Here is a 57,671-nt window from a genome sequence, read left to right as displayed (position 1 = left end):
TCCTCAAATCCTCCCGGAGCATCTGAAAAAGAACTGAACATTCCAGAAATCAAAGCTCGATTTGGATCTTCACCAGCCTCGATGATCAAGTCTCCGTTAGAATCTGTTGCAAGCGAGCCATCCTCATTGGTGGCATATTGAGGTGGGGTTGGGACCATCAGCTTGTTGACATCAAATATGAAAGTCAGTGAGTTGCTGGGGTCCAAATTAATGGAATAGGCTGTTCCTAAGCGGAAATTGGTAGGAATATAATCCAGTTCTTCAGCGCTGTTGTAAGTGATTTTTGGTCCAATGTTGGTGATGGCTACACCCCAAGACCAGAATCCGTCTTTGGCTCCCACGAATATGGGTTTTTGGTAGTAAAGCCCGATATCAGCACCAACACTTGTTCCTGCTTTTGCCTCAGAACCCGAAGTGGAAGAGATGTTTCCTGAAAGGTTGGAATAAATGAATCTGGCCGAAATGCCCAGTCCAAAATATTGGGAAAGTTTTCGGGAGTAGGTTCCACCGATTGCAATGTCCCTTGGATTGAATTCCCCGAGTTCATTTCCCTTGCCGTCCGTCAGCTGGATGTCGCCCATATTGAAATAGCGCATCTCAAAACCGAAGGCTGAATTTTCATCGATTTTCTTGAACCCGGTCAAATAACTCAAGGACATATCATTGACCAATTTTCCCAGCCAAGGTGAGTAGGAGAGTGAAAATCCCAAATCGTCATTGATAAATGCAAGTTTTCCTGAATTCCAATGTGCAGAGTTGGCATCAGGTGAAGTAGCAACACCGACATCACCCATTCCTGAGTGACGGGAATCTGGGGCAAAATTCAAAAAAGGCACAGCAGTAGTGATCACCCGGCGGTTTGGATCCTGTCCGGAAATGATGACACTGTTTTGCGCGAAAGTTGAGAAGCCAGCTAAGGCAAAGACAATAAAAAGAACGCTCCTCCTGCTTTTTTCAGCCTTTTTGTTCATTGAATAACTAGTTTTCCGCTTACTGAAGCCGCACTTAAGTCGGTTTCCGATTGAAGCGTTAATTTGTAAATATAAGTTCCTTTTGCTGGATATTTTGTCTGGTTTTGTAAAAAAGACCAGGATAAATCACGGATATTTTGTTCCGCTCTAACCAAACGAAATGTATCCAAAAATAGTATTTGACCTGTCACGGAATAAACCGATAAACTGAGGTTTATGTTTTCTCCAGGGCGATTATGTGAAATTTCAAAGTTGGCAATTGAGGATGCCGGATTGGGGTAGACTTTGTGATTGAGGATCTGAAGCTCGTTGCTTCCTTTGATTTCTATCTCAATTTTTTGGACACTTTCATTTCCGACATTATCCCAAACTCGAACTGTGAGGATGTTTTTGCCTTCTGTAAATCCCGGGATAAAGGTATTTAGGATTCCCTTATTGTATCCACCCTCCAAAGCCAAAAAATATTCATTTAAGATAATCAGCGGCTGATCGTTAACCTGAATGCTCAGATCATGACCATTAATAAATCCGGATACATTGATTCCGCTTGGATCCGAAAACAAGCCTTCCAGTTCTAATATTGGTGTGGGGAAAACAAAAGGGCCGGTTGCTTGTCCGTTGAGTTTAAGGTTGATTTCTGGCCCGGTGGTATCCAAGGACTCTTGTGGAAGAGATCCTCCGATCAGAGGCATTAGGCTTCCCATAGCTTGGTCTCCTGATTGGGTATCCCATCCTCGGATTCTCAGGTTTCCTTTCCCAAATTCGGTATTGATGCCAATCGGGATAAAAAACCTTGCTTCTAGCCTTCCGGATTCAATTTTACCCTGACCCCGGAAGATCAGAATCTTTTCTTCTCCAAATTCATAGGAATTGCTTTCATCTCCCAGGGTGCGGACTTGTGCGGGTTTATCCCGCAATTCGAGTTGGAATTCTCCATTGAATCCTGCCTGAAATGCCCCGGTGAGTGGATCAAGAATTTCCCCTTGAAGGAAGATTTCCTGGAGTGCTTTCAATGTATCTACCGACACGCCGGATTTCCCATCTTCGATGGAAGTCACCTTGATTTGGAGAGTGGGAAGAGCCAGTTTTAAACTGGGGTCTCCAAGGAGTGAAAAATTGCGGTTCAGCGGGCCATTGAGGCTTTGGTTTTTGGTGTTCTTGAAAATCTCCCCCAGATCCTGAAACTGCCCTTCTTTTTTCTTGAACACTTCCTCAATGAAAGCTTTGTTGATGGAGAAATTCACGCTGCTGAAAACCGGTCTTCCCGTTGTCAGAAGTCCAACGGCTCCTTTTTCATGTGCAAAAAGCAATTCTTCTGCACCTGAACGGATAAATGGGCTGTCGTGTCTTCCAAACTCGCAGGTGGCCGTGACCCAGAGGGCCAGTTGATCCTGTTTCGCCCAATCTGTGATGTCGGAAACTTTAAAAATTTCTTCCACGGTGAGTGTGGTTTCGTTTCCATGTCCGATGAAATTCATCACCAACGTCCCTTCGTCCAAAGTTCTTTGAAGGGCGGATTTCGCCTGTGGAGAGCTTTGCCCCGTTTCGGATTTTTCCTGCTCAAACCGGTCCAGGTATAGTTTTTCCTGCAAAAATTCGGGATGGTTTTCGGTCAAAAACTTGCTGTGGCTTTCCGAATCCCGGATATGAATATTGTTGTCGGCGTCATCTGCGAAAAAAGTTACCGAGGAAGATTTTGGAGTCCTGATCGGAGAGGTCTCATATCGGATGATTTTCTCCACCATTTCATTTGCTTCCTGATAATTGATCGCTGGAAGTCTGCCGACACCGATCTGAAGCAATTCATCCCCGTCTCGGGATTCCTCCCACTCGCCCTGTTGCCAGCCGATTAGACCAAAATAATCATCAGAACTGAAAGTTGTCAGCGGATTGAGGCTTTCACGGCTGCTGTAGATCGGAACCAGATTCGGCCTTCCTCCCAGTTTTGCCTTGGAATCGAATGTGCCTTTACCCAGGATCAGGACATTTTCCAGTTTTTTTTCAGAATGGTAAACTGATGCGATGAAATTTCGGATAGCGCTAAGGTCAGGATTGCCATATCCAAATGATTGGTAAATTTCATCCGTGGTGACAACCCAGGTTTGGATTCCCATTCGCTCCTTATGGCTGGCAAGTTTGTTGGCGGAGGATAACAAAGCCGGAGATGTGATAATCAACAGTTCGGGGCTGGAATTTCGTGATCTCAATTCAAGTGACACATCTTTGAATTGCTTGAGATCAGGGACTTTTTCAGGAGAAAACAACAGCCATTTTTTTCCGGATGCACTTTGGCCTTGGCTGACATTGATTGCTTTGGGATTGAAAAAATCACTGACTTCCCAAGTTTGCAGGGTGGGTTTCAAAGCAATTTTTCCTGCATCCTGTGATTCAAATATCCCTTCCTCCAAAGCTGAATTTGAAAAAGGAACGCCAATTACGAAATGATTCAAATATCCTGAAGACTCAGAGCCGCTTCCCTGAAAAGTAAATCTGACTTGGGCTAGAGAATTGCGGGGTTGGATCTGCCATTTAAAATTTACTTCACGCCCCTTGATGCCATAAGTGGTATTTGGGATCGGGCTGAAAGAAACTTCGCCCAAAAGTTCATTGCCGGTCAGCAATCTCATGGTCGATTCAGAGAAAGAATGGGCCATGAGAGTTCCCTGCAAAAGCCAAGGAGAATCGGTCGGTGTTTGCAATCCCAAAATGATGTTCAGACTTTGACCTTGTCGTATGGGGTCAGAATACCAGACTCTTCCTGAGTTGATTAAGTTGATTTTTTCTTCTTTGAATGAGGTAATCCGGTACCAGATTTGGTTCTGATCGGCAGGTTCAGGATTGGCAGTTTTTTCACCTATTCGGAGTGGATTGTCATTTTTTCCAATCAGGAAACTCAATGAGTCCGCAAAAAGATGATGAGAATAGGCTAATCCTGCTTCAGAAAAAGCAATGGAATTTGGGCCGGTAAGGTAAAAGTAGAGTGCGCCATCCAATTCCAAAGCGGGGATTTCCTGAAGTTCCAGCTGCTTTGGGTCGAGTTTTTGGGGGAGCATACCAGGAAAACCAAAAACACTGATTTCAGAAAGGCTTTTGAAACCCAGTTTAGGGGCTTGGTCGGCGGAGATTTTGTAAACGCCTTGGTCTTTGATTTTGAACTGAAAAAATTGAGCTTGAGCCTGAGTCAACTCAGAAAAAAGGCCTAAAACCACCAAAAGAGCCCATAGCGTAATTTTGTCCCTCATTCACTTCCTGTTGCATTTTCGATCACAGACAATCCAATATACGCTAAAATCACCAGCGGGATACCTGCCAACTGGAGCCATGCAAAAATCGCCAAGCTCAGGAAAATGAGAAAATATCTAAATCGGTTCTTGGAAAAGGAAAAACTTTTGAATTTCAAAGCAATGAGAGGGATCTCGGATACCAACAAAATGGCAAAAAACCAGCCGATAAGTATCAATACAACCGGCAAAGAAAGCCACTCTCCGATCACCGGCCATTGAATCGCGAGGTATGGTAGGGTGCTTAGAAAAAGCGCATTGGCAGGAGTGGGGACTCCGATAAATCGGTCGCTTTGCCGCGTATCCAGATTGAATTTGGCAAGTCGATAAGCCGAAAGCATCGGGACAATCAAGGTCAGGTAGGGCAACCAGGAATCCGGGTCTGAAGAGTTTTTTGCCATCATGAAAAGAATCAGCCCAGGCAGTACTCCAAATGAAACTACATCTGCCAGTGAGTCCAATTCCTTACCCATGTCACTTTGAACTTTCAGCAATCTTGCCACAAAACCGTCCAGAAAGTCAAACCCAGCGGCAATCAAAACAAAATAAGCGCCTGTCATGATCTGACCATCAAGGACCCAGATGATTCCAATCACTCCGCAAAGGAGATTGAGGAGGGTCAATGAATTCGGTATTTGCGCTTTGATTTTCAATGGATTGCTCTTTCTCCTACAAAAGGATTGTAAATTTTTTCGAAACCGATTTTGGTCTCAGGTCCATGACCAGGAAAAATGACCGTAGTTGCGGGCAATGTGAAGAGCTCGGATTTGATTTTTTCCAAAAGCAAATCGTGGTTGCCTCCCGGAAGGTCCGTTCTGCCGATACTTCCCCGAAAAAGAGTGTCTCCTGCGATACATTGCCCACTTTTTTCATGATAAAATACCACATGGCCAGGCGCATGGCCGGGTACGAATAGAACCTTAAGTATCTCTGTCCCAACTTTGAAGTCCTGACCTTCTTCTAAAAAATGGTCTGCCGTGGCCGATTCGAAGTTTTGAAAGCCATAATTCGGAGCGTAGACTTCGACTGACTTTAACACGGGTATTTCGTTGCGATGAATCCAAAGTGGGATTCCAAATCGTTTTTTAGCCCATGCGTTTCCCAGCACATGGTCAATATGGCAATGGGTATTGAGTAGGTGCAAAACTTTAAGTCCGTTTGAAACCACAAAATCTTCCAGCTCCTTTCTCTCCAAAGCATTATGACAACCGGGATCAATAAGCGCAGCTGTGCCTTGATCATCATAGGCGAGGTAAGTGTTTTCCTGAAATGGATTGAAGGTGAAGGACTTGATGTGGAGCATTTCAAAAGTATGCAAGATCTCAGCAAAGTAATGAATTATGCCTTTAATTTGGGATATGGAAATTGATTTTTTGATCATTGGACAGGGTTTGGCAGGCTCTGCGCTGGCCTATAGGCTGGAGCAATCTGGGCAAAGGATTATGCTTTTAGATCAGTCTGAGGCAAACCAAAGCAGCCGGGTGGCGGCGGGGCTTTTTAATCCTGTGACAGGTAGGAAAATGGTAAAATCCTGGATTGCAGAGCGTCTTTTTCCGGAAATTGAACCCTTCTATGAAGAGCTGGAAAAGCTTACCGGAAGGCAGTTTTTGACCCAAAAAAAGATTTATCGGCCATTCATTTCGGTCGAGGAGCAGAATGAATGGATGGGACACTCGAGTGACGCTTCTATTGGAATGTTTATCGAAAAAATTTTCACAGAGAGTCAATATCCCCAGATGCGAGATCCATTTGGAGGGGTTTTACTCAAAATGTCCGGTTGGTTGAACATCAATGAATTGCTCGATGGGATGGCTAAACATTTTGGAGAAAAGTTGAAACAGGAGGATTTTGATGAAAATTTGCTTGAAAAGGTTCCAGCAGGTTGGAAATACAAAGCTATTTCAACAAAAAATCTCATCTTTTGTAATGGTTTGGGTGCCCTGAAAAGTCGGTTTTTCAACTATTTGCCCTTTGCTCCAGTTAAGGGGGAAATCCTTGAAGTGGAGCAGGACTTTGATCCGGATTTCATTGCTAACCGAGGGGTATTTCGGGTTCAGCTTGGCAGAGGAATTTTTCGTGTGGGCTCGACTTATACCTGGCACGATTTGGATCTAGGGCCAACTGAATCAGCCAAGGAAGAGATATTAGGCAAACTCCAGGATTTGGTAAAAGTACCCGTACAAACAGTGTTGAGTCATAAAACCGGAATCCGTCCAGCAACCAAAGATCGAAAACCGTTTCTTGGCAAACATCCGATAGAAGATAGCGTTTACATATTCAATGGTTTTGGAGCTAAAGGTGTTTCGCTGATTCCTTATTTTAGTAAAATGATGGTTCAATACCTGATAAAATCCCAGCCAATAAGTGCTGACGTGGATATAGCTCGGTATTTTAAGTATATTTAAATCTTATCAATTCTGATCCGAATGCGATATATGGTCTTTCGACTTTTGATCTTAGTTCTTTTTCTGACTGTGTCAACCAGATCTTGGGCCCAATTTGACCAAGAGCGATTTGGAAAAAACCGTGTGCAGCACAAAGAACTCGAATGGTATTTTTATTCGTCCAACAATTTTGAGGTCTATTATTATGACCGGGGAGGGGCAAATGCCAAGATGGCAATTGAATTTCTGGAGGCAGAATTTGATAAACTGACCCAAATGATTGGGTATGTAGCCTACACCAAACCGAAAATTTACATTTACAATTCTCCGGAAGAAGGGCTTCAAAGTAACCTGAATCTTAATATTCAGGAATATTCCGAAGATGGGCAGACCAAGTTTACCCGCTTGATTGCGGAGGTATCTTATAAAGGCCGGATCGATCAATTTAAAGAGGATGTAATTTTTGCCACGGCCAAAGTCATCATCCGTGAGATGCTCTATGGCGCTTCGGTTGCAGATGCTTTTCAGGCCAACTTGATAAATGATTTTCCCGAGTGGTACATCAATGGAGCTGCGCAATATCTGGCCAAAGGCTGGAGCCGGGAAATGGACGATTTCATGCGCACTTACCTGAAGGAAACATCCAATCCGAAAATTCTGAACCTTACGGGTATTGAGGCTGGACTTGTGGGACAGTCAATTTGGAATTATATCGCTGAAAAATACGGTCGCCGGTATGTGTCAAGTATCCTGAATTTATCCAGAATCAACCGTAATGAGGAAAACAGCATTGCAAATACTATCGGAGTCAGTTCCAGAGCTTTTTTTGAAGATTGGAAAGCCTACTACTTAAAAGTGAATGAACCTGTATATGGTTCGTTTAAAAATGTAAATCCCGAATCAGCTATCTCCAAAACATCTTCCAGAGTGGATGGGGCCATCAGTGATATCAAGTTTAGTCCTGATGGACTTCTTTTGGGATACGTACTCAACAATGCGGGAAAATACAAAGTCATTGTCCGGGATCTTTCTAGCGAGACTGAGCAGACGGTTTTTCAGGGAGGTGCAAGCTACGATGAGCTTACACCAAATCTATATTCTCCGATTATAGCCTGGAGGGATTCCGCCAATCTGGCCATTGCTTCCTTCAAAAAAGGGTTCACCACCCTTCGACTCCGATCCATTGACGGATCCAACCAAGACAAAATTTTCCTTCGGAATATTACCCAGATTCTTAGCCTTGACTTCAATGAGTCAGGGAAAAACATGGTGCTTTCTGCCATTTCCAACGGAAAAACTGATATCTATTCCCTGAATGTGAGAGGACAGGGTAAACGACTCACCAATGATATTTTTGACGATTTAAGTCCGGCATTTTTAAATGATTCAGTAATAATTTATTCATCCAATTTTACTGAGCTGCCAGATTCAGTTTTGACTGCAACACCGGATATCCGCGTTTTGCCCAACCAATACAACCTGTTCAGGGTAGATGTGCTGAAGGACACCACCGTTTTTAGCAAACTGACCAATTCTAACAGTAAAAACACCCATCCTCGAAAAGTTAACAGCAATACGATGCTCTTCATGAGTGATCTGAGTGGGATAACCAACTTGATGCGGTTTAACATAGGCAATCAGGTTTCCAATCAAATTACAGCATTTGACAAAAGCATCGAGGTGTTTGATGTCACTAGCAGGATGAATAAAATCGCTTATGCGCTACGGAGTGGGAAGGAATCGTTCCTGTTTGTGGAAGGGTACAGTGGTGCAGATCAGTTCACTCCAAGCACTCCGAGGATCCAACTGGCCCAGGCAAAGGATTTGAATGAACGGATTGCAGCCAGAAGGTTGCTTGAGGCAAGAACCAGCCCTGCGCAACCAACCTTGGCTCAGCCAGCTCAAACAGAGCAAATTGTCCCGAAGGCCGATACAACATCTGTAAATAAAACATCTTCTATCAATCTGGACCGCCTGAGATTTGAATCCAGAAAAGGTGTCAATACTGAGAATTACACCTTTGACACGTTACCCCAAACCCAAACTCCTGCCAATGCTGCCAAGCCAGAGCTAAACAGAACTACTTTACTGGATGCATTTCGTAAGCAATCCCTGCAAAAGAGGGTTTCTGGTCCCAAAAGGATGGATCCTCAGTTTTTCACCAACCATATCAACACCAGATTTGTGGTAGATCCGTTGCGTGGATTTGGGATCAACTTGGATGCAAAAATGACCGACATCTTGGACAACCATGTATTTACTGGTGGTATTATGACAGCACTTGATTTCAATTCGGGTGGAGATATTTGGTTTGAATACGAATATTTAAAAAGTCGTCTGGATTTTAGAGGAAGATTTGACAGGAGAACAATTCGGATTGAGGAATACGATTACATTACTCATCAAAAATATGTGTTGACTCAGGTAGAAGCAGGAGTTTCATATCCACTCAATGTCAACTCCAGAATCTATGCGGCTCCTTTGTTAGCCAAATCCCAATATTTCAATCTCAATTCAGATTCCCTGATTTATGGCCAGATACCGGAGCAAAACCGCTTTGATGTCAATTATGCCGGTGGAAAAGTCGAATTTGTCTATGACAAAACTGAGCCAATGGGTCTTTATTCTTTTACAGGCGTGAAAGGTAAAATCGGATTTTTGCATTATCAGGGCTTAAACCACGGCGACCGTTCATTTAGTAACTTCTATGTCGATTTGAGGAATTACCAAAAAATCCACAAAAACATTACTCTGGCATCCAAGCTTTATGTTGGGTCTTTCATGGGAAACAATCCCCAAAACTATCTGGTGGGCGGAATGGATAACTGGCTCTTTAATGAGTTTTATAACCCTCCATCAAACAGACCTGAGCCTTCACCTATTAGAAATCCAACCGGTGCTGAAAATTCCAACATTCTTTTTGCAGACTTTGTGGATTTAAGAGGCTTTGATTACGATGAAATAAGGGGAAGGAATGTGATTACTTTTACTACAGAATTGCGAATTCCGCTTTTCTCCTACCTGACCAGGGGGAATATAACTTCTAACTTTGTCCGAAACTTCCAGCTTGTTGGGTTTTATGACATCGGCTCGGCTTGGAATGAATCTGCACCTTGGGTGAGGGTTAATGACCAAAATACTGAAGTGATCAATACCGAAGGGTCTCCTTTTGTGGTGGTTTTGAACAATTTCAATAACCCATGGCTACAGAGTTACGGGGCCGGATTGAGGACTGTTTTGCTGAATTACTACGTCAAATTTGATGTAGCCCGGCCTATTCGAAATTATGAGACCGAAGATCTAAAGTTTTACTTTACTTTGGGGTATAATTTCTAATTCCCAATTAAGTTATGATCAAATCGATGACCGGCTTTGGTGTGGCCGGATTTGAGAATGAGCAGATGATGATCCAGATCGAGGTCCGGTCGCTCAACTCAAAATTTTTGGATCTTTCCATCAGGAGTCCAAGGCAATTTTCGGACAGAGAACCCGAAATCCGCACAATGGTCCAGGGAATATTGGATCGGGGCAAAGTCAGTGTGTCTGTAGAGTTCCTGGCCAAAGGTTCCCAAAATCTGCCCGTCACTATCAACCGGGAACTTTTCAAAACCTATTTTGAAGAATTCAAAAACCTGGCAGAAACGGTGGGAGAGACGCCAGTTGATTTATTCAAACTTGCACTTCAGGCACCCAATGTAATTGTATCTGTTCCCATGGAAAGGGAGGAAAATGCAGATTGGGATCAGGTCAAACGGGTTCTGGAAGAATCTCTCAGAAAATGTGATGGCTTTAGAAAAGATGAAGGAGCAGCTCTTTATTCTAAACTTGAGGAAAGTATCCAGTTGATAAGATCAGCCTTTTTGAGGGTAAAACAGGAAGATCCGGGCCGTAAAGAAAAAACCCAACAGCGAATCAAAAACCATTTTTCGCAATGGATGGATGAAAATTCATTTGATGCCAACCGGTTTGAGCAAGAGTTGATTTATTACTTTGAAAAGATTGATGTAACCGAGGAACTGGTCCGATTGGAGACCCACTTGGATTACTTTTTGAAATCCATGAAGGAGGAAACAAGCCAGGGGAAAAAGCTTGGTTTTATCAGCCAGGAAATCGGTCGTGAAATCAATACGATAGGGTCCAAAGCCAATGATGCTGAGATTCAAAAACACGTCATTCTGATGAAGGATGAGCTCGAAAAAATTAAAGAGCAATCTTTGAATGTATTATAAATAGAAAGGGGAGAAGATTCCCTTTTTCTTTTTAAAGTAGAATGGAAGGGATTGTTCATTCCCATTTTTAGGAAATTCAGTTGAAACGGTATTCCCAACTTGGGTTTGATCCCAAAGAAAAAGCCCGCATCACGGATGCAGGCTTTTCTTTTTAAAAGTCAGTTGGTCTAGTTGAGCTTAAATTTGATGGGAATAGTAATCCTGGATCTGACGGGAACACCATGATGCCTGGCTGCTTTCCAAGTCGGGGAATTGAGGATGACATCGATGGCTGCCTTGTCCAATGCCGGATCGACTGATCTAACAACCTCAGCATCCTGTACCGTCCCATCAGTATTGATCACAAACCGAATCAAGACTGTGCCTTGGACTCCAATCCGCTGGGCTTGCTTAGGATACGTAAGATTACTTCGGAGGTATTTATACCATGCATCCATTCCTCCCTGAAACTGCGCTTGAACTTCCGTAAAATCCAGTATTTCGTCTGGGATGTCTTTTGTTGGAGGTCCTGCTAACATAATTTCAGGAATTATTTCGTCTCCAGGCAGGTCGATGTCCACCGTGAATGCATCTTCGATCTTGGTTTCGTTATCGACGACTTTGATCTCTGGTGGTATTATCGGAGGTGGAGTTAACGGTGGGGGTGTCTGAATCGTGATCGGAATGATCTCTGTGTTCCATTCTGTTGTTCCTTTGGAGAGGTCCAACAGCGGTTTTTCTTCTTTAGCTTTCCATTCAAAAGCCACCAATACAGCGCCGACTGAGGTTGCCAGCCCAAGATTGAAAAATGTGCCATACCATCTCCTAAGGTCGGCACGGGTGTTCTTTTTTAATTCCATGATTGTCAGAGTTTTGGTTGATAAAAATTACCTAAGCTTTCTTGAAATAGCTATTTCTCTAACGTATTTTAACTATTTGAAAAGTTGTTAAAAATTGAACAAAAAAAAGACCCGATTTCTCGGGTCTTAGATGATTTAGCTAAGTTTGAATCGAATCGGAAGTCTCATACGAGTACGTACCGGACGGCCTCTTTGCTTGCCTGGTTCCCAAGCTGGGGCTTCCTGTACCACTTTAACAGCTTCTTCGTCGCAACCACCGCCGATACCTCTCAAAACTTCTACGTCTTGAATTGATCCGTCAGTGTTGATTACGAATACAACGATTACTGTGCCTTCGATACCCATTCTTCTCGCTTGGGTTGGATATTTCAGGTTTTTGGAAAGGTACTGATTCCAACCTGACATCCCCCCTGGAGGGTTTGGCTGAGTTTCTACGACGTCAAAAATTTCGTCTGCTTTTTCTTCAACTGGTGCTTCAGCAATTACTACTTCTTTGATTACTGTAGTTTCTTTTACATCCACATCGAAGTTGACTTCAATCTTTTCCTCGATTTCAACCTCATCAGGAATTTCTTCGATGACAGGCTGCTCCATAGGTGGGGGCGGAGGTGGTGGAGGTGGCTGTTCTGTAATAGGCACGTCGAGCAACTCTTCGAAATTATCAGTCACAGCTCCCAAGTCCTTAAGACTTGAATCATCATATGACTTGTATTCGAAAGCAGCAAGAGTAAGCCCTACAGCAACTGCTAAACCAAGATTGGTAAACATACCGACGTTCTTGGTTATATCAGCGCTAGGAGTCTTTTTTGCTTCCATGGTGAAATTGTTTTATACAGGTTAATCTTTTCGAAATCTGAATAACAAGTGTAAGAATTATTGGAGATTATTCCAAAATGAATTTAATGAACGGCCATTTTAAATATCCCAATAAACCCATGCCTGCACCTAGTCCATTGACTATCATGTCCATTAACTCAAACGAACGGAAAGGTATAAATTGTTGCAGTGATTCTAAAACAACACCGGCCAAGATCCCGAAAAGCATGAAATTCTGCCATATCCTTGGATTCTTGGCTGAAACCTGTGCTTTCTTTACCCCAACTCCACACCATAAATACCCTTGGATGAAAAAGGAAATCAAATGAACCGCCTTGTCCTGAAAATCAAACAGGTCTACTTCAGGAAATTTCGTGCCTGGTGTAAGCATCGCAAATGCCAAGATAACTAACCAGGAAACTGCAAAAATTATCCTCAAGCTTACAGGGGATTAAGCTCCGACTAATTCTGCGTATTCTGCAGCATCCAACAGGTCGGTAGGGGTGCCGCCTGTGATTTTCACTTTTACCATCCAACCGGACTCATAAGGTGATTCGTTGACTAATTCAGGAGAAGATTCCAATTCTCCGTTGAATTCCAGGATTTCACCCGTCAGCGGCATAAACAGGTCAGAGACAGTTTTGACAGCTTCCACAGTTCCAAAAACCTCGCCCGCATCAATTGTTTCACCTACAGTTTCTACCTCAACATAGACGATGTCTCCAAGCTCCTTTTGGGCAAATTCTGTAATACCGATTGTGGCGATGTTACCCTCGATTTTAACCCATTCGTGGTCTTTGGTGTACTTAAGTTTTTGTGGAAAATTCATGATTAGTTCGTTTTGAATGGCCAAAAATAAAAGGAATCAGCCGAGATTGAAATCTATTGGGATAAATTAAATCGTAACTGTCCCCCAAAGGCAGTGGATGTTCTCTTATAGGCTGTCGTTACGCGTGGTTCGTTGATAGTTCGCTCAAAATATAAGGTCAGATTCAAATTTTGGTTGATGACATAGCCTATTGTAGGCCTGATCTGAATGTTTAAATTTCCATTAGTGACGGTACTTCCTTCGTCAATTTTTCTCTGAACCTGACGCACATCCACTACCTTGGAATCCAACCTCAACTGCAGGTCGTTTTTAAGGACCTTTTGGCTACCCTGAATCTTGAAAGGTACTTTTACTCCTGCTTTGGTATAGGCAAGAGTTAGACCGAAATCGCTGCTCTTTTGCTCAGTCACCTGAGAATTTGAAAAGTTCAAACCCAGATTTCGTTCTCTGTTATAATTCACTGCAATATTCAGCCGGTCTTTGGTCAATAAATCAACCCCGATCAGTGGGGCAAATCTTTCGGAAAGGACTACCTGATTTAATACATAAATCGGGATAAATTGCCCGTCATCATTGGTAATATCCGGTCTTTGAACTTCCTGAAGGGTATTATAAAGTTCAAGCCCCTGCTGATATTGCAGAGAGTTGGAGAAATTGCTCACATCATAGGTAGAGGTATACCCATGGGTGATATTGATGCTGCTGAATTTATCACTTAGCCCCTTGAGTCTCGAAAGTCCACGGTAGTCCAATCTCCAATTGGGAAGAGGTGTTTTTGGAAATGGATTTAGCTTTATTTCATTGGGATCTTTTCCCAGATATGCTGCCAAAAACGAAGGAATCAATACATCCTGACCGTTGCCTCCATATTCTCCCTGTCCTGCAGCTTCACCATCCAGCCTTCCCTTGATCAGAGATCGGTAGTTTTCAAAATCTGTAAAAAGAGGTGAATTGTTTTCTGAATCATCCTTTTTAAAGGTTGTACCGAGCATGATTGTAGTAATAGAATAGGAACCTAAGCGGTTGGGGCTGATGCTTTGGTAGTTGCCTGGGTCATCGATTGAGTTTCTGAAAATTTCCTGATAATCTCCAATTTCGCGTTTTCTTGCTTCCCAGGTTATCCTGAAATCCTGAAAAGGCTCCACAATGCCAGTCAATCTCAAGTTCATGGCTCTGTTTTGCTTGAAAGTTTGAGTCAGTTCAGAACTTGGGGCTATTTCACCTGCTCCCGCCAGGTCATAGCGGAAGTTTGAATTTTGACTACCGAAAAGGAAGGCCCATCCGGGATTATCCCAGGCCCTGTCCATTCCCAATAGACCTGTATTTGGCAAATATCCGGGCAAAAATGTGCCTTCAATCACACCATAGTTGAAGGTGATTTCTTTGGCCATCATCAGGAATTTTACCAGCTTATTGCTGAAAGGTGTGCCGATCGTATCCTCAGCAGCCAAAGTATTCCGGCCCGGGACACCCGGCCTTTTTGCAGCATTTAATGCTGCCAGCTTTTTGTTTTTGTTATACAGTTTGATCAAATCAAATTTGCCAGTCAAGCTTTGATCTCTCGTGTTAAATATGACGTTTCCCAGAGTGTCTTTTTGCCCGATAGCACCAGTTTGCCAAGTATAGGAAGTAATGTACTTGTAATCAGTCTGGATCCAATCCGTGGCTGGTAGCTTATTGAGTGGAATGGAATAATTGACAGAGGCAACATGGTTGTAATTGGTAGTCCTTCCAAATCGCCATGCGTTGTATTTGACCGAATCACGTTTTGCCTGAGTATCCAAATCCCCTTCGGGCTCATCTACCACAGCACTTGCCCTTGAATTAAAATCTACCCGGAGGCTATTGGAAAGGTCCCAGTTGACTGTAAAGGACCGGTTCATAAAGAAGGATTTTTGGAAAAGAGGATCTACGCCCGAGGCACTTAACTGATCGTTGCGGTATTGGGATCTAAGAAACCTGCGATCTACATCCAGCCTTGCCAAAAGCTGCGTAGGTGCGAGATTGAGGTTGAAATCTTTCAGCAATTTCAGATAGGGAGAGGTCATTCCTTCCTTGTTTTGGAAAGGTGAAATTTTCCATTCTTTTGGTTGAAAGCTGTAGGTGATGTTGCCGCGGTTGGTTTTGAAGTTGTAATTCTGAATTTGTGCGTTTGTTTGTGTTACAGAACCTACAGCATAAGAAAAGGCAAAATTTGAGAGGTCGTATACCTTGTTTGGAGAATCCGCGTTTCGTTTGATTTTTCGCACATTGTTAAAGCTGATGTTTCTCCTGTTGAGCTGGTCCTGAGCAATATTCCTGTACTCATCCCTCTGGGAGTTAGTTTCAAATTTGCCAAGTGCGACCTCAAAAGGCACATCAGGATTGAGGGGATCGTATTCCGGTTTGGTGTTGGAATTTTCGACTGAGAAATACATCGGAATGCTCAATCCCAGACTTTCCGGAAGCAGTTTGTTTACCTCCACATTTGTCGAAATATCAAATTGGGTTGTTGCTTGGCGGGCTCTTTGGGAAAGCTTGGTCTCCAGTCCGCCAAATCCTATCGAATTGTGTCGGACTGATGCCGAAACCACCGCTACATCGGCAATTTTCGCATTAAGAAAAGCATTGGCAGCCCAGCCGTTGCTTTTGGTAAATCCTGTCACCCGGAGTTCATTTGCCCAAATGCAGATGGATTTTGAGGATCCGATGCCTGTGCCCGGATTCCGCACCCCTATCATCATTCCCAACACGGAGTTTAATTCGGGGCGACCCACTACCGTCACTTTGTACTGTCTAATAGCTTTGGAGTAGGGCAGGTTTAGTGGTGATTGGCTGTTGTCCCGGTCTACTTTGACTCCGACAATTTCCTGAATGGCTATGTCAATTTCGTTTTCAAGTGGCCAGACAGTTCTTGGATCATTGGAGCCCAAAGGAGAAATAAGCAATGGAACTTCGATTTCGTAATAGTTGTCTGTGTAATCTGTTCCCAATCTCAGGAATGCAGTGATTTCTCCATCCAGAGCATCCTCACTGTTTGCATGCAAAAACATTTTGATTCGCTCATATTGGACCAAATCAAAGTTGAGGTTTTTGAATACACCGCGTGCGTCTTTTGGAGCCAAATCCTCTACACAAATCCTAAGAGATTGCTCATTTAGCCTTCTTTCTACTGTTGAGGTATTGTCACGATCCCGGTTGATGCCAGGAGGCAGCACGTAGGGGCTTTGCTTGTCATTTCCCTGTGCATTTTGTTCGATATTTACCACATCCACCACGACGTTGGAAACGTCCGGTTCGGGAATTTCAAATAAACCTTTTTCAAAAAGAGATTCCTGGAAAACCCTCCATTGACTTCCTACCATCCTAAATTCTGCCATCCTCAATACTACAGGCTGCTGAAAATCAGTAAGGTAAGTCCTTATCCATCGGATCGATTTAAAGCCGGTAATGTCGCCCTCTACCCGGTCAGGCTGGCGAACCGGAATTCTAAAAAGGTACCAACTGACCTCATCTCCACCTTCGGAGTTGGTTACTTTGTCCACGATGTGGTTTTCACCAACGACCAATTGTCCTGGTCTTAGGTCGATCTCGTATTCGTAATAGTTTTCAAGTTCATTGATGGTGTTGTCCGAATTCAGATCCTCGTTGTCTGGAGTATTTCCTCCTGATGGGGTGTAAGGTAGGTTTTGGTCTGCCGTTACCGGCGTGTTGCCTTCCATCCCATTGAATTTCTTGTAGCGCTCCAATATTTTAATGTCCGCTTCATCGAACTTGTCGTCCAGATAATATTGGAAAGCATCTGCCGAAACATCCTGAAGAATGGCATTTTTTGCTTCTTGGGAAACATTTAGGCGATCTACATACCTTGTTTTGAAAAAAGCTGCCTCGTCATCATTTTTCAGCCCGTCCAAACCTATGTCCTGGTTGGGGCGAGAGGATTCTGAGTTGTCAAAGGCAGGGATCAGAAATTGCTCTCTTGTGATTCTTCCCCATTCATTTTGCCCGGTTTCAGATGGGTCGCCATCTGCCGGTAGCCCGTTTTCAAAAGCATGTGCCCCATCCTTCATTACATCCTCAGAAATGTCTCCCAAATTGATGAAGAGTTTTCCTCCGGTGGTGTTGTTTTCGTTGAAAACCCCGTCTAAAACCTTTCCATTTTCTCCGGAGATAAATGGATCCATCAGCCAGAATTCGATGTATTCGATGTTAGTTCGGTCAAAATCCACTTCTGTAGTGATTGCCCTTGTCACTCCTCCGTAGTTTAGCCTCGGGTTTGGCAATAATCCATCCGTGGTTAATTCTGGATTGTAGTTAAACATCCCTCTTTCACTCGGAAAATAAGCCATTTCAAAAAGCGGCTGCGGCACAATAATGACTTCGCGGTCCTGGTTTTTGAAGATTTCCTGGGGAATTACCCTTCTTACATAGTGATTTCGCTTGTCCTGAGTAGTCAGGTTGGTGGGGACGCCCGGGCCATTTTCACGGTAAAAAATGTTGTCAATGTTGTACCAAGCCAATCTTGCCCTTCGATAGGTACTTCCCAGATTGTCTTCCGTTTGGGTGCTTAGGTCAAAGCGGTTGCCAGGAGTCTTTGGGGTTGAGGAAATCTTCCAGTTTTGATTGGCAGCTGCACCAAGATAAAATGGAGTCACAGCGGCCTCAAAATCATCCACATAGGAAGCCTGATCGCCGTCCACTGTATTGGAAGTACCCGGAATCAAGTGGGCAAATTCCGCATTGAACTGGACTAGAGATTTTTCTTTGGTATCTGTGAATGGAAGCGCATCGGCAAGTTTTGTCAGCCACCGGGACTCGTCGTTGTAATTGACATCCAAGCCCCAAAGACTGTTTCTAAGGGTTTCATTTCCTGTCGCAATTCGGGTTACGTTGGGGCGTTCGTTCAGATACATGAAAGTACCTCCGATATTAAGCTTTTTGCTTGCCAGGTAATCCAGTCGGGTACCCATGAGACTTCTGGTCTGAAATGACACCAAATCTGCTTTTTCAAAACTGACATTGATCTGTTTTCCGGATTGCAGGATTGCGTCATTGATGATCACCAATCGGCCCACATTGTAATCAATGGTGAAATCGACGCCCTCGGTCAGCGGAATATTCCCTGCCTGCACAATCACAGATCCCGGGGCAATATTCAAGCCCGGCAGCTGGATTTCACTTGCTGAACCTGCAGTCAGTCTTCCTTTTATAAAATATTTATTCAATCTCGTGACCAATTCTGCATCCGCTTGAGTGGTCCTGTAAAGGGTGTCATAGACATATTTGTCTTTCAGGACTAGTTCTTCCGGGCGAAAGTTCCTTTCTAGATTGGATCCAAACGGTTCCAAAACAGGGAAGATCAACAAGCCACGGTCCGAGATCATGGTCAATCCTTCTACAAAATCGAAATTCCCATCTGGGGCCGGGTCATTTTGAGGATTGAGGTTATCCAGACCAGTCAATCGGATCAGGGGTTTATCCTTCACATTTGCTCCTTCGAGTAGGGAAGGATTGTCGAGGCCTGTTCTGTCATCCCGGTAGATCACTTGGAGCTGAAATCCATCCCTCAAGATCTGGCTTGCATTGAGGCTGTACACGTTTTTCATCATCAAATCCCAAGTGGGAATTCTGGGATTGATGCGGGCAGGCCGGAGCATTTTCAGGAAAATGAGTTCATCCTCAGCTCTGGTCTGGTAATCTTCAGTCAGTTCACCAACTTTGTAAACCTGACCATTGAAGGTGTATTCAAAAGAAACAGCTAAAACTTCATCGTTTTGAAGCCTTCTGAAAAGGGAAAGATAACCCAGCTGAGGGTTGAAAAAGAATTCATTCTGGTTCAGTTTTCTTGCCCCGTTGATCTGTTCAAAATCGACACCTTTCCGGATTCCCAGAGTGGACTCCATGGTTCTTGATCCCGTGTCAAAAGGTCGGAACGCCGGATTATTTGCAATGTTGGAATAAAGTAAATTCGCTTCATTTCCGGCAGGAGCACCCGGATTTCCGGTTCCGATTGCCGGATTGGTGGGGTTGTAGATCACCCGTCCTTCTCCCAAATCCAGGAAGGCCGAAAAATTTCTCAGGGTTTCGGTGTTGGTAGCCCTGTTCATAATATAGACCTCGATTCGAGTCACATTCACTCCCGATAGTACCTGTGGCAAACCTCTCAACCAGCGTTCGTAATTGTCCCTAAAAAAGTGAGCCAGGAAAAAGTGTCGGTTTTCATCGTATTTGGAGGCCTGAATATCAAATGACCGGCCTTGTCCATTGGCATCAATTACCAGATTGTCCCTTCTTCCACGCTGGGTGGAAGCGACTGCTGTTACGTTGAGCTTGCCAAAACGCATTTGTGTTTTTACCCCAAACAAATTCTGCGCTCCCTGAATCAGCCGGTTTTGTATCGGCATACTTACGTTACCGATTTCGACAGATTGGAGAATATCTTCCTCAAATCCATCGTATTCTACTTTGAGCTGATTTTGAAAATCGAAGGAATTGTTTGAATCAAAATTCGCAGCAATTTTCATCTTTTGACCCAATGAACCATTGACAGCCATCTGAATTTGCTGATCAAAATGAAATCCGCCGTTTTGTTGCTGACGTATGGGTAGAGTCGGATTGTCTACCCTTCTAAAAATGGCTCCAAAATCCAGATTGACATACCCTGTTGGTACAATGTTGATTTCACTTCCGCCAAATAGCCGGTCAAAGGTGGGGCTTATAGTCAGCGGCGGTATAAGGCTTCTGCCTTCCACTGCACTTTCTCCATCCATTCCCCGGGCTCGTGATCGCCAATAATCCTGGCGGACGCGGTACTCCTGGAGTTGGGAAAAGCTTTCAAAATCATATTCCTGCTCATTGCCCAACCTGCTGCTATCAAGTTGATCGACAATATTGTACCGCAAAGTGGAATCGATCAGGACCTTGATTTCCTGATCCACGGGAGGAGTGGGGATGAAAGGGGATTTAGAGCGGAGAAAAGGATTGCGATAGGGGTAGAGCGGATTGGTCCTCATGTTTTGCCAAAGCAAAAATGAAGGGGATAATCTGCGAATATTAAGTGAATCGGTTCGGGATTGGGTACTGTCTACAGTTACTTGTTGGGCGCTGACCGGTGATAGTGCAAACAGAAAACCCAACAGGAAAAATAATACAGGCCCGTGACTTCTAATATCGCCTCTGCAGAAAGTCAGTAACTCCTGAAAGTTCAATCCAGCTTTAGATTAAGGTGTCTTTAAAGATGCTTTAATTAAATCTTCTAAGGAAATTTCTCCGTTGGTTTTTTTAAGTATCAGAGTTATATTTTTCTCTGCCAAGGCCTTGGGAAACCCTAAAGTAATTAAGGCTTGTAACGCCTCTTCGCGGATTTTATTGCTAGTTTTAAGGAATCCAAGCGGGGTATGGAGGTCTGCACTTCCGGATTTTCCAACCTTGTCTTTCAATTCCAAGATTATCCGTTGGGCAGTCTTTACACCGATCCCTTTGACAGCTTGAATAGTAGCCACATCTCCTGAGAGAATTGCGTGCTCAATCTCTTCTGTACTCAGGGAAGACAGGATCATCAAACCGGTATTTGGGCCGACCCCGTTGATGGAAATCAGAAGGAGAAAAAGTCTTTTTTCGGATTCTTCTTTGAATCCGTATAGGGTATGAGCGTCTTCTTTGATATGCAAAAAAGTAAGGAGACGGATCGCCTCCTCATCTTTTATTTTGCTATAGGTCTGAAGGGAGATTTTCACCTGATATCCAATGCCTCCTACATCGATAATTACATAGGTGGGGTCTTTGAAAACCAGCTTTCCGCTCAGGTATGCAATCATAATATTCCTTCAGAAGATTGGGCATCCACCACTGCAATGGCTACCATGTTCACGATTTCACGGATAGAGCTTCCCAACTGCAGGATATGCACGGGTTTGTTCATTCCCAATAAAATAGGTCCTATTGCTTCTGCATTTCCTAGCTCAGCCAAAAGTTTGTAGGCGATGTTGCTGGAAGCAAGATCAGGGAAAATTAGGGTGTTGACTGCATTATCTGCCAATTTGGAGAAAGGATAGATTTCCCGTTGAATTTCCTGATTGAGTGCGACATTGGCTTGCATTTCTCCTTCGATGATCAGGTCAGGATATTTAGCTTTCGCCAATGCTGTTGCTTTGGCCATTTTTGCAGGAATATCCCCTTGTGCAGACCCGAAATTAGAATAGGAAAGCAGGGCAATTTTTGGCTCCATATTGAAAAATTTCACCGCATTGGCTGTCAGGCCTATGATGTCTACCAACTCTTCCGCAGTGGGATTGACATTGACCGTGGCATCGGCCAGGAAATATGGGCCTTTCGGAGTGTTCATGATGTACATCCCAGCAACCCTGTTTACACCCTCTTTGACTCCGATGGTATGGAGTGATGGAAGGATAGTTTTTGGATAATCCCGGGTCAAACCTGAGATAAACGCATCGGCAGATCCGGTTTCCACCATCATGGCACCGAAATAGTTTCTCTCTCTCACCAGCCTATAGGCATCGAAAAGTGTCATTCCCTTACGCTGACGCTTTTCGTACAGGATTTTCCCAAACTTCTCGATCAAACCTGTCTCTATTACCGGATCTATGATGGTCACATGTGCCAAATCCAAAGCATTGCCCTCTATCATCGCAAGGATTTTCTCACGATTTCCAAGTAGGATTGGAATCGCGATTTTTTCATCGCGCAGAATCTGGGCCGCCTTGAGGATTTTAAGGTTATCAGCTTCTCCAAATACAACTCTTTTTGGATCCTTTTTGGCCCTGCCTATGACGATAGACATCAGTCGTTGGTCGATACCGATTCGCTTCTGGAGTTCCAATTCGTAAGCCTCCCAGTCATGGATCAGCTTTTTGGCCACCCCAGACTTGATTGCTGCTTTGGCAACTGCCGGAGCAATAGTTGTGATCAGTCTCGGATCGACCGGTTTTGGAATCAGGTAAAGTCTTCCAAATGCTAGGTTTGTTTCTCCGTAGGCTTTATTCACTATTTCAGGAACTTGTTCTTTGGCAAGCTTGGCAATAGCCTGAGCTGCGGCAAGCTTCATTTCCTCGTTTATGACAGTGGCTCTGACGTCCAGTGCCCCACGAAAGATGTATGGGAATCCCAGAACATTGTTCACTTGATTGGGATGATCTGAGCGGCCAGTGGCCATGATCACGTCTTTTCGAGCGGCGATAGCCAAGTCATAGGGAATCTCAGGATCGGGGTTGGCTAGGGCAAAAACGATCGGATCTGGCGCCATACTCTTGATCATTTCCTGAGAAATAATATTTCCTGCAGAAAGTCCCAAAAACACATCAGCCCCAGGCAAAGCTTCACTGATGTGGTAAATATTTAGATCTGTGGCGAATTCTCGGTGGATGTCTGAAAGATCGGTTCGGTCTGTTCGGATTACACCGTCCTTGTCACAGGCAATAATGTTTTCTTTTTTGACACCCAAGCTGACATAGAACCTCAGGCAGGAAATTGCTGCAGCTCCAGCCCCGCTTACTACCAATTTGATTTCTCCGATTTTCTTGTCCACAATCTCCAGGGCATTCATCAATGCCGCTCCGGAAATGATGGCAGTACCGTGCTGATCGTCATGCATGACAGGAATATTCATTTCCTGCTTCAGTGTTTGCTCGATTTCAAAGCATTCCGGTGCTTTGATGTCCTCGAGGTTTATCCCGCCAAAAGTAGGTTCAAGGGATTTGATGATTTGGATAAGTTTTTTTGGGTCTTTTTCATCGACTTCGAGATCAAAAACATCGATGCCGGCGAATTTCTTAAAAAGTACACCTTTGCCCTCCATGACTGGCTTAGATGCGTCCGGCCCAATGTCTCCCAGTCCAAGAACTGCAGTTCCATTTGAGATTACAGCGACTAGGTTGCCTTTTGCGGTGTATTTGTAACTATTTTCCTTATCAATCGCGATTTCTTTGCAAGGCTCTGCGACCCCCGGGGAATAAGCTAGCGCTAGATCAATCTGGCTGGAAACTGGCTTGGTGGGAATTACTTCGATTTTTCCTGGTGAGCCCTGGCTATGGTAATTTAATGCGTCTTCTCTTCTGATTTTGATAGTCATAAATGGGTTGTTGACAAAAGTCAGGCACCTTGGCTTCCCTTCCAACTCACATTAGTATTCAGCAAGATTGTTTGGATTTCGCGCAGAGCATCCCGGTGTACTTCGTTGGGGAAAAAGACAAATCCTTCCATATAATAAAGTTTGCCCTTTGCTTGATCCACCATCAAATATCCGAGGTAAGTTCCTCCCATGCTAAGGTTGTTGGTTTTCCAGGTGCCCCTGATTTCGACAGTAAAATTATCATTAATCACCATGTTTCTGAAGGCAGGCGGAATTTGTTTTTCGCTTGTCATGAAGGAAGTGGGATCCTCTGGATCGCCAAAAATATGTTTGGCTGCAATGGAGTCTCTGAGACTTAGGATGTTTGATGGGAAAGTTTGCTCTTCAGAAGTATAGTCTGTTTCATAGAAAAATATACTGATATCGGGTCGTCTTTCTGTAGGTGTAGGGGATCTCATCCAAAGAAAATCATCCGTAGTTTTGGCAATCTGGTAGGAGGCAGGAGCCTGGATTTCGATATCCAATTTGGTTCTGGCTTCATGTTCTGCAGTAGAGTTTTTTCGGGCAAAAAGAGCTTTTTCCAACCTTCCTCGCTCCCTTACTTCAAATAGATTCTGAAGCTTTTCTTTATTTTTTCTCAGGTTGGCAATCAGTTCATCTTCTGTATTGCCGAATAGATAAAGCACTTCCTGACCCACTGCGTATTCGTCCTCCATTCGCAGAGAATAAAGGGTAGGATCAGCTGAGGCTTTCTCTTTGGATTCTTTCGAAAACTGTGCATTGATCACCTGACTGCCGCCTTTTTTGTCATCGAAGGTCGTCACATAGATCAAATTGGTGTACATTTTCAGCATCCGTGTCATGGCCCGTGGGTCCACTCGGTGGACTTTGAACATGCTTTCCGAACGGATCATCCCGGGCAAATCTGCCTCGAAAATCCCTCTCAATTCTTCCCCAACGGGGCCTGCCCACTTAGTGGAATCTATAGCCAAGACAATTTCACCAACTGTTCCTCTGGCATTCGGTTTGGCATTTTTGCTAAATCCTGGATTGCCATTTTCGTCGCAGGAAATTAGAATTACCGAAAACAGAAGTATTAGGATATAGGATAGCGGTTTCATAATTGTCCTTGTTTGTGCTTTGATTTCAAGTTAATTACATAAAATGGGTCTTCCATTTCAAATAATTAATTTTTGAGTTAAATAAATTTAAAAAACTTTGGCTGAAGATTATCCGACAATCAGCTTTTGTCCGGGCTTGATATTGTTTGAATTCAGATTGTTCAACCGCTTGATTTGGTCAATGGAAAGTGAATGTTTTTGGGAAATGATCCAAAGTGAATCCCCTGGGCGGACCGTATAGGTTTTATTACCAGAGCCGGACGTGTTGTCGGCAAGACTTTCGGTAGGAGTAGATTTCCCATTGTAGATGTAAATTGTCTGCCCGACTTTGATCAGGTTGGATCTGAGGTTGTTCCATTCTTTGACCTGGGTGACGCTTACCCCGTGTTTTGAGGCAATCGTTCCCAAAACATCTCCTGATCTGACTTTGTAAGAAATTCTTGCTGCATTGGTGCTGGCAACGGCTTTTTCAACTGGTATTATCGCCGGAGAATCATTTGAAGTCAATAAAATGGTGGGTGAGTTGCCTAAGGAATCGCTGATCCAAGCAAGGTTTTCTTTCAGAAAAATTGCTCTTGATTTCGGAATTTTTACCTCCATGCTCCGGTTGGCTATAGGGACGTTCCTATTTTTTACCGACGGATTCAATTTTTCCAAGTCCTTCAAGCAGATGGCTGTCAATTCTGAAAGTTTTTCTAAGTTGAAAGCTCTGTCAAACCTGATTTTTTCATATTCGATAGGATAGGTAGGTTCCTCCAAATTGAAATTGTGCTCTTCCAGATTATTTAGAACATAAAGGAAAGCCTGAAATTGGGGCACATAACTTCGGGTTTCTTTTGGTAGGTAATTGTAGATTTCCCAAAAGGTTTTTTTTCCGCCCGATCTCCTGATGGCCTTCCGGACATTTCCCGGACCGCAGTTATACGCTGCCATAGCCACTTCCCAATCTCCGAACATGCGATAAAGTGACTTCAGGTATTTGGCTGCAGCATCTGATGAAAGCTCCGGATCCATCCGGTCATCCACGTCAGGGTTCACTTGCATGCCATACATTCGGCCAGTAGCGGGCATAAACTGCCATAATCCCATTGCACCAACACGGCTTTTTATCTGCGGATCGAGTCCAGATTCGACGATGGAGAGGTATTCGATCTCGGATGGGATATCGTGTTTTTTGAGCGTGGATTCGAAAAGTGGAAAATAGATGTCCTTTCGTGCCAGGACCATTTTGGTATATTCCCGATTTCTGACGGTGAAATATTGAATAAAGGAGAAAATACGTTCATTCAACTCAAAAGGCATCTCGGTTTTCATGGCCTTGATGCGTTGATCGACTTCCTCGTAAGTGAAGTCAGGAATATACTCGTAGTGGTAATTTGGCTGAATTTCTTCAGAAAAAAGTACCGCCGCTTCCAGGGGTTCCTCTTGAGAAAAGGCTTCGGTCAGGGGGATCAGACAAGTGATTAATGCCGGAATGATAGTGCTGCGCAAAGACTTTTTCATCAAAATTCAATTTAAGTGGTAAATTCTGTCAGATAGTTGCTGAAGCTATAAAGCTCAGCTTCTTTGAAGGAGTTGGAAATTACCTGGAGACCAATTGGCATGCCAGAATTGTCTTGACCATTTGGAATTGAAATCGCCGGAACTCCCGATACTGAAGCTTGTACAGTGAAGAGGTCTTCAAGGTACATTGCCACAGGATCGCCCCTATGCTCACCAAACCTAAACGCTGTAGATGGCGTAGTCGGCATAATAATATAGTCAAATTCATTTAAAAGATTTTCTGTAAAGTCTTTTATTAATCTTCTGACCTTCTGAGCCTTAGTGAAATAGGCATCATAGTAACTGGCAGAGAGCACAAATGTGCCCAACATAATCCTTCTTTTTACTTCTTCCCCAAATCCTTCACTTCTGGTCAGTTTGTACATGCTTTCCAGATTATGGGCATTCGGAGATCGGTAGCCGTACTTTACTCCGTCAAACCTGGAAAGGTTGGAGCTGGCCTCTGCAGTAGTCAGGATGTAATAAGTGGGTAAGAGATATTTCAACAGCGGAAATTCCACTTCTTTGACCTCATGTCCTTCAGCTTTTAATTTTTCCAAGACAGAGAGGGTGTTTGCCTTGATTTCGGGCTGAAGCGCACGCGATTCAATTGTTTCTTTGAGATAAGCCACTTTCACTTTTTTATCAAAATGTAAAAGTTGGCTGTAAGGAAATACTGGTTTTCTGGAAGAAGTGCTGTCAAATTCATCGTGTCCAGCCATGATTTCCATGACCAAAGCATTGTCTTTGACGGTTTTTGAAAAGACTCCTATGGTATCAAAAGTGGAGGCATAGGCGATCAATCCCCAACGGGAAATTCGCGAATAGGTCGGCTTCATGCCGATTATCCCGGTGAAAGCCGCAGGTTGGCGGACCGAACCTCCGGTATCAGTTCCAAGGGAAACCGTACATAGGTTGGCCTGAACGGCTACTGCTGATCCACCGGAAGAGCCTCCAGGAACGCGAGATTCGTCCAAGGCATTGAGCACTTTGCCATGGGCAGAGTTTTCATTGGAGCTTCCCATTCCAAATTCGTCGCAATTCAGCCGGCCAATGATAATGGCATCTTCGTCGATCAGTCTTTGGACGGCGGTAGTGGTGTATTGAGCCTGGTAGCCTTTAAGGATATTTGAAGAGGCGTTGGATTCGTGTCCGGTGTAGTTTAGGACATCTTTGATTCCGATGACCATTCCGGCAAGCTTTCCTGCTTTTCCTTTCGCTATTTTTTCATCGATCAGATCAGCTTGCTCTAAAGCGGATTGCTTATAAACTTCAACGAAGGCGTTGAGATGCGCCTTCGTTGCAATGTTCTGTAAGTAATGAGTGACGATTGCCCGGCAATCAGCTTCTTTCTTTTCGAGCGATTTTTTGATTTCGTCGAATGAACTAAATTTTTCCAATTGAATTGGCTTAAGGGATTACTTCTTTTTGTCTTTCAGCCCATCTTCAAGATCGTTCTGAATTTCCTTGGTAGCGTCTTTGAACTCTCTGATACCACGACCCAGTCCTCGGGCCAATTCAGGGATCCTTTTAGCACCAAACAGAAGGAGGATTACGACAATGATCAAAACGATCGAACCTCCGCCCATGTTTTGAATGAAACCTAATGTAGTCATGATGGTGTGTGTGTTTAAGGATATAAGGATTACAAAGATACAACTGTCACTCTCAAAGTCAAAAATAAGACTATTGACAATTGGCCTTTTTTATGAACATACGATTTTAAATCTTATTTGGACGTAATCCATGTTGCAGGGTCCATGATCTGGAGGCCTTTCCACGTTTGGAAATGGACCTCGGATTCGCCTTCAGCATTAGTTCCCACCTGGCCGATGACGTCTTTAGCTTTTAAAGTCTGTCCGGATTTGACAGTGACGTTTTTCAGACGGCTATACATGGTGTAATATTCTCCATGTTTGATGATCACGGTACCGCCAAATCCTGGCATCGTCGTAATTTTGGTGACTGTTCCGTCAAATACAGCCCGCACGTTGGAATTGGGCTGAGTTCGGATGTCAATTCCGTCATTGTCCACTGTGATTCCCTTGAGAGTAGGATGGGGGAAAGTGCCATAGCTTTGAGCCAAAAATCCCGTCTCAACCGGCCAGGGCAGTTTTCCTTTGTTGCCGGCAAATGAGCTGGAAAGCGCCGCAGCTTCCGGTGTCATCGGCATGCTGGTTCCTGCCTTTTTGGTCGATGTGCTGTTTTCCTTTTTGGCCTCGGCTTCAGCCCTTTTGATTTCATCCTCGATAACCTGTTTGATCATTCTGTTGAGCTGATCCTGCTGTTTTTTGGTCGCAGCGATCTGTTTTTGGATGTCCCTTTCCTTTTTAGAAAGGGTATTGACTACACCCTGCTGACTTTTTCGTAAACGCTCCAGTTCAGCTTTTTCTTTTTGTTCCTCGGTAAGTACGGTCACTTTATCGGCTTTTCGCTGATCCAAAAGAATCCGTTGATCTGCCAGGTCTGCTGAAAGTTTCTCGATCTGGGCAGCTTGCTGCTTTCGGCTGTCACTGTATTGCTTCAGGTATTTCAATCGCATGTATAGCTGATTGAAAGTGCCCGAACTAAAGACAAATGCAACGATTGAAAGTCCTCGATTGAGTTTGGATGAGTTGTAAATCATGCGGGAATATTCCGCTTTGAGGTCTTTGAGCTGAAATTCCAGTTCAGAGATTTTCTTTTCTGTTTCAGTGATTTCCTGATTGATCAGTCGGACCTCTCTGTCCAGGGTATTGACCAGGCGATTTTGCGTCTGAAATTGTCTTGTCAGCGCATTCAATTCCCCAAGTGAAGTCTTTTTTGTGGCAGTCGTCTGCTTTAGAATGGTGTCAAACTCCCTTAATCTAGCCTGTACTTCAGCTTTTTCCCGCTCCAGTTCCTCTCTTGTTTTATTTGTCTGGGAAAAAGTATCGAAACTCCAAACGGATAGGAATAAAAACAGTATTGGTATAAATCTATAAATCCACATGTGGCTTAGAATCTGAAAGGAAAGCTCAGCGCTTGGGAATTAGGCTCAATGGAGGTCCAAGTGAGGTGAATTATGGTGTTTTGGCTGCCTTCTGGAAGTTGATAGGCCAGTTTGAAAAGGACTTCAGCCGGAAATGGCTGAGAGGATGCATCCTGAAATTTCGGAAAACTTGCCAGTACCGATCCCCGGTCATCGAGCGAATTGCTCACAAGTTCTGAAACTTTGCCGTGACTGGTTTCCACCTTAGTGAAATACCTGACCTTATCTCTGGTTTGGGTCAATTCAAACTTTTTACCCACTCTGACCAATCGATCCCCGTAGTCAAATTCAAAGGGAATATTAGCCCAAAGGACATTTTGGAACAAGTCCAGGGAGAGCTTCAAACCGTAAAACTTCTCAAATTCCTCATAAGTTAGGTTGACATCGTCCTGTCCAACCCGGTCGTGGATCTGAATCCGGTCTTTGGTAAAAAATCCCCGGATCGCCTCCATTCCCATACCAGGAGACATAGTAAACCAAAGTACGCTGTCTTTTTTGGCGCGGAGACTCAGGGTTCCACGGGTGATTTTTCCGGATTCTTCCTCAATGACAATCTTTGCTTTGGCACTTAGATAATCGTATTGTGCCGAAACAGGCTGAAACTCCTCCATTTGGCCGTCACCTTCGTAAAGCACGACTTTTTTGGCGCAGCCGGTCAGGCCGATTACCAAAAGTGTCAGAACACCTGCAAAAAGTCTATTCATGATATTTTCCGTCTTTTATTTTTTGAGCTAGTTTTTCGGAGGCTTCAGAGCTTCCTTCGGCTTTTTTCCACCAGGTCATTGCCTCAGAAACTTTGCCAAGATGAAACAAAATGTCCCCATAGTGCTCCAGCATGACTCCGCTGGGAGCTGTTTCGTTAATTATTGCCTCATTCATATAGAGTGAAGCTTCCTCATAATTGCCCATTTGGAAAAGTACCCAGGCATGCGTATCGAGGAAGGTGGCGTTTTTTGGATGCTTTTTTACAACTTTTTCAGACATGGTCCGGGCCTTTTCCAAGTCCCTTTTTTCCAACGAAAGAAAATAAGCGTAATTGTTCAGGACCTGTTCGTCATTTGGATTTAGGCTGAGTGCTTTTTCGAAGTAAAAAAACGCAGAGTCCTTTTCGGCAAGATTGTACAGCGAGTTTCCAAGTGATCCAAAAGCCACCTGTTCCAATTGAGGATTTTTGCTGGCGTTTAGTTCAAGCGATTTTTTTAGAGATTGTACGGCCAGCGAATCCTTTTTCCGGGCTGATTTGACTACACCATCATAAAACCAAAACTCAGGAGCTTCAGGGAATTCATCCACTCCCATGGTGGTGAAAGTTTCCAATTCTGCAAAATCCGGATCTTCTCCAAAAGAATTCAATATGACCTGTTCGATGAGGTTGGCATTTTTTGGTTGGATCTGAAGGGATTTTTTGAAATAATCCATGGCGGCAGTCATTTCTCCGGTGTCTCTTTTTCGTTCACCGATTACTTCCAATACCATGGCATCATTGGCATTCAGTTCGAGCATCAAAGCCTCCATCTGATCCAATAGCGCATCCCGATGGGTAGTTTGCATCTCCGAAAGCATGGATTTGTAAGTCTTGGCTTTCACCTCTCCATCCAGGTCGGGACTTTGGAATGCCGAAATCAAATAATCATTGGCTTTTGCGATTTCCCCCTTTTCTTTGAGAAGGGTGTATGCTGCCATCTGAAGTTCGGGCTGGTTAGGATACTTTGCGATTTCTTCCGAAACCAAGGTTAAAGCTTGATCTAACCGTGCATTGTTATAGAGGATTTCTACCAAATTGAGGACATAGGCAGGATTCCCCGGAAAAGCTTCGATGAGTTTTTCGCCTTCTTGGATCGCCTTAGGCAACTCATTATTTCGGAGGTAGATCCGCTGTTTTTGCACAGTAAAAGGCTCCCGCACCCCATAATAATCCTCCGCCCGGTCGAGTACCACGAGTGCTTTGTCAAATTCTCCCGCATTCAGGTAAAGCGAGGCAAGATCCAGATTGTACTGTTGGTTTTTTTCGCTGTCTGATGTGAGTCGGTCCAGGATTTCGGCAGCCTTTAGAGGTTGGTTGAGATTAGTGTAGATCTCTGCCACCATCAGAGCGTAATATTTGTTGTCGGGGTCTGCCAAAGCAGCCTTTTCTGCAAATGGAAGCCCTTTTTGCGCTTGATTGGAGCGGACTAAAACTTCGGCGATTTTGTAATTGATGGCGGGTTCGTCAGGAGTAAATTCCAAAGCTCGATTTAAATAAAAATAGGCTTTTTCGAGGTCACCTAATACCAGTGCTTTTTCCCCTTCGATAAAATACCTGCTGGCTTTGGTTTGGTTTTCCTGAATTTTTGCCTCCTTTTTTGAAAGAGGCTGTTGGGCAAATCCGGGATTCCATCCAAGGAAAACAAAAGAAAACAGGAAAAGAAAGGGGATAAATCTCACAGTGATTCGGGAATGCAGCATCAATTCACAAACATAATGCCTTTTGAGGAAAATGGTTGGACTATTTTGACAATTGACGGAAAGAGATACAGTAGATCAGGGTCTTTGTTTTCCCCGGAGGAATGGCGTCAATTGATCCTTTTCCAAAAATCCGACAACTGTCAAAAACAACAGAATCAAGCTGTTTTTTGCTAGAAAATTCATCAAATCTGAGCCTAGATCCAGAAAAAAACCCGCGTAGCTTAAACCAAAAGCGAGAAGTAGGTAGAAAACACCCTTACCTGTTTGATAGGGGATGGGGTAGTACTTTTGGCCGAAAAAGAAACAAACCAACGTCATCACCAGATAGCAGCTTAAGGTACTCAAGGCACCGCCCAGGTAGCCCAAAACCGGGACCAGAAAAGCGATGACTGCAATACTCACCAGAGCTCCGATTAGAGTGATCCAGAAGCTGTAATTGGTTTTGTCTGTAATTTTAAACCAGATGGAAAGGTTGAAATAGATACCCAATAGCAAATAGCCCATCAGCAGCATCGGCACGATAAAGTAGGCGGAGGCATAAGCTTCACCTTTGAGGAAAAGTGGGCCGATCCAATCGAGGTTGACCGAAATGGAAATCATCAGAATCGTACAGAAAATGATAAACGCATGCATGACCCGGGCATAGAGCTGGGGTGAATTTTTATCCGTGGATTGCTTGAAGAAAAAGGGTTCGGCCGCGTATTTGAAGGCCTGGATTACTAAATTCATCAGGATGGCCAGTTTGAAATTTGCGCCAAAAACACCTGCTGCCTCTCTCGAAGTGAGTCCGGGGAAATAATTTTGCGGAAGCACATACTCAAAAAGAAGTCTTGAAACCAGCTCATTGGTCACTCCAGCCAATCCCATGAAAAGAAGCGGCAAGGAGTAGGTCCACATCTGGCGGATGATTTCCTTTTCCAATTGAAACCTGAAAAATCCAGCTCTCCACCAGACGTAGGGGATGATCAGACCATTGGCCAATAGATTGGAAAGCAGAATGAATTCCACTCCCCATTCGGGCTGATAACCCAGAAATCCGGATGCGATAAACCCGGAATTAATCCACAGGGGAATCCAAACGATGAGCAAAAGGTTAAACAGGACATTGAGAAAAATATTAATCAGTTTGGCTCCGGCAAAAGCAAATGCCCGATTTTCAAGCCTCAGCTTGGCAAAAGGAATGGCAAGAACCGCATCGAAAGATAGGATCAAGGCCATCCATCGAAACAAATAGGCCTGTCCCTGGTAATTCATTACCTCTGCCAGCCATGGCGCTGAAAGGTAGATCGCTGAGCCCAGCACCAGGGTCGAGGTGATCAGGAGCGACTGAGTATTGTGGTAAACCTTGGTGGAGTCTAGGTTTTTTCCGGTGGAAAAGCGGAAAAACGCCGTCTCCATGCCATAGGTGAACACAATATTGAGAAAGCCGACCAAGGCATAAATCCCGGTGAATGCACCCAATGCCTCAGGATTGAGGTAGGCGGTGTAGACGATAATCAGTAAAAAATTAATTGACCGGCCAAGAATACTGCTTAGCCCATAGATGGCTGTCTGCCCGGCTAGTTTTTTGAGATTACTCATTCGAGAGCAAGGAGCTTACTCTCCTTTAAAAATTGGTTTTCTTTTTTCCAAAAATGCAGAGGTTCCTTCTTTGTAATCACCCGATTTGACGCAGCGCGCAAAGCTGTTCGCTTCAGTTTGGTAGCCATTTTCATCTGAAAGAAATGCCGAATTGACACAGTCCACGATCATTCCGATAGCCAATGGAGCTTTGCTCATGATTTTCGCAATGATTTCCACCGCTTTTTCCATTGCCTCCGCTTTGGTGGGAAGGACGTGATTGACAAGGCAAAGTGCTTTTGCTTCCTCAGCTCCGATCATATCTCCTGTCATCATGAGTTCGTTTGCTTTACCTCTTCCGATCAAAAGCGTCAGTCGTTGAGTTCCGCCATAGCCGGGAATGATTCCCAGGTTGACTTCCGGCTGACCGAATTTTGCATTGGCAGTTGCGATACGCATGTGGCAGGCCATGGCCAATTCGCAACCTCCGCCCAGGGTAAAGCCATTGGTAACGGCGATTACTGGCTTGTGACAGTTTTCGATCATGGCAAAAATTTCCTGGCCGTTTTCGGCAAATTTTCTGGCGTTTACCTCATTGAGAGAAGCAATTTCACTGATGTCTGCTCCGGCAACGAAAGCTTTTTCTCCTGATCCGGTGATAATCACCGCTTTGATGGCCCGATTGTCAGCGACTTCTTCGAAAATCGCCTTTAATTCTGACAAAGTATCGAAGTTGAGCGCATTCATCTTTTCTTCTCTGTTGACTGTAAGGTAGAGGACGCCGTTTTTTTCTTCGGTCAGGATATTTTGAAAATCTGCCATAAGCGGTTTGGGTGTGGAAAAGCAAATATACGTTTAGGGGGTACAAAGGCAAATTTGCCCAGGCAGAAATATCCCAATCCTCTTTTTCCTAGCGGCTTTCCTGTGTAAGTTAATGAAAACCGTTTGGGGAATTAATATGGAATTCCGGTCTGCTTCAGGCATTTTTATTTACTTTTGCGCAAGCTAAAAGTCAACTAAACCTCCCATTAATATGTCCTCCAAAAGAAAAATTACTGTTGCTTACGGCGACGGAATCGGACCGGAAATAATGACTGCTACCATCAACATCTTGGAAGCAGCCGGTGCACAACTCGAATACGATGTGATCGAAATCGGAGAGCAGGTCTACCTCAAAGGAATCAGCTCCGGTATGGAACCGAAGGCTTTTGAATCACTTCGTGAAACCAAAGTCTTTCTGAAATCCCCGATCACTACTCCTCAGGGCGGAGGATTCAAATCTTTGAATGTAACTACCCGAACTTCCTTTGGACTTTTTGCCAATGTCCGGCCGTGCAAGGCTTTTTCTCCTTTTATCAAAACCCATTTTCCTAAAACCGACATGGTGATCATCCGGGAAAATGAGGAGGATCTTTATGCAGGTATCGAGCACCGGCAAACCCAGGAAGTGGTGCAGAGTTTGAAACTCATTTCCCAGCCGGGTTCGGAGAAAATCATCCGATACGCTTTCGAATACGCCAAAAAATACGGCAGAAAGAAAGTGACCTGCATGACCAAAGACAACATCATGAAGTTGGCTGACGGACTTTTCCACAGGACTTTCGACGAAATCGCAAAAGAGTATCCCGAAATCAAAACTGATCATAAAATAATCGATATCGGAACAGCCCTGATCGCTGATCGCCCGGAGATTTTTGATGTGATTGTGACTTTGAACCTGTATGGAGATATCATTTCTGACGTAGCAGCTCAGGTTACCGGTTCAGTTGGACTGGGAGGTTCTGCCAACGTGGGCGAAGAAGTGGCCATGTTTGAAGCGATTCACGGTTCCGCGCCTGATATCACTGGTATGGGAATCGCCAATCCATCTGGATTGCTGAACGGAGCGATCATGATGCTGGTCCATATCGGCCAGCCGGAAGTGGCCGAGAAAATCGCCAATGCCTGGATGAAGACCCTGGAAGACGGAATCCATACCGGAGATATTTATCAGGAAGGTCTTTCCAGCAAGAAAGTTGGTACAGCTGAATTTGCGCAAGCAGTAATCGACCGTTTGGGTCAAATACCTGCCAATATGATTCCGGCTTCTTTCGACAAGGAAGATACCAAGCCGATGAATGTGAAACTGAAGGAAAGAGCTCCCGAGAAAAAAGAACTCATCGGAGTAGATGTGTTTGTGGCTTGGGACGAATCAGATCGCGATCCGAATGTGCTGGGTGAAAAGCTCCGCGCCGCCAATGCCAATGGACTTCAGCTTCAACTGATCACCAATCGAGGAGTGAAAGTGTTTCCTGCGGGGATGAAAGAAACTTTTTGCACGGATCACTGGAGATGTAGATTCCAGACTTCTGATCAGTCTGTGATTTCTCACAGTCAGATTTTGGATCTTTTGAAGCAGGTCTCCGATTTGGGAATTGAGTTTATCCAGACAGCCAATCTCTACAGCTTTGACGGGAAACGAGCTTATTCCCTTGCACAGGGCGAATAATTTAGAGGGAGCTTTTGTAAATAGAAAAGGGTTGTATGGCTATAATGTCTCTTGTTAAATTGTTCATTACCCTTGTAGGAATTGCGCTAACCTTTTGGTTTTTAATGCATGGATTGATTAAAAAAAATAGAAAACAGGTTTGGAAGGGGATAAAGGTTCTAGTTTCAGTTGCCTGTTTGCTTTTGTTGTTGACGATTGGCGAGTTTGTTTATGCTTACAGCATATAACAAATTCCAATAACCATTAACTATGATAGGGGAGAAGGGAAACTTTCTCCCTTTCTTTTTGAGAGGTTTCCCCTAATTTCAAATTTCAAATTTCAAATTTCAAATCACCCAATGTCTCGTCGCGTTCTCATCATTACTTACTACTGGCCTCCTAGCGGGGGATCCGGCGTGCAGCGTTGGCTGAAGTTTGCCAAGTATCTGCCCGAAGCGGGTTGGGAACCGGTGATATTTACACCGGAAAACCCGGATTTTGACCTGAAAGATCCGAGTTTGGAAAAGGAAATTCCCAAGGAACTGGAAGTGATCAAATTCCCGATTTGGGAGCCTTACCAGCTTTTTTCCAAAATAAAAGGAAAGACAAAAACACATCCGGGAAGACTTTTGGAGCAGAAGGAAAAGGGCGTTTTGGAAAAGGCTGCTATCTGGATGCGGGCAAATTTACTAGTGCCCGATCCGAGGATTTTTTGGGTCAAACCTGCAGTGAAGTTTTTGGAGGATCTGGTGAAAAGCGGGCAGTTTCAGGCAGTGATCACTACAGGACCGCCGCATAGCATGCATCTGATCGGACGGGACCTTAAGCGTAAAACTGGAATTCCTTGGATTGCTGATTTTCGTGATCCTTGGTCCCAATGGGAGTTTTTGGATACCCTTCCCATGACATCTTTGATCAGGAAACAGCATGAAAAGCTGGAACAAGGTGTGCTGAAAGAAGCCAATGCAGTAATTACCATTTCCCCGACTTTTCAGAAGGATCTGGAAAAACTTGCACACCGAAAAATCCACCTGCTGACCAATGGCTTTGATCCGGCAGATATTCCAGATGATTTTAATACCAAGAAAAAAGAAAACGGCAAGCTCCATTTGGTCTATTCCGGTATCATCGATGCAATCCGAAATCCGGTTCCGCTTTTGGAGGCAATGAACACTGAATTTTCAGGGTCTGAAATGCAGGTAGAAATGACCTTTGTGGGTAATGTCAGCGAGGCAATCAGAGCCTTTGTTTCAGAGAATCCTTGGTTGAAGGAGCGAATCCACTTTTCAGGTTATGTATCCCATCGCGAGGTTTTTGGGTTTTATGAAAAAGCAGATGCCTTGGTTTTGATCTTGACGGATACCAAAAATGCCCAGGGAAATATCCCGGGGAAGCTTTTTGAATACCTCGCTACAGGAATTCCGATCCTGGCTTTGGGCGATCCAGAGGGCGATTCAGCACAGATTTTAAAAGATGCCGGGGCAGGTGAGGTGATTGCCCATGTCAATTTCGAAGGAATCAAAGACAGACTTCGGGAACTGATGGATTTAGATTATAAAGATCCAGAATCCTCTGATTTGGAGAAATATTCCCGCAGAAGTCTGAGTTTTCAACTTGCCAAAATTCTCGATGAACATACCCTTACTTGATCTCAAGCGAAAGAAGTGACCCAAATTATTGCCGCTTTCAGTAAATTTTTTGGGGAGTAGAAAAATTTGGAAAAAAGCTTCTCCGTTTTTCCCTATTTTCCCACATGTCCTTCACCCAAGAGCCAATATTTGTCGCCGGAACACTTTGCATAGCTGTCTTTTTTGCCAACTGGCTGACCCGGTTCCCTTGGGGGAGAACAGTCGGAACTCCGATCTGGGCCATTGTGATCTGTGCGCTTCTTTCCAATCTGGGAATCATCCCCAGTGCCCTGGATGGAAATGTGGTTTATGACGGTGTGTTTGTTTATTTAGCGCCTTTAGGGATTTTTATTACCCTGCTGGATGTTGATCTGAAAAGCCTCAAAAAGGCCGGTTTGCCACTTTTGCTCATGTTTTTGTTGGGATCTGCAGCTACAGTTATTGGCGTTTTGGTTGCTTGGGTTGTCGTCAATCCGGCTGTTGAAATTGGCGAACTGGCACCGGCGGTGGCTGGCATGTATACCGGAACTTACATCGGTGGCTCGATCAATTTTAATGCAATCGCTCTTCACTACAAGGTTAACGAGGCAGGAAACCTCTTTGCCGCAACTACGGTGGTAGATAACCTGATCGGTACGCCCTGGATCATTGCTACGCTGATATTGCCGAAGTATTTGCAAAAGTTTTTCCCCCGAAAGAAACTGGCTTCCGCCCAATCCGGTGAAAAAATCAAATCCATCGAATCTATCTCCATTTCTTCTCTGGCCTCGGTTTTGGCTTTGGGCCTTTTGGGAATTACATTGAGTAAAGTGCTCGTTTCCTATTTTCCACAAGTACCAGAGATCATCTTCCTGACCACTTTGGCTTTGGTTTTGGCGCAGTTTTCAGCCGTTCAGCAGTTGTATGGTAAGCACACGTTGGGATTTTTTCTGATCCTGTTGTTTTTGGCGGTGATTGGGACTCTTTGCGATTTTGGTGCTTTGGCACAGACAGGTGAATTAGCCGGAACTCTTGTGATTTTTGTTGGGCTATTGGTGCTGGTGCACGGCCTGGTTATTTTTGGAGTAGGGGCTTTGTTGAGGATGGATTGGGATGTGGTTGCAGTGGCTTCGCAGGCCAATATCGGAGGAAATACCACTGCCATTGCCGCCGCAGAAAGTTTGAACCGGCCGGATTTGTTGATTCCTGGTATGCTTGTGGGAAGTTTAGGAAATGCCATTGGGACTTATGTTGGATTTGCAGTAGCAGGATTATTATGAGTTTTCAAGAGAAAAAATTTTCCGCAGGCTTGCAATTCCAAATTTCTTTTCAAATTATTTGACTTAAGCTATGAGATCATAGGATTGAGTAGTTGAATCCAACCAAAAAAATCCCAAACCCAAAATCAAAGGACCTTATGGAATCCAGTATTTTAACACAGCTTTTTTTACCGCTCGCTTTGGCAGTTATAATGTTTGGCATGGGGCTGAGTCTTAGGGTGGGAGATTTCAAACGAATCCTGGTCTACCCCAAAGCAGTAGCAATCGGGCTTGCCAATCAAATCCTTATCCTTCCGGTGACTGCTTTTTGTTTGATCTTAATCTTCGGATTGAAAACAGAACTGGCCATCGGTTTGATGATTTTGGCAGCATGTCCCGGTGGAGCGACTTCCAATCTGATTACCCACTTAGCAAAAGGCGATACGGCACTTTCGATAACCCTGACTGCTTTTTCTTCATTGATTACGGTTTTAACCATTCCTTTTGTGGTCAATTTTGCCATCCAGTATTTCATGCCAGGAGGGGAAGTTCCACCGTTGAACATTTTGGGTACTGTGGTTTCCGTCCTTTACATTACCATCATTCCGGTGGCCATCGGCATGATTGTTTTGGCAAAAGCTCCCGGTCTGGCGGCTAAATGGGATAAGCCTTTCAGGAAAATTTCAACTGTTTTCTTTATTTTGATTGTGGTTGCCACAGTCTTGAAAGAAAGGGAAAATCTTTTGGCTTATGCTGCTGAAGCCGGGCCTGTGGCTTTGGCACTCAATGTAGCCACCTTGGTGGTTGGATTTTTCAGCAGTAGGCTTTTGGGATTGGGAGAAAAACAAAGCACGACCATTTCCATTGAAGCCGGGATACAAAACGGAACCCTCGGAATCACCATCGCCGCTACCCTTTTGGTAAATCCGGTTATGACGATTCCGTCAGCGATTTACAGTTTGATTATGTTTGGAACCGCATCTGTTTTGATCCTTTCAAGGCAAAGAAAAACCAGGGTGATAGAAAACGCATAATTTTCCAATTTTCTCCGGATGCTAGCAAAAGCAATATTCTTCTTCTTTTTGGCGGGGTTTACATTGCCTTCATTTTCCCAAACCTACTTCAATGAATCCGGGAAACAGATCTTGTATTCAGAATATGAAGACATGATCCTAAACCGGGCCTATTTCGGTATTCCTGCAGATGAAAAGGGAAATATGAAACTGGTTCATCGAATGCCGGTGGGAATCACAGATTCGAAGATGATCTATGAAAAGCTCGGACTCCAGCAGGAATTTTCAGCTGGTCAACCTCTGATTGTGATTTATTATCCAGGCAAAGACGAGTTGAATTCCACAGGTCTGGGCAATACCCCAAGCGGCTTGAAAAAGAGTGTAAAAACGGTAGCCCGTTACGCAAAAAATCATGATGCAGTACCTCCGCTGTATATTTACAAAAATCCTCACGGCTTGGAAAAATACCAGGGAATTCAGGATTGGAAGGCAGACCCCGATCAGTTATTCGAAAAGCTGTTTTTCCCCTATACTTATCCCAGTGGAAGTTTTGTGGTGATCAGTCCCAAAGGGAATTTCAGAGGAATTTTGGGGGAATATCCACTTTCCCAAATTGATGTAGCACTCAAGAAACTCTAAAATGGAAAATAAGCCTACCCGACCAACAATCAGAAAAGCGACTTCCGATGACTTGGGAGATTTGCTTCATGTCGCCAGAACTTCGTTTTTGCAGGCTTTTACTGCGGGAAACAAACCGGAAAATGTGAGCGCATACTTGGAGGAAGCATTCAATTTTGAGCAATTTGGGAAGGAGTTGGCCAATCCGGCATCGACCTTCTTTTTAGCGGAACTAGATGGAGAATTGATCGGATATGTCAAGGTGAATGTAGTGCCTGCACAGACAGATGTCCATGATCCTGAAAGTCTTGAGATCTCCCGATTGTATGTCTTGGAAGATTTCCTTGGCTTGGGAGTGGGGAAACTTTTGCTTGACTATGCCCTTGACTTTGCAAAGCAAATCCAGAAAAAATACCTCTGGCTGGGGGTATGGGAAAAAAATGCCCGAGCGATCCGATTTTATGAGAAAAATGGCCTTAGAATATTTGGAAGCCATCCTTTTCAATTTGGAGATGAAGAGCAAACTGACTACCTGATGCGGATTGATTTTTAACGAAAAGCAGCTGGATTTTTCATTTTCAACTTTGCTTTTATCTTTATTCCATCTCTTTCTAACGGATAGTCACCATGAAAATCAAATCCTGGATTTGGGTTTTGTCAATCGCTCTGTTTGGTACGCTGCTTTACCTTCAGTCAGTGGGATTTGAATATTCACTGGACGATGGAATTTATGCCAACAGTAACCGGGTGACCGTAAAAGGCCTGGAAAACTGGACAGAACTTTTCAAATACGGATCGATGAATTTCATCGAAATCAGCCCGACCAATACTGGGATTTACCGGCCTTTTACCCTCCTTACTTTCGCATTGGAAAACGAGCTTGTGGGCAAATTTGATCCGGCGGTAAGTCATTCAATAAATTTGATACTGTATTTCGGAGTTTTATTGGTACTTGGATTTTTCCTCGCCAGTCTTGGAAAAAAGATAAAACTGCCATGGTGGTTCACTGCCTTGGTTTTGTTGCTTTTTGCTGTGCATCCTCTTCACGTGGAAGTGGTTGCCTCCGCCAAAAGCAGAGATACGCTGCTCTCCGCCTTGTTTGCCTTTGGCGCAATCGGAATCTGGTGGAAAAATCAGCCCAAGCTGAAAACCATTGATTGGATCCTGGTCCTTGTCCTTTATTTTCTATCTCTAGTTTCCAAAGAAGAAAGCATTCCTTTGATCGCCTTGGTGGGCTTGTTAGCCTATTTTTTTCTGGGTCAAAAACCGCTACAATCGACAGTTTCGGCACTTCCTTTCGCAGGTGTTGCACTCATTTACCTGATTATCAGGAGCTCCATTTTGGATAAAGTCAAGACCATTTATGACTCTTATATCAATAGTGTCATGTATCTCGCTGATGGATCAGAGTGGATTTCGACCAACCTGTACATCTATCTCCAATACATCAAGCTGCTCTTTTTCCCACATCCGCTTTCTTGGGATTATTCTTTTAGCCAGTTGACTGTTCAGGATTTTTCCAATCCTGTTGTTTGGTTGAGTTTGTTGTTTTTCGGCGGATTAGTATATCTGGCGATCAGGGGATTCAGGGAGAGGAACTTACTGAGTTTCGGTTTGATTTTCTTTTTCGCTTCGTTTTCAATTTTCGCCAATCTCGTTCCTTCATTGACAATCGGTTCAAATCTAGGAGAGCGATTTATGTTTGTCCCTTCTCTTGCTTTTGCTCTGGTGGTAGTCTACCTCCTTTTCCGGTTGGGAGAAAAATATTTCCCCCGAAAAACCTATCTCCTTCCGGTATTGGTTTTGGCTCCGGTTTTGGCTGGATTTACATGGAAAACCATAGACCGGGCACAGGTATGGGAAAGCAACCTAACGATCACGAGGAATGATATCAAAAGTGCTCCAAATAGCTGGAGAACGCATACCTTTTATGCAGAGGAGCTCCGAAAGTTGGCTTCTGAAGTAAAGAAAGACCATCCTGATTCAGCCCGCGGTTTTTATGTTGAGGCCAAAAAGGAGTATGAAATTATGCTGGGAATATTGGGCAAGGACCTTCCGGTATCCCAATACCTGAGTACCTATGCGGAGGTGTTGATCAATCTTGGAGACAGCACCCAGGCGGTAGCCGTGTTGGAGGAAAACATCAAACGGAATCCAAAGGCATTTTACCCGCTCTTTCAGTTGGGTAGGTTTGCCTATGATCGAAATGATTTTGAACAAGCGGAAATTTACTACCAGCAAGCCCTGAATGCACAATCCCCCGATTTTGGCTCGACTTTTCGAAATCTGGGCCTTACCTACAACAAGTTGGGTGAAAAAGAAAAGGCAGTAGTCAATCTGGAAAAGTCCCTGGAATATTGGGATGTACCGGAGATCAGGCGTGCATTGGGGTTCATCTACTCAGAACTCGGACGGCCAGCAAAAGCAGCAGAATACCTTGCTGGTGAAGAAGGCACCAGCCCGGAGGAAGTCCTTTTTATCAACTCAGTGCTGAAAGGAAATGAGGCATTGGCAAAAAATGACTTTCGGACGGCATTGACAGAATATCAAAAGCTGGAGCCTATTTTTGATCAGGTGGATGGTAAAACCAAGTTTCCAAGTTTCTATGCAGCCTATGCCAAAGCACTTCTGGAAACGGGAGACACGCTGAAAGCAAAATTAAATTTTCAGACTGCTGTCAACGATATGAAGTCTGTTGATCCTGTGGTATTTACCAATTTGGGAACTATTTCGTTTATGAAAGACCGGAATTTTGCACAGGCAGAGCGGTATTTTCAGGAGGCAATTGACCATGGCCATCAAGATAAATTTACTGCTTATTCCAACCTGGGAATGGCCCAGATTTCCCAAAGGAAAGAATCAGCTGCTGCTCAAACTTTCGAAAAAGCACTCGAATATGGGACAAGTAAACCTGTCCTCGGGAATTTGCATCTGATTTACAAGTCTTTGGGAAATACCGAAAAAGCAAATTATTACCTGGAACAGCTATCAAGTACCAATTGATTAAAGTGGTGAAGACTCTAATTTTTGAAAGGGTGTGGAATAACCCTTTCAAATTGATTAAATAAGAAAAATGGCTTTCAGATCTTTGAAAGCCATTTTTTCTTTTAATATAGTTTGTAAATAAACTGGAGTTTGAATCGGTTTTTATTCGCCCAATTCTCCTCTTTTTGCCATTTTTTGCATTTTCTTATTGGCATAGATCGCTACTTCTACCCGACGGTTTTCGGCTCTTCCTGTTTCAGTTTCATTGGTTTGTACCGGAAGTGACTCTCCGAGTCCCTGGCTGTCCAATCTTTCCGAAGCTACTCCCTGATTTGCCAAAAATGTTTCCACTGTGGAAGCCCTTTCCACAGAAAGGTTGAGGTTGTATGGTTCTTCTCCTTTATCATCAGTATGCCCCTCGACGAGGATATTCGTGTCAGGGTATTTGTTAAGGGTCTTAGCCAAATCCTGAAGATTGCTTTGAGAATTGGCATTGAGGGATGATTCATCAAATCCGAATAAAATGCCAGATTCAAAGGTGATTTTGATCCCTTCTCCCACACGTTCCACTTTTGCGCCTTTGAGATCTCTTTGGAGTTCTTCTGCCTGCTTATCCATTTCATTTCCAATCAATGCCCCGGCTGATCCCCCGATGGCTGCTCCAATGATAATTCCCGTTGCGGTATTATTTTTTCCTGCCAGCAATCCGCCGATTACACCACCTGCTGTACCACCGATAGCACCGCCTTTTACAGCATTACTGGTTTTACAACTCAGCGTGGCGATTGAAAGTACTGTAACTAATAATAGGCTTAAAATTTTCGAGTTTGTTTTCATAATTTTCATCGTTTCCTGCTTTGTTCAATTTGGGTTTCATTTCAACGATTACTGAACCAAGTCAAATTTCCGACCAGTAGGATTAGGAGTCAATGGCCTGCATTTTCCTGTAAAAACTGGGGAAAAATGGCCCCGATCATCGATGGATTCCCCAAATTGCGTAGGGTAATCTCAAAACTCAAGGTTAAGGTTGGTTAGCTGGTAATCGCAAGGTATTTTTGAAAAAAAAGCCATGTATCGAACCTTGCTTTTAGTACTGGTTGGTTTTTTCAGTCAAACTTTAATTTTTGGACAGGAGAAAGAACCGATTGTAATCCTGATCTCCTTGGACGGATTTCGTTACGATTATGTGGAGCGGTTTCAACCCGAAAATCTCACCCGGTTTATTGCAGAAGGGACTGCGGCCGAAGGGCTTATTCCTTCATTTCCTTCTAAGACGTTTCCAAATCACTACTCCATCGCTACGGGATTGCTGCCAGAGCATCATGGACTGGTGGACAATTCCTTTTATGAACCTTTCAAGGATCAGGTGTACATCATGGGTAAAAGGGAAATCGTACAGGATGGCTATTGGTATGGAGGCAAACCGATTTGGGTATTGGCCGAAGAAAATAACCTGAAAGCTACCAGTTATTTTTTCGTGGGTTCGGAGGCTCCAGTCCAGGGAGTTAGGCCAAGCGAATATTTTGACTATGACGGCAAAGTGCCCAACCTCACCCGGATTTCGAAGGTTTTTGATTGGCTGACCTTGCCGGATACCCAGAGACCGAGGCTGATCACGCTCTATTTCTCTGATATGGATGATGTCGGACATACCTTTGGTCCTGAAAATGACGAAAAGCTAAAGGAAAGGCTGACTAAGCTCGATCACGAATTGGGAGCACTTTTCGAAGGTTTGAAAAGTTTTGATCTACCGATTACCGTCATTTTGGTGTCAGATCACGGGATGATAAATGTATCAAGAGATAAACTGATTAATCTGGATATGTTGACTGAAGGCATCAAAGCGAGGGTTGTAAATAACGGCGCTCTTGCTCATGTGCATTTGGAGAACCCTGATGAAAAGGCTCAGGCCATTGGACTGATCAAATCCCGAAGGGGGAATATCACTGTGGACGATCTCAGCGGGAATGAGAATTATTCCGATATCACACGTTATCCGCAACGGATCGGGGATTTTCTGATAATTCCTGAGAAGGGCTTTTACCTGGCTGATGCCCAGGGAATGATGCGATACCAAAACCGAAGTGCTATGCTCAAAACGGAGGTTTTTGGAGAGCATGGACTAAGTCCCAAGTACAAAGAAATGTGGGGGATTTTTTATGCGAAGGGACCAAGAATTAAATCTGGAAACAGGATTGAGCCATTTCAAAACATCCATATTTACCCTTTGATCTGTCAGCTTCTGAGATTGCCAATTCCGGAAGGAATTGACGGAAAAAAAGAAGTATTAGAACCGGTTTTACTCCATTGAAATGATAAAATCTCCGATTCATAGCCGCCAAGAGGTGGATTTCCTTGTGAGGCGATTTTATGACAGGATCAGAGTGCATCCGACTTTGGGTCCGATATTCAATAGTGTAGTGGAAGATTGGGAAACCCACCTGATTCACCTTTCGGATTTTTGGGAAATGGTTCTGCTACAAAGCGGGCCGGGGGCAGGAAAATTTAACCCCACGAAAGTTCACAGAGAAGTAGATTCCGCTGTAGACAACACGATCGAGCAGGCACATTTTGGGAATTGGCTGGAGCTATGGTTTACGACCATAGATGAATATTTTGAAGGTGAAGTGGCAGAGTATGCTAAAGAACACGCCCGCAGGATGGCTCACATGCTGTTCATGAGGATTTGGGAAGCAAGACCTAAGGCTTGAAGAGGTTACCGGATTTCAGGAATTAATCCATTTGCGAGTCCAGGTATATTAAAATCCCATTTTCCATAGAAAACCAACAGTTTATTTTGGAAAAACAGTATTTTCAGTAATTGGTTTTTCATTTTTCCAATATTTCGATAGACAAATGGACAAATACCTATCTATCATTAACATGAGGACGCTTTGGGTCTCCGGGATTTCCCTGATCTGTGGATTATTGGTTTACCAGTTTAATTTCACCTATGACCTGGATTTGACATTGATCAGCATAGCCATTGTTTTTCCTTTGGTTTTCACTATCAGAAGTGCATTCAAAAGAAGGGACAAAGCCCTGGAGTACCTTTCAAGGTTTAGGTCTGGTTTGGTCTCTGCGGATTTTGCTTTTTTGGCTCTTAAAAAGTTTGAATTAGAAGAAAAAAGCCTGATTCACCGATATATAGTGACCACTTCGGAACAATTGATGGAATTTTTGGGAAAACCCTCAGGGGATTTAGAATCTGTCAGAAATTCCGCCGCCAAAATCAACCAATTCATTGTCGATAATTCTAAAAAAATAAAATCCTCAAACAGGCTAAAAATCAATAATATGCTGTTGGATGTACACTTGGGATTGGAAACAGTGGCAGCCATCAAGCAATACCATACACCGCATTCCCTCAGGGCGTATTGTTTGATATTTATCTACTTATATCCCCTGATTTGTATTCCTGCGATTTATTACAAACTTCAACAGGGAATTCACGAGGGCAATCTTTTTCTCCTTCTTTTCCTTTCGGTGATTTCCTCTTTTATTTTAATTTCTTTATTCAATGTTCAGGAGCAACTTGAAAACCCATTTGATTCCAAAGGTTTGGATGACATTCAGACCGAATCATTTGGGTTCAATGGTTTTGCTTCCAAAATCTAGGATCCTATGAAAAAGCAACTGTATCTGTTTTCTTTTATTTTGGCTATGGCCTTGGGCTATTCCTTGCAGGGCTTTTCTCAGGGAGGATTGTTTGAGACTAAAGAGCCGCTTCACATTGAATTGGAGTTTTCCGTAAAGCAACTCAAAGCTGAGACCGACGATTCCACCTTTATATCTTCCCAAATGATCTTTGAATCTTCTCCCGGACAAAAAGACACTCTGGAAATAGAGATCCGGACAAGGGGGAATTTCAGATTGGACAATTGCTATTATCCTCCTATGCGGGTCAAAATGAAGAAAAAGGATGTGGAGAATACAGTTTTTCAGGGAGACCGAAGCTTGAAACTTGTTCTGCCATGCTCAAAGGCCAAAACTGCCGACAATTTCCTGGGAAAAGAATACTTGGCTTATCAGCTTTACGAGGACATTACGGAATATACATTCCGTACCCGGGTGCTTAGGGTTAAGTTTATCAATTCAGATGACAAAAAGGGGGAAACAGTTGAATTACTGGGTTTTTTCATAGAAGATGATGATGAAGTTGCGGATAGGTTTGATGGGGAAATTCTGGATGATAAAAAGATAATTCCTACTCTGATGGAAGATACAGCGACTGTCCGACATGATTTTTTTCAGTTGATGATCGGTAATACAGATTGGTCTGGGTTATTTCAGCACAATGAAAAAGTCCTCAAGTTGGACGATAAAACCATTGTGCCCTTGGCCTATGATTTTGATATGACCGGGCTCGTAAATCCGCCTTATGCCCAGGTAAATAACAATATCGGGATTGAACGAGTTACAGATCGACTTTATAGGGGGTTTTGCAGAGATCCACAGCTGATGCAGGCGATCCGTGCCGAGATTTTGGCAAAGGAGAGTCGGATTTTTGAAACGGTGGAAAAGAACAAGGTCTATTTTTCAGAGCCCGACGAAAAAGCATGTCGGAATTACCTCAAGGATTTCTTTGACATCTTGAAGTCAGATGGAATGTTTGAGCAGAAAGTGCTCAACGCTTGTAGGACAAATACAGCATCACAGACTTTCTAGAAAGTTTTTAGCATTTTTTACTAAATACCAAACACCATTCTTGAGTTTTTGCAAAGGATCATAAAGCTAGAGCTCCTAGCCGGGAAATTTGTGAATTTCACTAAAATGGAATCCATCAAGTCCAAGTGCCAATTCTAGTTTTGGATGTACTTGTCCTAACTTCCTGCATGCTTCTGATAGTAAACAGGAATAGAAATTAAGGGTGATTTTTTGACCAACTTATTTTTCATAAAGCAACTGCTAAGAAAAGGAGTCGACTCCTTTTAGTTCAGATTTTTATCATTCATTTTTTTATCTTTTCTTTTTACAGCCAAATTTTCTCCGATATCCGCCACCCCAACCAAAGCCAAAACTATGAAAGGGATAATCAAAAAATCGAAAATTATGATCTCGGTCTTTCGGGAATTTGGAATTCCGATCACCGGCACCAAGAAATTCAGACAATTTTATTCAGATATTCCGGTGGATAAAATTTACGTGGAAGGGATATTGTTTGAGCTGGAATGCAGGCTGGGAGTCACCTTGGAAGACAGTGTGAACGAGCAGATCCATTCGCCACTGGACGTGATCATGGCTTTCAAAGCCAAAGCATTGGCATAATTTTCATTTGGGCTAGAAAAACTTTTCGGTAGATTGGGTAGAATAATATCCCAATGAAAAACCTCCTTGCAATTCTCGCGCTCTTTTTAGGTATCACTGCTACCGCTCATTCCCAAGTTTCTCTATTTGACGGCAAAAGTCTTGCAGGTTGGTACATGGATGTGCCTGACCTCCAAAAAGACAGCAGTCTCAGAAAACCTTTTGTGGTCCGTGAGGGTCTTTTGGTCAGTTTAGGTACTCCCGGCGGACATTTGATTTCGGAGAAAAGTTATGAAAACTACATCCTCGAGTTCAATTACCGATTTGTCGGTGAGCCCGGAAACTGCGGAGTACTGGTTCATGCATCCACGCCAAGAGCACTCTATGACATGTTTCCAAAATCCATTGAAGTTCAAATGATGCACAGTAATGCCGGGGATTTTTGGTGCATACAGGAAAATATTCAAGTCGATGACATGGAGAAACGGCGAGGACCTAAGGAAAACTGGGGAGTATCCGAAGGCAAAGAGCGAAGAGTTAAAAACCTGACAGATGACTCTGAAAAGCCCCTTGGCGAATGGAACCAGATGAAAATTAAGTGCGAAGGAGACCGGGTTACTGTCTGGATAAATGGAGACTTGGTCAATGATGGCTATGGAGCTACTGCTCAAAAAGGTCAAATTGCGCTACAAGCCGAAGGTGCTGAAGTGGAGTTTAAGGATATTGTTTTGAGTGCCTTGAAATAGAGATGTATTTCATTTTTATCTTCCCAAAATTTGAAGTATTACCTTAATATCCGCTTGTCCAGCTCAAGGGGGTAGATTTTTGATACTATTTGGGAAAAATTTTCAGATAGGGGGTTGATCACGTAATTCAACGAGCTGGGATCCACTACAGAAGGAACCGCAAAGCAAAGAAGGCCTGACTTCAATAATTCACTGCCATACTCCATAGTGGCTTTGATTGCCGGAATTTGATTCCAGTCCAGAGGTAGCTCTTCTATTTTTGGGACGAAAACCAGTTGGTCAGGTACAGTGATTTCCATGACAGAATAGCGCACATATCGCTCCGAGGAAAGCAATTCAGGATCGATAGTCAACCTCTCCAGCAAAGAAGCCGAAATACTTGCTCCGGCATAGATCGCAGGAGTGCCGGGGAGATTCCATCTGCCTCCATAGATTTTCGCTCCTTCACCACTGGTGTCACAGTATGGAGTCAGTGCAAGTCTGTAGACTTTCATTTGGGTCAGATCGCGATCCCGTGCTGTAGTCGCATAATCTCTGCTTTGAGGAGGTCAAGACCTGCTGAGACATCGATCAGGTCAAGGGGCTTGCGATTACCAAGAGAAAAAAGCGGGCGCTCCATCCATCGGCGGAAGCCTTCTCGTCCAAAGTAATTGGTGCCAAGCGCATAAAGCTCGGCTAATTCATAGAGCTTTTCGGACTGGCCCGTGTCAAAAACATCCTTGCGCTGCAGGGTCTTTGCAGAGACACCCAAAGCATCAGCAAGTGTATTGTAATCTAGGCCCGAAAGCTCCTTGAAGCTCTCAAATGAGCTTTTGCCGAGACCATTGCGAAAAGTGTCCACCCGACTGAGCGGCTCATCAAGCCAGTTAATATCTACTCTCAGGATATCCTGAACTGATAAATGGGCCTTTTGATAGACTGCCACTGCAGGCTCGCTGACTGTTGAGATTTTCTTTGCCATGACTAATTTCGGTAATTTGTCTCTTAAGATAATGTAATTTGTCTGAAACGGATGTTTTTCACTCAGATTTTTTCTAAAAATATTCGCCTTTGAGTAAGAGGAAATCGGTTAGTCAGCCGCATTCCAATATTCCATACGCTCGCATCGGGTGGCTTCGATAGAGTAGAAGCCGAATTCCTCAGTCACTTTTCCCTCGATCCGGTAGATTGCCCGGCCCTTGAAGGGATATTTTTTGACTGTGGGAGGAAAGTGTACCGTATCGATCCAGTCTCCGTCCCGGTCCAAAAAAGTACCGAAGTTCATCACCTCACCCTTCACCGTACGGGTGTATTTGACCGTGACCAAGTAGCCTACAATCATGACCACTTTGCCCAGATAGCTCTTCAGATCCTTGGCTCTGATACCTTGAATACTTTGATCCTTGACCAAGTGAAAAGGAGAATCCAGCGGAAACTCCAGAATATCGATCTGATCGACGATCTCCTGTCGGATGTCCAGCGGTTCAAGTACTGGGATTTCCGGTTGGCGCTTGCCAAAAGAGATACCGCCAGAGCGGAAAAGCTCATAGGTGCTCGGCACAGTTTTTCGCTTGTTGAGGATAAAATGCGCCTCCCAGAGGAGCTCCTGCTTGGTTTTTCCCGTAAAGCGAAAGCAGGTAATCCGGATCAGAATCAGCAGTTGTTCCAGACTGATATCTACCCGGGCGATGAAGTCGACCAAGCCCAGAAAAAGGCCATTTGCACGGCGTTCCAACAGGATTTTTTCTGTCGTGGTTTTTTCCAAAAACTTCATGTGAATAAAGCCCAGAAAGACGGTTTTGCCGGTGATTCTGGTGAGGTATTCGCCTTCGTTGATATGTGGTGCCTGAATGTCCGCCCCGTTCATTCGGAGTTCATGAATGTAGAACTCGGTGTGATAAAATCCTCCGAAATTATTGACCACACCGACCATAAACTCCAGGGGAAAGTAGGCCTTGAGGTACAGGCTTTGGTAGCTCTCCACGGCAAAGGAAGCCGAGTGGCCCTTGGCAAAAGAGTATCCAGCAAAGCTCTCAATCTGGTGCCAGACTTCTGCGGCTACTTTGTCCTCGCGGCCCAGTGCTTTGCAGTTGCTGAAAAACTTTTCCCGAATCCGCTGAAATTCATCTTTTGATCTCGATTTCCCGCTCATTCCTCTTCGCAGTACATCAGCTTCCCCCAGGCTCAGCCCGGCAAAGTAGTGGGCCACTTTGATCACATCCTCCTGATAGACCATGATGCCGTAGGTTTCGGGCATGATGTCGGCCAGGACTGGGTGAGCCATTTTTCGGCGGTTTTCATCGATATGGCGGAGAATGTACTCCCGCATCATCCCGGATCGGGCTACCCCTGGTCGAATGATCGAACTCGCTGCCACCAGCTCCAGGTATTCGTCAGCTTTCATTTTTGCCAAAAGCATCCGCATAGCAGGAGATTCCACGTAGAAGGCACCGATGGTGTGTCCGGTGCGGAGGTGTTCTTTGATTTTTGGATCATTTTTGAATTTTTCAACTTCCCTGATATCCACTTTCACACCTTGATTTTGGTAGATGATCTCCAGGCTTGACTTGATGTGGCCGAGGCCCCGCTGACTCAGGATGTCAAACTTATGCAGGCCGATGTCCTCTGCTGTGTGCATGTCGATGTGAGCGAGGGGAAAGCCCTTCGGCGGCATCTCCGTGGCTGTGTAGTAGTGAATGGGTTTATGGGAAATCAGGATTCCGCAGGCGTGGATGGTGAGATGGGAAGGCATATCATGCAGTGCCTGGCTGTATTTGATGATCAGTTTGCCGTACTGATCGGCTTCGTAGCCGGGCTTGTCCGCATAGTGGATCAGGGATTCAATGTCTGTTTTGGGAAGGCCGAAGACTTTTCCAAGTTCCCGGAAGACTGAATTGTACTGGAAGGTGCTGTAGGAACCCAAAAGTGCTACATGCTCTGATTTGCCCTGATTGTATTTCCGGAAGATGTAATCCGTGACCTCGTCCCGATCCGTCCAGCTGAAGTCGATGTCAAAATCGGGGGGATTTTCACGATACAGATTAATGAAGCGCTCGAAATAGAGATCCAGCTCGATTGGGTCCACATCCGTGATGCCGAGGCAATAGGCGACGATGCTGTTGGCGCCGGAGCCGCGCCCCACATGGTAGAAGTTGCGCTGTTGCGCAAAAGTGATGATGTCGTAGTTGATCAGGAAGTAGGACACAAAGCCTTTTTGCTGGATAAGTTCGAGTTCCTTGTCGATTCGCTGGGAGATTTTGGAGCTGAGTTTGGGATAGCGGTGGAGGGCACCTTTGAATGTCTCCTGCCGGAGAAAGTCGAAATCCTCCCAGTCCGAGCCGAGAATATCCCGGCGGTTTTTGACCGCCTGGAAGTAAAAGGAAAACTGGCACTGCTCTAGCAGTTTTTGGGCATTGACGAGCAGGTAGCTGTGGCTTTCGCAGCGGGCGACCAGGTCAGGGTAGGAGTAGAGTTGATCTGTGGGATCGGCCTGTTCTTCTTTTGGGAGTTTGCTCAGCAGGGTGTTCAGATCCATGCTTCGCAAAAGCCGATGGGAATTAAACTGGACTTTGGAAGCAAAAGTCGCGGGCTGGAGAAGCACGAGTTTTTCCTTGCGCCGATACCAGGGCGAAATTAGCAGCTTGTTGAGCTGTGCGGGGTGGACTCCGATGTATTCATTTTCCCGCAGGGGAAAAACCTGCTCCGAAAAAGGATATATGATGAAGCTGTTGGAGAAAGCTGGGGCTTTGGTTTTGAATTCCTTTTTTTGAATCAAATGCTCGGAGAGATGTTGGTTGAGCTCGAAAAAACCCTCCTGATTTCGGGCCAGGCCGATGTACTGCCGCCGCATGCCGTTTCGGAAATCGATGCCAACTATAGGATGGATTCCGGTCGTCTGTGCAGCACGAATAAAGGGAAAGATCCCCGCTGTGCAGTTGATATCGGTGAGGGCGAGGGAGTTGAGCTTTTTGCTTTTTGCCTCAGCGATCAGCGCTTCCACAGACATCGTCCCGTATTTGAAGCTGAAGTGGGAATGGCAGTTGAGAAACATTTTTGATTTACGAATTACGGTTGACGAGGTGCAGGGAATCCTTTGAGGTTTTGAAAACCTCGAAGGTTTAGATTTGATCGGATAATAAATCCTATGATAGAACCACGGAATTCCAAATTCCGAGGAGTGGACTCTCCAGACTTGATCGATGTAAATGCTGTTTCTGGAGAAGCAGCATAGCGGAAGAGTTTTCCCAAAGTTTCAAACTTTTGGAAAGTTGGCACCATATCAAAATGTCAATTATTTTAACATTTTGATGTTGATAAATTAAACAAAAGGATTCGAATCAAGTCAAGGATTGACTGATTTTTGGAGGGAGTGTTGCGAAGTGTGGATTGCTTGCTGAGTAAAAAAATGGGTGAGACCAAAAAAACTCAGATGGAATCAAGAAGGGATTTAATGTAGGCGTCAGTAACAGCTTCTCTTTCAGACTTGTCATAAATCGAAAGGAGGTAAACACTGTCCTCACTGATTACAAAATTGGTGATTACTCTAGCTCCGCCAGATCTCCCCTTACCTTTACTTTTGATAGCTAATCTGACTTTGTAACAGTATTTAAAAAGGTGAACTCCTTGAGTTGGATCAGATGAAAGGCTTTCAGCTAACTTTAACAAATCATCTTTGATCGAGGGGTACTATTTGGCAAGTTGCTTAAGTTCCTTATCAAATTCAGGTAAGGTTTTGACCTGATAGGTCATAGCTCACTGAGAAGGTTTTTTATATCCCTAGCCTTTATTTTTCCAGCCTTAGCATCCAGCATTTCTTTATATCCCTGAGCAACACTTTTTGCAATTCGTATTGATTCCTCATCTGCTTCGGATGTGGTAAATTTCACTTTCAGAGCCTGGAGAATAGCTTTAATGGTTTTTGATTCTTCTTTGTCTTTGGTTTCTATCAAGATCGTTTCCATGAATTAAATATAAATCATTATAGAACAGGTAGTCAATTTTTTCCAATTCAAATAAAATTTTGGATCGAGGGTGGTCGCTATTTTAAGCCTTCGCCAACGTCAGCTGAAACTCCAGCGCACTGCAAGGCTTGAACTCATCCACTTGTAGGTCTTCAAAAATCTCTTCGTCAAATTCCATGTCGGTCTTTTCGATCTTGCCATCTGGATGGACGATCAGCTCGACTCCGGTGAAATCCGTCGGATTAACCATGACCAAAACCTGATAATCGTCAAAAATTCGTTTGAAATACTGAGAAATTGCCTTGGCCATATTTTTTTCGATAAAGCTACCAATCAGGGGTTGTAATTGTAAGTGGTGGCAGGAGCAAAATAGTAAATCACGTCTGATGGAGGTTTTTGGGTAGTTTTGATTTGATCAAAAACGTAAAAGGCCTGGGTGAGAAAATCCAGCTCATTCAGCGTCGAGACCGGACTGATTCCAAAGTTTTCAACACGGAAAAGAGGCCCATAGGGACCTGTAATCTCATAGCCATTTGGACTGCGTTTTCTTTTCACATTGAATTTTTCTCCGCTGACGAATTCAAACCTTGCCGAGCCCCAAAAATAGTTTCCCCTTCCTCTGGCTACCACCAGTTTGGACTGCTGGTCGATGATTCTTGCATTTTTGATAATCGCATTGTCTTTGTGGAAAAACAGGCGAAAAACCCGGTCTTCTTTCTGTAAATCAGCATATTGAAATCCCGGATCGATGCTCATCACGGCATCATTGGAATCACCCGAGACGAATTTTACTTCATGCATAGGGGAGGTCCAGTTGCTCGTTTGTTGCGCCTTTACCACGAATGCACCTGCCAAAAAGAGAGACAAAAAAAGAATGGATTTTTTCATAGATGATCTTGGTCAAATTTGAAATTCAAAACGAACAAATTGGTCCCTGGGTTTTGCTTGATATTTTGCAGGACAGGTCCCATTTTATTACTGATTTCACAGGGAAAATTATTTTTTTTTGAAAAAACTTAAAAGATGCTTTGCTAATTCCGATCCCTTTCTAAATTTGCCCTTGTCTTATGAAAACAATCGCAAACAAATACTGGTGGTGGCATTCTACATCTTTCCTTGGGAAAGCTCAGAAAGCCGTTGCCTGAAATTTTGCGCAACAACATAGTAAAAGGCTTACTGGATTTCCCGGTAAGCCTTTTTTCATGCAAAAAAATCAACCCTGAATGAGCCACGTCAAATTTCCGATTCTAACTACTTACCGCAAGCGACTGGCGGATACCATTACTCCGGTGAGTATTTACCTCCAGATCAGAGACCGCTTTGCCAATCCGATCCTGCTGGAAAGCTCCGATTACCACGGCCAGGAAAACAGCTATTCCTTTATTTGTTTCAATCCTTTGGCGACCTTCAGTTTCAATGCCGGCAAAGTGCAGGAAAAGCTCCCGACAGGTGAAGTTTTGGAATACGAAGTGACCGCCAAAAAGCGTTTGATGGATTGTCTTAGGGCATTTGGGAATAAATTTGACCCCACTCCGGACAAGTTCAAGTTCAGCACCAACGGGCTTTTTGGATACATCCAGTACGATACGCTGGCGTATTTTGAGGACATTCAACTCCAAAATTCACAGCCTGACGAAACTCCCATGATGCAGTACTCTATGTACCAAAACATCATCGTGGTCGATCATTACAAAAACGAACTGCACCTGTTTGAGCATCGGGTGGCCGGAGCAGAAAATCCGGAGTACATGCAGGAAATCGAGACCTTGCTCAACAACAAGAACATCCCGGCCTACTCCTTCAAAAAAATCGGCGAAGAAGTCTCCAATTACACTGACGAACAGTTTTTGAAAATCCTAAACCAGGGTCGGGAGCATTGCTTCCGTGGGGATGTTTTCCAGATCGTGCTTTCCAGGCGCTTTACCACCGAGTTTAAAGGTGACGAATTCAATGTCTATCGGGCCCTACGGTCAGTCAATCCTTCTCCCTACCTTTTTTATTTTGATTACGGTTCCTTCAAGGTTTTTGGCAGCTCGCCCGAAGCTCAGATTGTGGTGAAAAATCGGACAGCAACCATATTTCCAATTGCGGGGACTTTTCGCCGGACGGGAAATGACGCTGATGATGCCGAATTGGCCAGAAAGCTCTACGACGATCCCAAGGAAAACTCCGAGCATGTGATGCTCGTGGACCTGGCACGAAATGACCTCTCCCGATCTTCCAACACAGTAAATGTGGATGTGTTCAAGGAGATTCAATATTATTCCCATGTGATCCACCTGGTGTCCAAGGTGACAGGGCAGCTTCCGGATGGAGCAAACCCACTTCAACTTGTTGCCGATACTTTTCCGGCTGGGACTCTCTCCGGTGCGCCAAAATACCGGGCGATGCAGCTGATAGACGAACTGGAAAATACGAGCCGTCAATTCTACGGAGGAGCGATCGGATACTTGGGATTCAATGGAGATTTCAATCACGCCATCCTGATCAGGTCTTTTGTGTCAGAAAACAATCAGCTTCGCTTCCAAGCCGGTGCGGGAGTAGTAGCAAAATCCTCCATTCCTTCTGAATTGCAGGAAGTAGCAAACAAATTAGAGGCTTTAAGAGTGGCATTACGGGCCGCTGAAAATATCTAATTGAAAAATTGGAAGGTTTTAAAATTGAAAAATTATGGCAAAAGTTGATCGTTTTGAAGATTTAAAAGTTTGGCAGCATGCTATTGAAATTGGTTTGAAGATTTATCATTTGGTAGATCAAAACCAGGTCTCGAAAGATTATCGGGCCAAGGATCAGCTTATTGGTGCCGCCATTTCAATATCAAACAATATTGCCGAGGGATTTGAATACAACAGCACTCGCCAGTTTATCCGATATCTAGCTATTGCCAAAGGTTCTGCCGGTGAATTACGAAGCCAACTTTATCTATTGCTAAAAGCTGAAAGAATCAGTCAATCCGAATATGAAATCCTCTATGGGGAGTTGATCCAAATCTCCAGTGAGATTAAGGGTTTTATAAAATATCTAAATGAATTTGAAAAGAAGAAAAGAGGTGAAAATAATGCCTAATCAATTTTCAAATTTTCAAATTTTTCAATATTACAATCTATTAACATGAAAATCCTAGTCTTAGATAATTACGACTCGTTCACCTACAACCTGGTTTACATCGTCAGACAATTAGGTTTTGGGAATTCAATGGATGTTTTTCGTAACGATAAGATTTCATTGGAAGACGTCGCTCAATACGATAAAATCCTGCTTTCTCCGGGACCTGGAGTTCCTTCCGAAGCCGGTATTATGCCGGAACTGCTGAAAAAATACTCAGCGACCAAGTCAATTCTCGGTGTTTGTCTTGGCCATCAGGCCATTGGAGAAGCATTTGGTGGAGATCTCATTAATCTCTCTGAAGTACTTCATGGGGTCGCTTCCAAAGTTACTGTTCAAAAAGACTTGCTTTTCGAAGATATCCCCGATACATTCAGTATTGGAAGATATCATTCCTGGGTCATTGACGAATCCACCCTTTCGCCTGATCTTGAAGTGATTGCCAGAACTCCGGACCAACAGATCATGGCCGTGCGCCACAAGGAGTATGATGTAAGGGGTGTTCAATTTCATCCCGAAAGCATTCTGACTGAAAATGGTGTCAAAATCATGAAAAACTGGTTAGAATCCTGATCCAAGAGACCCTTAACC

General features: G+C 44.0%; 46 protein-coding genes (1 of these 46 running past the window's edge). 19 read left to right on the top strand and 27 right to left on the bottom strand.

Annotated elements, in window-relative coordinates:
- The 4 genes in view from porV to B0E43_RS22310 are tightly spaced (each overlapping or abutting the next) and all read right to left on the bottom strand, a layout consistent with a single transcriptional unit that may run on beyond the window.
- On the bottom strand, positions 1-971 hold the 5' portion of the coding sequence (gene porV, locus B0E43_RS22325) for a type IX secretion system outer membrane channel protein PorV (protein WP_077353629.1). 244 nt of this gene lie to the left of the window's left edge; 971 of the gene's 1,215 nt are visible here — the first part of the coding sequence; the start codon lies at positions 969-971; its stop codon lies off the left edge, out of view.
- Complete coding sequence (gene porU, locus B0E43_RS22320) at positions 968-4,213, bottom strand: type IX secretion system sortase PorU (protein WP_077353628.1); 3,246 nt, start codon at positions 4,211-4,213, stop codon at positions 968-970. The genes porV and porU overlap by 4 nt, the downstream gene beginning before the upstream one ends.
- The gene (pssA, locus tag B0E43_RS22315; RefSeq protein WP_077353627.1) at positions 4,210-4,905 is read right to left on the bottom strand and encodes a CDP-diacylglycerol--serine O-phosphatidyltransferase; all 696 of its coding nucleotides are present in this window, start codon (positions 4,903-4,905) and stop codon (positions 4,210-4,212) included. Before pssA ends, porU begins: the two co-directional genes overlap by 4 nt.
- A complete protein-coding gene (locus B0E43_RS22310; RefSeq protein WP_371454741.1) occupies positions 4,902-5,633 on the bottom strand; it encodes an MBL fold metallo-hydrolase in 732 nt (243 codons plus the stop codon). The genes pssA and B0E43_RS22310 overlap by 4 nt, the downstream gene beginning before the upstream one ends.
- Here B0E43_RS22310 and B0E43_RS22305 point away from each other — a divergent pair.
- Genes B0E43_RS22305 through B0E43_RS22295 form a run of 3 tightly spaced genes read left to right on the top strand, consistent with a single transcriptional unit; the run spans position 5,611 to position 10,865 of the window.
- Positions 5,611-6,657: an FAD-binding oxidoreductase gene (locus tag B0E43_RS22305; protein ID WP_077353644.1), complete on the top strand. Its 1,047-nt coding sequence runs from the start codon at positions 5,611-5,613 to the stop codon at positions 6,655-6,657. The two genes, B0E43_RS22310 and B0E43_RS22305, sit on opposite strands and share 23 nt — an antisense overlap.
- A 21-nt stretch (positions 6,658-6,678) precedes the next feature.
- On the top strand, positions 6,679-9,972 hold the full coding sequence (locus tag B0E43_RS22300; RefSeq protein WP_077353625.1) for a biopolymer transporter Tol: 3,294 nt from the start codon (positions 6,679-6,681) through the stop codon (positions 9,970-9,972).
- 14 nt (positions 9,973-9,986) lie between these two features.
- Entirely contained in the window at positions 9,987-10,865 is an 879-nt protein-coding gene (locus B0E43_RS22295; protein ID WP_077353624.1) for a YicC/YloC family endoribonuclease, read from the top strand.
- Positions 10,866-11,032: 167 nt separating this feature from the next.
- Here the strand turns inward: B0E43_RS22295 and B0E43_RS22290 are convergent, their stop codons facing one another.
- The 16 genes from B0E43_RS22290 to B0E43_RS22215 all read right to left on the bottom strand — a co-directional run bounded on the left by B0E43_RS22290 (position 11,033) and on the right by B0E43_RS22215 (position 33,915).
- Positions 11,033-11,704 (bottom strand): energy transducer TonB, encoded by a 672-nt coding sequence (locus tag B0E43_RS22290; protein WP_077353623.1) that lies wholly within the window; start codon positions 11,702-11,704, stop codon positions 11,033-11,035.
- Positions 11,705-11,839: 135 nt separating this feature from the next.
- A complete protein-coding gene (locus B0E43_RS22285; RefSeq protein WP_077353622.1) occupies positions 11,840-12,520 on the bottom strand; it encodes an energy transducer TonB in 681 nt (226 codons plus the stop codon).
- Positions 12,521-12,587: 67 nt separating this feature from the next.
- Complete coding sequence (locus tag B0E43_RS22280; RefSeq protein WP_139352854.1) at positions 12,588-12,923, bottom strand: VanZ family protein; 336 nt, start codon at positions 12,921-12,923, stop codon at positions 12,588-12,590.
- Between the two features lie 48 nt (positions 12,924-12,971).
- Positions 12,972-13,349, bottom strand: a complete 378-nt coding sequence (gene gcvH / locus B0E43_RS22275; RefSeq protein ID WP_077353620.1) for a glycine cleavage system protein GcvH — start codon at positions 13,347-13,349, stop codon at positions 12,972-12,974.
- Between the two features lie 53 nt (positions 13,350-13,402).
- Entirely contained in the window at positions 13,403-20,341 is a 6,939-nt protein-coding gene (sprA, locus tag B0E43_RS22270; RefSeq protein ID WP_254423489.1) for a cell surface protein SprA, read from the bottom strand.
- Positions 20,342-20,548: 207 nt separating this feature from the next.
- Entirely contained in the window at positions 20,549-21,145 is a 597-nt protein-coding gene (ruvA, locus tag B0E43_RS22265) for a Holliday junction branch migration protein RuvA (protein ID WP_077353619.1), read from the bottom strand.
- Positions 21,142-23,415, bottom strand: coding sequence for an NADP-dependent malic enzyme (locus B0E43_RS22260; protein WP_077353618.1), 2,274 nt, complete (start codon positions 23,413-23,415; stop codon positions 21,142-21,144). Before B0E43_RS22260 ends, ruvA begins: the two co-directional genes overlap by 4 nt.
- Positions 23,416-23,435: 20 nt before the next feature.
- A complete protein-coding gene (locus B0E43_RS22255; RefSeq protein WP_077353617.1) occupies positions 23,436-24,536 on the bottom strand; it encodes a DUF4837 family protein in 1,101 nt (366 codons plus the stop codon).
- Between the two features lie 108 nt (positions 24,537-24,644).
- The gene (locus B0E43_RS22250; RefSeq protein WP_077353616.1) at positions 24,645-26,039 is read right to left on the bottom strand and encodes a transglycosylase SLT domain-containing protein; all 1,395 of its coding nucleotides are present in this window, start codon (positions 26,037-26,039) and stop codon (positions 24,645-24,647) included.
- A gap of 11 nt (positions 26,040-26,050) precedes the next feature.
- The gene (gene gatA, locus B0E43_RS22245; RefSeq protein WP_077353615.1) at positions 26,051-27,478 is read right to left on the bottom strand and encodes an Asp-tRNA(Asn)/Glu-tRNA(Gln) amidotransferase subunit GatA; all 1,428 of its coding nucleotides are present in this window, start codon (positions 27,476-27,478) and stop codon (positions 26,051-26,053) included.
- Between the two features lie 18 nt (positions 27,479-27,496).
- Positions 27,497-27,694 (bottom strand): twin-arginine translocase TatA/TatE family subunit, encoded by a 198-nt coding sequence (gene tatA, locus B0E43_RS22240; RefSeq protein ID WP_077353614.1) that lies wholly within the window; start codon positions 27,692-27,694, stop codon positions 27,497-27,499.
- A 113-nt stretch (positions 27,695-27,807) separates the two neighbouring features.
- Entirely contained in the window at positions 27,808-29,049 is a 1,242-nt protein-coding gene (locus B0E43_RS22235; RefSeq protein WP_077353613.1) for a murein hydrolase activator EnvC, read from the bottom strand.
- A 5-nt stretch (positions 29,050-29,054) separates the two neighbouring features.
- Entirely contained in the window at positions 29,055-29,792 is a 738-nt protein-coding gene (locus tag B0E43_RS22230) for a DUF4292 domain-containing protein (RefSeq protein ID WP_077353612.1), read from the bottom strand.
- Positions 29,785-31,533: a tetratricopeptide repeat protein gene (locus B0E43_RS22225; protein ID WP_077353611.1), complete on the bottom strand. Its 1,749-nt coding sequence runs from the start codon at positions 31,531-31,533 to the stop codon at positions 29,785-29,787. Before B0E43_RS22225 ends, B0E43_RS22230 begins: the two co-directional genes overlap by 8 nt.
- 75 nt (positions 31,534-31,608) lie before the next feature.
- A complete protein-coding gene (locus B0E43_RS22220) occupies positions 31,609-33,114 on the bottom strand; it encodes an oligosaccharide flippase family protein (RefSeq protein ID WP_077353610.1) in 1,506 nt (501 codons plus the stop codon).
- 15 nt (positions 33,115-33,129) lie between these two features.
- On the bottom strand, positions 33,130-33,915 hold the full coding sequence (locus B0E43_RS22215; RefSeq protein WP_077353609.1) for an enoyl-CoA hydratase/isomerase family protein: 786 nt from the start codon (positions 33,913-33,915) through the stop codon (positions 33,130-33,132).
- 211 nt (positions 33,916-34,126) lie between these two features.
- Here B0E43_RS22215 and B0E43_RS22210 point away from each other — a divergent pair, with 211 nt between their 5' ends.
- The 7 genes from B0E43_RS22210 to B0E43_RS22175 all read left to right on the top strand — a co-directional run bounded on the left by B0E43_RS22210 (position 34,127) and on the right by B0E43_RS22175 (position 43,060).
- Positions 34,127-35,581: an NADP-dependent isocitrate dehydrogenase gene (locus B0E43_RS22210; RefSeq protein WP_077353608.1), complete on the top strand. Its 1,455-nt coding sequence runs from the start codon at positions 34,127-34,129 to the stop codon at positions 35,579-35,581.
- A 338-nt stretch (positions 35,582-35,919) separates the two neighbouring features.
- Positions 35,920-37,209 (top strand): glycosyltransferase family 4 protein, encoded by a 1,290-nt coding sequence (locus tag B0E43_RS22200; protein WP_077353606.1) that lies wholly within the window; start codon positions 35,920-35,922, stop codon positions 37,207-37,209.
- 104 nt (positions 37,210-37,313) lie between these two features.
- Positions 37,314-38,447 (top strand): DUF819 domain-containing protein, encoded by a 1,134-nt coding sequence (locus tag B0E43_RS22195; RefSeq protein WP_077353605.1) that lies wholly within the window; start codon positions 37,314-37,316, stop codon positions 38,445-38,447.
- A 137-nt stretch (positions 38,448-38,584) separates the two neighbouring features.
- Complete coding sequence (locus B0E43_RS22190) at positions 38,585-39,460, top strand: bile acid:sodium symporter family protein (protein ID WP_077353642.1); 876 nt, start codon at positions 38,585-38,587, stop codon at positions 39,458-39,460.
- Positions 39,461-39,478: 18 nt separating this feature from the next.
- Complete coding sequence (locus B0E43_RS22185) at positions 39,479-40,078, top strand: hypothetical protein (protein WP_077353604.1); 600 nt, start codon at positions 39,479-39,481, stop codon at positions 40,076-40,078.
- A 1-nt stretch (position 40,079) separates the two neighbouring features.
- Positions 40,080-40,610 (top strand): GNAT family N-acetyltransferase, encoded by a 531-nt coding sequence (locus tag B0E43_RS22180; protein ID WP_077353603.1) that lies wholly within the window; start codon positions 40,080-40,082, stop codon positions 40,608-40,610.
- 74 nt (positions 40,611-40,684) lie between these two features.
- On the top strand, positions 40,685-43,060 hold the full coding sequence (locus B0E43_RS22175) for a tetratricopeptide repeat protein (RefSeq protein ID WP_077353602.1): 2,376 nt from the start codon (positions 40,685-40,687) through the stop codon (positions 43,058-43,060).
- A gap of 144 nt (positions 43,061-43,204) precedes the next feature.
- On the opposite strand, the gene B0E43_RS22170 is transcribed toward B0E43_RS22175, so the two are convergent.
- Positions 43,205-43,879, bottom strand: coding sequence for an OmpA family protein (locus B0E43_RS22170; protein WP_077353641.1), 675 nt, complete (start codon positions 43,877-43,879; stop codon positions 43,205-43,207).
- A gap of 232 nt (positions 43,880-44,111) precedes the next feature.
- Here B0E43_RS22170 and B0E43_RS22165 point away from each other — a divergent pair, with 232 nt between their 5' ends.
- From B0E43_RS22165 to B0E43_RS22140, 6 genes are all read left to right on the top strand, one after another.
- Positions 44,112-45,353 (top strand): ectonucleotide pyrophosphatase/phosphodiesterase, encoded by a 1,242-nt coding sequence (locus B0E43_RS22165; protein ID WP_077353601.1) that lies wholly within the window; start codon positions 44,112-44,114, stop codon positions 45,351-45,353.
- Position 45,354: 1 nt separating this feature from the next.
- Positions 45,355-45,753, top strand: coding sequence for a group III truncated hemoglobin (locus tag B0E43_RS22160; RefSeq protein WP_077353600.1), 399 nt, complete (start codon positions 45,355-45,357; stop codon positions 45,751-45,753).
- A gap of 145 nt (positions 45,754-45,898) precedes the next feature.
- Complete coding sequence (locus B0E43_RS22155) at positions 45,899-46,660, top strand: hypothetical protein (RefSeq protein WP_077353599.1); 762 nt, start codon at positions 45,899-45,901, stop codon at positions 46,658-46,660.
- A 6-nt stretch (positions 46,661-46,666) separates the two neighbouring features.
- Positions 46,667-47,710, top strand: coding sequence for a hypothetical protein (locus B0E43_RS22150; protein ID WP_077353598.1), 1,044 nt, complete (start codon positions 46,667-46,669; stop codon positions 47,708-47,710).
- A 354-nt stretch (positions 47,711-48,064) separates the two neighbouring features.
- A complete protein-coding gene (locus tag B0E43_RS22145) occupies positions 48,065-48,310 on the top strand; it encodes a hypothetical protein (RefSeq protein WP_077353597.1) in 246 nt (81 codons plus the stop codon).
- Between the two features lie 53 nt (positions 48,311-48,363).
- Positions 48,364-49,035 carry a DUF1080 domain-containing protein gene (locus B0E43_RS22140; protein WP_077353596.1) on the top strand — a complete coding sequence of 224 codons (672 nt, stop codon included), beginning with the start codon at positions 48,364-48,366 and terminating at the stop codon, positions 49,033-49,035.
- A 38-nt stretch (positions 49,036-49,073) separates the two neighbouring features.
- On the opposite strand, the gene B0E43_RS22135 is transcribed toward B0E43_RS22140, so the two are convergent.
- The 6 genes from B0E43_RS22135 to B0E43_RS22100 form a co-directional block, all read right to left on the bottom strand.
- Positions 49,074-49,529 carry an RES family NAD+ phosphorylase gene (locus B0E43_RS22135; protein WP_077353595.1) on the bottom strand — a complete coding sequence of 152 codons (456 nt, stop codon included), beginning with the start codon at positions 49,527-49,529 and terminating at the stop codon, positions 49,074-49,076.
- Positions 49,530-49,534: 5 nt separating this feature from the next.
- The gene (locus B0E43_RS22130; protein ID WP_077353594.1) at positions 49,535-49,996 is read right to left on the bottom strand and encodes an antitoxin Xre/MbcA/ParS toxin-binding domain-containing protein; all 462 of its coding nucleotides are present in this window, start codon (positions 49,994-49,996) and stop codon (positions 49,535-49,537) included.
- Between the two features lie 108 nt (positions 49,997-50,104).
- Entirely contained in the window at positions 50,105-53,065 is a 2,961-nt protein-coding gene (locus B0E43_RS22125; RefSeq protein ID WP_077353593.1) for a DNA polymerase III subunit alpha, read from the bottom strand.
- Between the two features lie 694 nt (positions 53,066-53,759).
- Positions 53,760-53,963: a hypothetical protein gene (locus B0E43_RS22110; RefSeq protein ID WP_139352853.1), complete on the bottom strand. Its 204-nt coding sequence runs from the start codon at positions 53,961-53,963 to the stop codon at positions 53,760-53,762.
- Positions 53,964-54,057: 94 nt separating this feature from the next.
- A complete protein-coding gene (locus B0E43_RS22105; protein WP_077353590.1) occupies positions 54,058-54,285 on the bottom strand; it encodes a hypothetical protein in 228 nt (75 codons plus the stop codon).
- Positions 54,286-54,308: 23 nt separating this feature from the next.
- Positions 54,309-54,863 carry a hypothetical protein gene (locus B0E43_RS22100; RefSeq protein ID WP_077353589.1) on the bottom strand — a complete coding sequence of 185 codons (555 nt, stop codon included), beginning with the start codon at positions 54,861-54,863 and terminating at the stop codon, positions 54,309-54,311.
- Positions 54,864-55,198: 335 nt separating this feature from the next.
- Between B0E43_RS22100 and B0E43_RS22095 the strand changes: the two genes are divergently transcribed.
- From B0E43_RS22095 to B0E43_RS22085, 3 genes are read left to right on the top strand one after another with little or no spacing between them, the layout of a single operon-like run.
- Positions 55,199-56,611, top strand: coding sequence for an anthranilate synthase component I family protein (locus tag B0E43_RS22095; RefSeq protein WP_077353588.1), 1,413 nt, complete (start codon positions 55,199-55,201; stop codon positions 56,609-56,611).
- 34 nt (positions 56,612-56,645) lie between these two features.
- Positions 56,646-57,041, top strand: a complete 396-nt coding sequence (locus B0E43_RS22090; RefSeq protein WP_077353587.1) for a four helix bundle protein — start codon at positions 56,646-56,648, stop codon at positions 57,039-57,041.
- A 45-nt stretch (positions 57,042-57,086) separates the two neighbouring features.
- Positions 57,087-57,653, top strand: a complete 567-nt coding sequence (locus B0E43_RS22085) for an aminodeoxychorismate/anthranilate synthase component II (RefSeq protein ID WP_077353586.1) — start codon at positions 57,087-57,089, stop codon at positions 57,651-57,653.
- Positions 57,654-57,671: the final 18 nt, after the last annotated feature.

The sequence above is a fragment of the Algoriphagus sp. A40 genome, assembly GCF_002002735.1.
Classification (GTDB): Bacteria; Bacteroidota; Bacteroidia; order Cytophagales; family Cyclobacteriaceae; genus Algoriphagus.
This window is presented reverse-complemented; position numbering and strand designations above follow the sequence as displayed.

Coding starts and splice junctions, on each gene's coding strand:
- porU (WP_077353628.1), bottom strand. CDS start 4,213: ATGAGGGACAAAATTACGCTATGGGCTCTTTTGGTGGTTTTAGGCCTT.
- B0E43_RS22305 (WP_077353644.1), top strand. CDS start 5,611: ATGGAAATTGATTTTTTGATCATTGGACAGGGTTTGGCAGGCTCTGCG.
- B0E43_RS22310 (WP_371454741.1), bottom strand. CDS start 5,633: ATGATCAAAAAATCAATTTCCATATCCCAAATTAAAGGCATAATTCAT.
- B0E43_RS22300 (WP_077353625.1), top strand. CDS start 6,679: ATGCGATATATGGTCTTTCGACTTTTGATCTTAGTTCTTTTTCTGACT.
- B0E43_RS22295 (WP_077353624.1), top strand. CDS start 9,987: ATGATCAAATCGATGACCGGCTTTGGTGTGGCCGGATTTGAGAATGAG.
- B0E43_RS22290 (WP_077353623.1), bottom strand. CDS start 11,704: ATGGAATTAAAAAAGAACACCCGTGCCGACCTTAGGAGATGGTATGGC.
- B0E43_RS22285 (WP_077353622.1), bottom strand. CDS start 12,520: ATGGAAGCAAAAAAGACTCCTAGCGCTGATATAACCAAGAACGTCGGT.
- gcvH (WP_077353620.1), bottom strand. CDS start 13,349: ATGAATTTTCCACAAAAACTTAAGTACACCAAAGACCACGAATGGGTT.
- sprA (WP_254423489.1), bottom strand. CDS start 20,341: ATGAGGACCAATCCGCTCTACCCCTATCGCAATCCTTTTCTCCGCTCT.
- ruvA (WP_077353619.1), bottom strand. CDS start 21,145: ATGATTGCATACCTGAGCGGAAAGCTGGTTTTCAAAGACCCCACCTAT.
- B0E43_RS22260 (WP_077353618.1), bottom strand. CDS start 23,415: ATGACTATCAAAATCAGAAGAGAAGACGCATTAAATTACCATAGCCAG.
- B0E43_RS22255 (WP_077353617.1), bottom strand. CDS start 24,536: ATGAAACCGCTATCCTATATCCTAATACTTCTGTTTTCGGTAATTCTA.
- B0E43_RS22250 (WP_077353616.1), bottom strand. CDS start 26,039: ATGAAAAAGTCTTTGCGCAGCACTATCATTCCGGCATTAATCACTTGT.
- tatA (WP_077353614.1), bottom strand. CDS start 27,694: ATGACTACATTAGGTTTCATTCAAAACATGGGCGGAGGTTCGATCGTT.
- B0E43_RS22235 (WP_077353613.1), bottom strand. CDS start 29,049: ATGTGGATTTATAGATTTATACCAATACTGTTTTTATTCCTATCCGTT.
- B0E43_RS22230 (WP_077353612.1), bottom strand. CDS start 29,792: ATGAATAGACTTTTTGCAGGTGTTCTGACACTTTTGGTAATCGGCCTG.
- B0E43_RS22225 (WP_077353611.1), bottom strand. CDS start 31,533: ATGCTGCATTCCCGAATCACTGTGAGATTTATCCCCTTTCTTTTCCTG.
- B0E43_RS22220 (WP_077353610.1), bottom strand. CDS start 33,114: ATGAGTAATCTCAAAAAACTAGCCGGGCAGACAGCCATCTATGGGCTA.
- B0E43_RS22215 (WP_077353609.1), bottom strand. CDS start 33,915: ATGGCAGATTTTCAAAATATCCTGACCGAAGAAAAAAACGGCGTCCTC.
- B0E43_RS22210 (WP_077353608.1), top strand. CDS start 34,127: ATGTCCTCCAAAAGAAAAATTACTGTTGCTTACGGCGACGGAATCGGA.
- B0E43_RS22200 (WP_077353606.1), top strand. CDS start 35,920: ATGTCTCGTCGCGTTCTCATCATTACTTACTACTGGCCTCCTAGCGGG.
- B0E43_RS22195 (WP_077353605.1), top strand. CDS start 37,314: ATGTCCTTCACCCAAGAGCCAATATTTGTCGCCGGAACACTTTGCATA.
- B0E43_RS22190 (WP_077353642.1), top strand. CDS start 38,585: ATGGAATCCAGTATTTTAACACAGCTTTTTTTACCGCTCGCTTTGGCA.
- B0E43_RS22185 (WP_077353604.1), top strand. CDS start 39,479: ATGCTAGCAAAAGCAATATTCTTCTTCTTTTTGGCGGGGTTTACATTG.
- B0E43_RS22180 (WP_077353603.1), top strand. CDS start 40,080: ATGGAAAATAAGCCTACCCGACCAACAATCAGAAAAGCGACTTCCGAT.
- B0E43_RS22175 (WP_077353602.1), top strand. CDS start 40,685: ATGAAAATCAAATCCTGGATTTGGGTTTTGTCAATCGCTCTGTTTGGT.
- B0E43_RS22170 (WP_077353641.1), bottom strand. CDS start 43,879: ATGAAAACAAACTCGAAAATTTTAAGCCTATTATTAGTTACAGTACTT.
- B0E43_RS22165 (WP_077353601.1), top strand. CDS start 44,112: ATGTATCGAACCTTGCTTTTAGTACTGGTTGGTTTTTTCAGTCAAACT.
- B0E43_RS22160 (WP_077353600.1), top strand. CDS start 45,355: ATGATAAAATCTCCGATTCATAGCCGCCAAGAGGTGGATTTCCTTGTG.
- B0E43_RS22155 (WP_077353599.1), top strand. CDS start 45,899: ATGGACAAATACCTATCTATCATTAACATGAGGACGCTTTGGGTCTCC.
- B0E43_RS22150 (WP_077353598.1), top strand. CDS start 46,667: ATGAAAAAGCAACTGTATCTGTTTTCTTTTATTTTGGCTATGGCCTTG.
- B0E43_RS22145 (WP_077353597.1), top strand. CDS start 48,065: ATGAAAGGGATAATCAAAAAATCGAAAATTATGATCTCGGTCTTTCGG.
- B0E43_RS22140 (WP_077353596.1), top strand. CDS start 48,364: ATGAAAAACCTCCTTGCAATTCTCGCGCTCTTTTTAGGTATCACTGCT.
- B0E43_RS22135 (WP_077353595.1), bottom strand. CDS start 49,529: ATGAAAGTCTACAGACTTGCACTGACTCCATACTGTGACACCAGTGGT.
- B0E43_RS22130 (WP_077353594.1), bottom strand. CDS start 49,996: ATGGCAAAGAAAATCTCAACAGTCAGCGAGCCTGCAGTGGCAGTCTAT.
- B0E43_RS22125 (WP_077353593.1), bottom strand. CDS start 53,065: ATGTTTCTCAACTGCCATTCCCACTTCAGCTTCAAATACGGGACGATG.
- B0E43_RS22105 (WP_077353590.1), bottom strand. CDS start 54,285: ATGGCCAAGGCAATTTCTCAGTATTTCAAACGAATTTTTGACGATTAT.
- B0E43_RS22100 (WP_077353589.1), bottom strand. CDS start 54,863: ATGAAAAAATCCATTCTTTTTTTGTCTCTCTTTTTGGCAGGTGCATTC.
- B0E43_RS22095 (WP_077353588.1), top strand. CDS start 55,199: ATGAGCCACGTCAAATTTCCGATTCTAACTACTTACCGCAAGCGACTG.
- B0E43_RS22090 (WP_077353587.1), top strand. CDS start 56,646: ATGGCAAAAGTTGATCGTTTTGAAGATTTAAAAGTTTGGCAGCATGCT.
- B0E43_RS22085 (WP_077353586.1), top strand. CDS start 57,087: ATGAAAATCCTAGTCTTAGATAATTACGACTCGTTCACCTACAACCTG.